Below are 57,671 nucleotides of genomic sequence, written 5' to 3'. Positions count from 1 at the left end.
CGCGTAATTTAAGCATAGTAGCGCTTATTTTGATTTGTGGTATTGGTGGAATGCATATTGGCAGTAGTCAGTTTAGCCTAGAAGGCGTAAGTTTATGTGCCATATTAGGCATAGTGCTAAACTTAGTGTTACCAAAAGCCGAGAAGAAAACCGCAGCTTAAATTTATAGATAAGTTAAACTAACCTAATAGCGCATATATATGCGCTATTTTTTTATCTAAAATAAAGGCGCAATAGAAATATGGATATCAGTGATTTTTTAGCAAAACATCAATTACCAATAAGCTATCAACAGCAGTGTGAACAGTTTTTTATTCCGGTAGCAAAAAATATATTGCACGCTAAAAAAAACAATACTCCGTTATTTGTTGCTATTAATGGCAGCCAAGGCTCGGGTAAAACCACCTTGGCTGATTTTTTAGTAACTTGGTTGGCAAAAAATAGTTCGTTTAATTGCATTGCGCTTTCTATCGATGACTTTTACCTCACTAAGCAGCGTCGTCAGCAGCTTGCAAAAAATGTACACCCGTTACTTGCCACTCGTGGCGTACCCGGCACGCACGATGTAGCTTTAATGAAAAGCACACTTGAGCAGTTACTAGCAGGGCACAGTGGTGTGCCTCTACCTCATTTTAATAAGCATTTAGATGACAGTGCACCACATAACGAGTGGCCGCGTAATAATACCGCTGTCGATATTATTATTTTAGAAGGGTGGTGCGTAGGTAGTAAGGCACAATCGGCATCAGCATTAACTGCACCATTAAATGAGTTAGAGCAAAATGCAGATAACCAAGGTGTTTGGCGTAACTATGTGAACAATTGTTTAAAAACAGAATATTTAAACATTTTTGCTAAAGTTGATTATTTAGTGATGCTTAAAGCCCCTAGTTTTGCTGCCGTATTTGCATGGCGAAAAGAGCAAGAGCAAAAGCTTATAGCCTTAAAAGGGCAAGGTGCAGGCACTATGAATGACGCCCAACTTAGATACTTTATTGCTCATTTTGAGCGTGTCACTCGAGAAAATTTAAACACACTAGCATCAACAGCAAACGCCCTTGTAACACTTAACGAGCAACGTGAAATTAGTTGCTTGGAGTTTAAAGCTGATTAATTAAAATGTTATGTCAGCAGCAACTGTGGCTTGCTATAACAAGGTTGAGTTTACTAAGCTCCTCAAAAAAGTCGCTCTTTACTCTTTAAGTTTGCATCTAAAGTGTAAAGGGGCTTTACACAGCGAACAAGGCTAAACATTACACACTTTCATTTGCGGTTACTTACTAGCGTATTATTGGTATAATCGACGGAGTTTTTAATTGAAAGGTTTATCATGAAGTACTTTTATTTTGTTTTTATTTTACTCACGTCATCAGTCTCAATTGCCAGCGCGCCAGTTGACCTTGAAATTAATATGAAAAACACGGGGCTTGCATATAAACAAGCAGTGCAAGCGACTAATATTGACGAGTTTAACCTTGCGATTAATGAATTCATCTCGTTAGTGGAAATAAGTAAAACAGCTAAGTTTTATAAAGAACCAGAGCAATCATTACAAGGGCTTGATAAAGTCATTGCTCAGGCTGAGCTTGCAAAACAAGCTGCTAACCTGCAAGGTTTGAGTGCGGCTAAACAGCCACTAAAAAATATAGATAATTTACGTAAAAAGTACCATGAGTTACATGAGCCTCCAGGCTTTTTTGAATTACTATTTGGAAAATAAGGGACCCTCGATGGAAATTTCAGTTGCAATGTTAGATGGCCAAAAGCTCAGTGCTAAATTTGGCGATCATGAAGTGATAAGCGATCAGAGTTTGGCTGCAGGTGGCAACGCAGAGCACCCAGAACCGTTTGATTACTTTTTAGTGAGTATGGTGTTATGTGCAGGTTTTTATGCAAGAAAGTTTTGCCAACAACGCGATATTTCGACACAAGGGATGTCACTTAAGCAAAATAACGAAAATGTGGATGAAGATGGTAAAAAGTTATTTTCTATTGAGATAACACTCCCAGATGGATTCCCTGATAAGTATAAAAAAGCACTGGTTGCCGCGGTAAATACATGTACCGTGAAAAAAGTAATTCAGGCAGTACCTGAATTTTCAGTGGTAGTTAAATAACTAGTTAAATAAAGTCACTCTGTGTTGCACACAACACTGAGTGACTGCTTTATAAAGTGATAGTGGTTAAATGCTATTTCTTTTTCATACCCTGAACAGCTTTAAAGCGCGGGTTCTCCTTACAAATCACAAACACGCGTCCTTTACGTTTTACAACTTGACACCCTGCACGCTGCTTAGCACTTTTAAGTGAGCTTAATACTTTCATTTTATACCTCATTAATAAATAAAATAGGGAAATTCTCATAACAGCATTACGTTATGTGATATTATATCATTTTATTCATCAGGATCTATAGCCACTCAAAAAATTATTTAATAAGCATTTAAAAACCATAATTGCTGGCTATTTATGCAAACAAATCAAAAAATGAGCAGTTAAACCAAAAGTGCTGGCTATTGGCGTTTAGCCTGTTATAACTATAATTACATTCGTTAAAAATAGCATAAACAGTAGATCTCAGAGGTAACATATGAGCGACGCAATACAAAAACAACAACAAATAGATCAAGGAGTAATGGATACTCTAAAAGAGCGCGACCATAGTGTTTTAGCACAACAAGTAAACCCCTTAACTTGCACCCATAATGATATTATTGAGTTACTTGCCCAATATATGGCATTAAGTGAACAGGATAACGATGATCTATTTGATCACTGGTTTGATAATCTAACTAAAGAGCAGCATACAGTACTAAAAGTATTTGAAGTGTATCGTGGGCAATACGAACATCAAAACTAGCCTAATAATAATCTTATTTATTGCTATGAAAGCTAAATAACAATGCTATATAAGTATAGAAAAACAAAAAACCCACTTATAGCCAAGCTATGAGTGGGTTTTTAGTGCGCTTTAAAAACGCATCAGCTAAAACAGCTTAGATAGCTACGATGTTTTCAGCTTGTGGGCCTTTTTGACCTTGTGTAACAGTAAACTGTACGCGTTGGCCTTCAGCTAGAGTTTTAAAACCGTCGCCAGAAATTGCGCTAAAATGTGCAAAAACGTCTGCGCCAGATTCTTGCTCGATAAAACCAAAACCTTTTGCTTCGTTAAACCATTTTACTGAACCAGTAGTTGTATTAGACATAATAATATCCTTAAAAATTAATAAAAGTGTGCCTGAAAATAGGCGATTGAGCCGGAAAAAACCTATATTTAACTTGAGGATAACGCGAAGGATTATTACTAATATCAACGTGGTACTTACAAATAAACAGTATTTCTTTCAAACTTATATAAATAGATGGGTTATAAATAACCCATCAACTTAAACATCTTAGATACAAACGATGTTTTCAGCTTGTGGACCTTTTTGACCTTGTGTAACAGTAAACTGTACACGTTGGCCTTCAGCTAGAGTTTTGAAACCGTCGCCAGAGATTGCACTGAAATGTGCGAAAACGTCTGCGCCAGATTCTTGCTCGATAAAACCAAAACCTTTAGCTTCGTTAAAAAACTTTACTGTACCAGTAGTTGTATTAGACATAATTGTATCCTAAGAAATTAATAAAAAATGTGCCTGAAAGTAGGCGATTAAGCTGGAAAAAATAAATATTTAACTTGAGGATAACACAAAGGATTATTACTAATATCAACGTGGTACGTACAAATAAACAGAACTTCTTTCAAACTAATATTCATTAACGGGTTATTACTAACCCATTAAATTAAACAATTTAGATGCAAACAATATTTTCAGCTTGCGGGCCTTTTTGACCTTGTGTAACAGTAAACTGTACACGTTGGCCTTCAGCTAATGTTTTGAAGCCATCGCTAGTAATTGCGCTAAAATGAGCAAAAACATCAGGGCCAGACTCTTGCTCAATAAAACCAAAACCTTTTGCTTCATTAAACCATTTAACTGAACCAGTTGTTGTAGACATAGTAGTATCCTAAAAAATTAAAGTGCGCCCTATATAAGGCAATATAAAGAGTAAGAAAACATATATTTAACTGAGGATAGCGCGAAGGATTATTACTAATAACAACGTGGTACTTACAAATAAACAGGGCTTTCTATCAACCCGATGCGACGTACTTTAACAGCAACCTCTGGCGGATATCAAGCTTTATTTTAAGTTTAGTTTTACGCATAGCACTTTGATCATCTGACTTTGTTACATACTTTATATAGGAATACTTGTATTGAGGGTGCTGTAACGCAAACAAACACTAATTCTATAGGCTGTATTTTCTTAAGCTACTGGCCGCTATACGTATATTCGTTAATTATAAATTGGCAGAGTTAATCTTAAAGTAGTAGTACATTAATAATTACTTTATCGATAAGTCGTATTTTAAAATAAGGGTATCTATATAGCGGGTTCTAAGTGTGTGTTGTTTTTCGTGATCGGCACCATGGCTCAAAGCCCGGTTGAGTAACTTTATAGCGGGGTGCAGTTTTGCACGCTCATCTTGATCTAACCCCGCTTTACTGCGTAATTCGGTTATGTCATCAACCACCAGGCGGCCTATATCAACAGCCACTATTTCGTCTATTAAGCCATTTTGAGTAAGCACGCCATATTTGCTGCATAAAAATTGCTGCCATACTTGTTGTACATGTTCTTCTATTTCGCAACCAAATAGTTCTTCGTTAAATTCAAACCCTTGTTGAGCAAGTTTGGTTAAGCTGGCGGTATATTGCTGGGCAAAGTAATTAAATGCCTGGCTGGATGAATCGATTTTTTGTTTTATCAGCCCTTGCCCCCAGTTTACAGAACCTCGTGGGTAATAATCGTCGTACTCTTCGCATTCGTACAAACCCGAGTATGAGCTGCAACTTAGTTGGTTTTTAATACAATAACTAGGCTTAGGAAATACACTTTGCTGTTGCCAATGCTCAAGCTTATCTGCATCAATATTGAGTGCCTGGCATAGCTCGTCGGTATGATAAAAATGGGTTGTTAAGTACTGAGATAAACGCATAAAAGCTCGCCTAATATTAAAAATACAAACACTGTTTATATATACAGTTGTTCATTTTGTATTATCAAACTTAATATTACAAGCCATTTTATTACAAAATATGCGTTTACAGCTGCAAAAGCACACATAAATATGGTACAAATAGCGCAAGTTTTATAAAGAATGATTTTTTATGCGCAGCCTAGAACAAATTAAACAAGCAAGTCTTATTACAGCAATTAAAACACCTTATTTATCGAGTGGCGAAATTGACCTTGCAACATACGATCGCCTTGTTGAGTTACAAATAGCAGCTGGGGTTGACGGTATCGTTGTAGGCGGCACTACCGGCGAAGGCCAGTTAATGAACTGGGAAGAGCACTTAATGCTCATAGCGCATAGCGTAAATAAGTTTAGCAGTAAGCTAGTAATTGTAGGTAATACGGGCAGTAATAATACCCGAGAAGCGATTAAAGCCACTAAATATGGTTTTGCCAGTGGTATGGATGCTGCGTTGCAAATTAACCCTTACTATGGGCGCACCTCTATTGCGGGTGTAAAAGAGCATTTAAAGCGTGTTCTTGATATTGGCCCTGCATTTATTTACAACGTAGCGGGGCGTACAGGACAAGACTTAACGCCTGATATTATTGAACCACTAGCAAAGCACGAACATTTTATTGGTGTTAAAGAGTGTGGTGGTAACGAACGTATAGCTCATTATGAGAAGCAAGGCATAGCGTGTTGGTCGGGTAATGATGATGAAAGCCACGATGCTCGTCATACTCATGGCGCTCATGGGGTTATTTCGGTCAGCTCTAATCTTATGCCAGAATTGTTTCGCCAGTTAATGGATGCGCCAAATGCTGCGCTAAATACGTCATTACAACCATTAATAAATTGGTTGTTTTGCGAGCCAAATCCAATTGCGATTAATACTGCACTCATGATGACAGAGGCAGTTAAACCGGTATTTAGATTACCTTACTTACCCCTTAACGACGCACAGCAACAACAAGGTGAAAAGTTGATTAATCAGCTAAGCGCAAGTGATGTTGTTGGTGGCCATGCTCGCTGCATAAATGAACAAGAATTCTTTTTAATATCATAGAATTATTAGCCAGCGCTGAATGAAAATTCAGCGCTGGCTTTTTTTATTGTTTATTTTACTTTTTTTGTTAAAAAATGTAAGATCCTGCGTCCTATCATTAACTAAATATGTATATTTGTGAAATTTGTTGTTGAACAACTCGCTACATGGATCCAGCCAGAACAGCGACAAATAGAAAGCGATCATTGGTATGATAACTCGCCTATAACGCTTGATTGGGTTGCACCTATGCAACGCCGGCGTATGACTCGTTTTAGCAAAATGGTATTACACAGTGCTCAGCAAGTAAGTAGCGCTGATCAGTATACTAATTTATCGGCGGTGTTCTCATCGCGCCACGGGGACTTTCATAAAACAGCCAATTTATTAGTTGATATAGTTAATCAGCAACCATTATCGCCCACAGGTTTTGGCCTGAGTGTGCATAATGCCGCAGCCGGACTTTTTAGTATTATAAAAAGTAATACCAGTGCAATGAATGCTATTGCAGCAGGGGCTGAGAGTTTTATGTGTGCAATTGTAGAGGCCTACATTCGCCTTGTTGATAGCAATGAGCCGTACATGTTAGTAGTCCATAGCGATGAAATCCTCCCCGATATATATAACCAATTTGCTGACGAGCTACAAATTACTCATTCCATTGCTATGATAGTGCGCCTTGCTCAAGCAAATGAGCCGTGCTTTAGTTTAAATAAAGTACTTAACCCTGCTGCAAAAAATAGTAACTTACCAATGAGCCTGCAAGTTGCTAAAGCCCTACACGATAAAAAAAGTGCGATATTAACCCACACTACACTGGCTCATCATTGGCAACTTACCTACCATGATTAAACACATTATAAGAATAACAGGGCTTTGTTGGCGTGTGCTTGCAACCGGTGTTTGTTTTAGCGTGTTTGGCATAGGTGGTTTAGTACTAACATTAGTGGTTTTTCCGCTGCAAAACGTATTAGAAGCAGATGTAAACACCCGTAAAAACAGAGCAAGAGCGACAGTACATTACTGTTTTAAATTTTTTGTTGGGTTAATGCATTACACAGGCGTTATTCGTTTTAATATTAAAGACAAAACCCAGCTTGCTAATTTAAACGGAAAATTAGTACTTGCCAATCACCCCTCTTTAATTGATGTGGTTGTGCTTATATCTGTGATTAAAAATGCAGATTGCGTAGTAAAAGCCCATTTATTTAAAAACCCCTTTATGCGCGGTGTAATTAAAAGTACTGGTTATATAAGTAACGAAGATCCAGAAGGTTTATTACGTGAATGTGAGCGCAGTATAAGCAAAGGAAATAACTTAATAGTTTTTCCTGAAGGCACACGTTCACAGCCCCATACTGCACTTAAGTTTAAACGAGGAGCGGCCAATATAGCACTTAGATGTAATGTGCCAATCGCTACAGTATTAATAAAAATGCAGCCTAATACCTTAACCAAGGGTACACCTTGGTATAAAGTAGCGCCTTATCAAGCGCACTTTAGCTTGCAGCTGGCCAGCAAGCAGTTTAACAGTAACCTGCCTTATGTTAGTGACACACCCGCTATACAATCTCGGCATTTAACTAACAGCTTACAACATTATTTTACAGAAGAACTGAGCAATTTATGACTGAATTAAAAGTACAAATTAAACAATTAATTATATCCAGCCTTGATCTAGAAGATATGACAACTGCAGACATTGCTGATGATGAAGCATTATTTGTTGATGGTTTAGGGCTCGATAGCATAGATGCACTAGAACTTGGTTTGGCAATAAAAAAACAATTTGATGTGAAAATAGATGCCAATTCAGAGCAAACAAAAGCGCACTTTGCCTCGGTGAATTCTTTAGCACACTTTATAGAACAAGCACGTTCTTAAATTATAAAAATATATAGGAATAACAATGAAAACCGCTGCTGAAATTTATGATGTATTACACGGCATTTTAGAAAACGATTTTGAGATAGACCCAGCCGACATAAACCTAGACGCCAACTTATATCAAGACCTTGATTTAGACAGCATTGACGCTGTTGACTTGGTAGTAAAACTAAGAGAAATCACCGGTAAAAAAATTGATCCTGATGCATTTAAGCAAGTACGTACTGTGCAAAATGTAGTTAGCGAAATAGAAAAGCTCGTTAACTAAATAAATGCTTAAAGCCTTGTTAACCACCCTTATTATGCTTTGTTTGGCCTGCTACCCAGTTATTGTGTATGTGGGCCTGACGCAGTTTAATAGCCAACTGCTAGCGATCGTATTATTATTTTTGCTTGCACTACGCTTGTGGTTAAGCAAAGCATTATTTGACAAAATGCCGTGGTTAAAGCCAGCGACATTTTTAGCTGTGATAGCAATCGTATTGTCAAAAGTGTTCGACAGTGATGTGGGTTTACGTTTATACCCGGTGATTATTAACACTGTGATGTTGCTCGTGTTTAGCTACTCACTTTATAAAGGGCCATCAATAATAGAAACCTTTGCCCGCATCACTGAGCCTGAGCTCGATGAGCAAGGTGTGCAATACACTAAAAAAGTAACTCAGTTGTGGTGCGTTTTTTTTATAGTTAATGGTGGTATTGCCTTATATACCAGCCTGTTTGCTAGTTTGGCAGTGTGGGCTTTTTATAATGGTGTGATTGCCTATGTAGCTATGGGCGTGTTGTTTGCCTTAGAGTGGCTAGTCAGGCTAAAAGTAAAAAGGAAAGCGCGTGTTTAGTACCTTTCAAAGTAAAGTATTTCAAAGTAATAATGTTAGTGTGTGCTTTAATCATGAAAATAAGGCAGTGACGCAACGCCAGTTTGTTAGCGATGTTAATCGGCTATTAGCTAAGTATTCACCGGGCACAGCGCCCACATCTGTGGTGTTATATAGCACTAACACTTATAAGTTTGCGGTGAGTTTAATGGCACTCACCTTGCGCGGTTGCACGGTTATACTGCCACCTAATGGTCAACCCGAAACACTCAAAGCCTTACTACAGCAAACGCCTTGTTTTTTAGGTGACTCAGAGCTTGTTGAACCACTGGGTATTGACTTTATCAATATAGAAAACTTGCCTGAACAGCCTGGCTTTTTTCCTTTAGCGCAACTTGTTTGGCCCAAAGAAGGGAACTTGGTGTTTTACACCTCGGGATCAACAGGTAAAGCTAAGCCAATTGTAAAGTCGTGGCAAACAATTAACAAAGAGCTGAGCATTTTATCAAGCAGTTATGCGTTAAAATGTATGCCAATGTTTATTGCTAGCGTATCGCATCAGCATATTTACGGGCTGCTATTTAGGTTGTTATGGCCACTTAGTACCGGACATGTCGTTGATACCGATTTACTGCACTACCCAGAGCATATAGCCGCCAAGCTCAAGGGCGCTAAACAAGTGGTGTTAATTTCTAGCCCCGCACAGCTAAAACGATTACGCGCAGACAACGTATTAATTGAACAAAAATCTCACTTACAATGGATATTTTCATCTGGTGGGCCGCTGGCAAACGAAGATGCAGTATCGCTATTCAGTCAGTTAAATAAACCAATAACACAAGTGTTTGGCAGTACCGAAACCGGTGGTATAGCGTATCGACAAGTTACCTCGCTTGAAAACGTGAGCTCGTGGCAGCCGTTTTCAGGTATAAAAATGAGTGTTGGCACAAACGATAGACTCCTTTTAAATTCACCGTTAGTGAACCACAAAGATTACCCGCTTGACGATAGAGGTTTGGTGCTTAAAAGTGGTCAATTTAAACTGCTTGGTCGATTGGACCGAATCATAAAATTAGAAGAAAAACGCCTCAGTTTGGATGAACTAGAACACCACCTAGCAAGCAGTGAGTGGGTAAACGACGTTAAAGTAATTGTATTACCTGGGGCAAGGCAAGTAATAGGTGCGGTAGTTGTGCTTAGCCAGCAAGGGGTAAAACATTTACAAAGTGAAAGTAAATTAGCCACTAATAAGCTTTTAAAAGAGCATGCACTAACGCGTTTTGAGCGCATTTGTACGCCTAAAAAGTGGCGTTTTATAGAGCAGTTACCTTATAACAGCCAAGCTAAATTAAACTTAAAAGCATTGGAGCACCTTTTTGACAAAGTTGATTAAAACGCAGCCGCAACTACTTAAATGTGAGCAAACCGAGCAAGGTTATCAATTAAGTTTATTTGTGCCCAAGGATTTAGATTACTTTAATGGCCATTTTAAAGACGGCCCTATTTTAGCAGGCGTAGTGCAGCTAGATTGGGCGGTTGCTGCAATTTGTAAGCAGTATAATATTCAATTAGCGGTAAAGAATGTCGAAGTGCTAAAGTTTCAGGTGGTGATTACGCCAGGCCTTACTATGGTATTAGCCATAGAGCAAAAAGCGCTTAATAAGTATGTGTTTTCTTATCGCTCGGCTAAGGGGCAACATGCGTCTGGGCGGATTGTTTTTGAAAGTGTTGTTTAAATGAATAAGTTTTGTATTGTCATTCCAAACTACAATCATACCTCTGTGATAGCGGCGGTATTAACCAGCCTAGCTGAATATAACATACCAATTATTATGGTAGATGATGCAAGTAATGAGGCAGCTAAAGCAGTGTTTTCTGCACTTACACAGCAGCACCCGTTACTTACCATTGTTACCCATGAGCACAACCAAGGTAAAGGTGGGGCGGTACAAAGCGGTTTGCATTATGCGTATCAGCAAGGGTATTCCCATGCTATTCAAGTTGATGCCGACGGCCAACATAACTTGGCCGATTTAGCGCAGCTTTTGCGCCTGTCAAACGCCAATCCACAGGCATTAGTAAGCTGTTGCCCAATATACGACGCTTCAGTGCCTAAGCATCGCTATTTAGCACGGTACTTAACCCATGTGTGGGTATGGATTGAAACCCTTAGTTTTGAAATTGTTGACTCTATGTGTGGCTTTAGAGTGTATCCGCTGGGAGCCTGCGAAAAACTGTTAAAAGAAGTTAAGCTGGGCAAGCGGATGGACTTTGATCCTGAAATATTAGTGCGTTTATATTGGCGTAATGTGCCGTTTATATTTTTACCTAGCCAAGTGATCTATCCAGAAAATGGGCTTTCTCACTTTCAGCCATTGCACGACAACGTGCGTATATCTTGGCTACATACGCGATTATTTTTTGGTATGTTAGTGCGCTCGCCTTGGCTTATAGCACACAAATTAAAGAGACGTTATGGCCGTTAAACATTGGTCTAAAATGCAAGAGCGCGGTAATTATTTAGGCATTCAAACTCTGCTATTTACACATAAAATACTGGGTCGCAAAGGGCTGTGGCTAATTTTGTTTCCTGTGGTGGTGTATCTCTTTATTACTGGTAGGGTTGCCCGTGCTGCTTCAAAACAGTTTTTACAGCAAGTTAATTTGTACACCGGCACTGGGCAAAGCGTGACACTTAAGCAGCAACTAAAGCACTTTTGTAGTTTTGCCGACAGCGCCTTTGATAAAATAGATGGTTGGCTTGGGCGTATTAGCTTAAGTGATATTGAATATACCAACGAGCATTTATTTAGCCAATTAAATGAGCAACGCCAAGGGGCTATTTTTATTGGCTCGCATTTGGGTAATTTAGAAGTGTGCCGAGCGCTTAGCCAACATCGCAGTGGCAAAGTTATTAACGTGCTGGTGTTTACTCATCATGCAGTAGAATTTAATAAAATGCTGAAAAAAATTAACCCCAACGTAGCGGTTAACTTAATTCAAGTAACTGACTTAGGCCCAGGTTTAGCTATTTTATTGAAAGAAAAAATTGAGCAAGGCGAAATTATTGTTATTGTTGGCGATCGCACCAGTACCACCACTGCCGCGCGCTCTGTACAAGTGCCTTTTTTAGACAAGCCAGCCCCGTTTTCTCAAGGACCTTTTATTTTAGCGGCATTACTTGATTGCCCAGTTTATTTTTTGTTTTGTTTAAAAGATAAGAAAATCAATAAGTACCACGTAATATTTGAGCAATACAGCAATAGCTTAAAAATGCCACGCACCCAACGACAGGCAATTTTAAACCAAGTAATTACAGACTATGCGCAGCGTTTGGGTCACTATGCTGCGCAATATCCTTATCAATGGTTTAATTTTTACGATTTTTGGCAAAATGATCAGCAAGTCGCCCGCGATCAAGCAAAGGAGAAATAGAAGTGCCAGTTCAAAACACACAGCTTTTTGGTCAGCAGCGATTATCAATCGAAAACATTGTTGATATTGCACATAACCACACCCAAGTGCAAATTAGTGGTTGCAGCGAATTTAGTAGCAAAATTAATAGTGCGCTGAGTTTTTTAGATACATTATTAAAAGAAGACGGCGTTATTTACGGTGTAACGACTGGTTATGGCGACTCAGTAACCGTAGCAGTACCATTAAATTTAGTAGATGAACTACCCCTACATTTAACGCGATTTCATGGATGTGGACTAGGCGACGTATTTAATAAAGTACAAGGACGAGCAATTTTAGCCACGCGGCTTACGTCTTTATCGCAAGGCTACTCGGGTATTAGCTGGGAAATGCTGAATTTACTGCGCGACTACTTAAATCACGATATTGTACCGGTTATTCCTCAAGAGGGATCGGTAGGTGCCAGTGGCGACTTAACGCCATTATCTTATGTTGCTGGTGCTATGATAGGCGAGCGCGACGTATATTATAAAGACACCGTACGTAGTAGCTTAGCGGTAATGCAAGAAGTTGGCTTAACGCCGCTCGTGCTGCGCCCAAAAGAAGGCCTTGCAATAATGAATGGCACCGCGGTAATGACCGCATTAGCCTGCTTAGCCTTCGACAGAGCCAATTATTTAGCCAAATTAGCCAGTCGTATTACCGCCATTGCTAGCTTAGCGCTCAAAGGAAATAGCCATCATTTTGATGAAATTTTATTCTCGGTAAAACCTCACCCAGGGCAGCAGCAAATAGCACGTTGGATCAGAGATGATTTAAATCATCACGACCATCCACGTAATGCCGACCGCCTGCAAGATCGCTACTCAATTCGCTGTGCACCGCATGTTATTGGTGTGCTGCAAGACAGCTTGCCGTTTTTTAGGCAAATGATCGAAAACGAATTAAACTCAGCCAACGACAACCCAATTATTGATGGCGAAGGGGAGCATGTACTGCACGGCGGGCATTTTTATGGCGGCCACATTGCCATGGCAATGGACAGCATGAAAACCGCAGTAGCTAACTTAGCTGATTTAGCCGATCGACAAATAGCCTCATTGGTTGATACTAAATATAACAATGGTTTGGCGTCTAATTTATCCGACAGTGCCCCTGAGCGTCGTTATATAAATCATGGTTTTAAAGCGGTACAAATTGGTGCCAGTGCTTATACTGCTGAGGCATTGAAATTAACTATGCCTGCCAGTGTATTTTCGCGCTCTACCGAGTGTCACAATCAAGACAAAGTAAGTATGGGTACCATAGCCTCGCGCGATTGTTTACGTATTTTACAGCTTACCGAGCAAGTGATGGCCAGTACCTTATTAGCCGCTATTCAAGGGTTAAGGCTGCGAATTAAACAAGGCGAATTAGAATTTACGAGTTTAACTGACGATATGCAGCATATGTATAGCGATATAACAGGTTACTTTGAAAACCTGACCGAAGACAGACCAATGGAAGCGGTGCTAAGACAAACTATTAGCTATATTCAAAGCAAACGCTGGGCGCTTTATGAATAATAAAGGCGCATTACTTTCGCACAGCGTAGAAATAGAAATCCCTTTTCATGATTGCGATCCAATGAATGTAGTGTGGCATGGTAATTACCCACGCTATTTAGAAATTGCTCGTTGTGAGTTACTCAGAATATTTGACTACGACTACCTGCAAATGAAAGACTCTGGATTTGCGTGGCCCATTGTTGATATGCAAATTAAATACGTAGCATCAGCTGTATTTACACAAAAAATTAAAGTGGCAGCGTATTTAAAAGAGTATGAAAACCGATTACGTATTGATTATGTTATTACCGATGCAATCAGTAATAAGCGCATTACCAAGGCGTCCACTACACAAGTGGCGGTAGAAATTAGCTCCAAAGAAATGCAATTTGTTTCACCCCCAATACTTTATGAAAAACTAGCCCCTTTTTTAAAGTAGCTGGCAATTAAAGGAGAAGGAATGACAATGTTTAAATTATTTATAACCAGCGTATTGCTGCTATTTTGTAGTGCATTGCAAGCAAACACGGCATCGCAGGTAAATACCACATTAAAGGCTGATACAGTAACGGGTGAGTTTAAACAATATAAACAACTTGCTGGTTTTGCATCGCCGTTCGTCTCCTCTGGAGTGTTTTCTCTAAATGCCAAAAAGCTAGTATGGCAAGTAGAACAACCGGTAAAAAGCGCATTGATTGTAGAAAATGGCCAGGTATTGGTTGAAAATGCTAAAGGGGAGTTTGTACCACAGCCAGGCAGTGAGCAGTTTGTAGGGCTTTTAACTGACTTACTCAGTGTAGATATGAGCGCCCTTGCAACACGCTTTAGTATAAAAGCGCAAAACAATTGCCTGCAACTAACCCCAAAAGAAGCGTTGTTACAGCAATTATTTAGCCACTTTACTTTGTGTGAAAGTGATAAAACGGTACACAGCATCATCCTTTATGAGCATTCAGGTAGTAAAACAACTATTGAGTTTAGTTACCCTGAGCAGCCTTAACGGCTCAATCGTTTAAATAGTTAATTAATGGAATAGTGGATTGAAGAAACGAATTGGCATTGTTTTTATTTGGTTTAGTGGTTTAATTTTGCTTTTAACCAGTATATTTTGGCTGACTAAACCTACATTTAGTGCTGATATGTTTAGTTTGCTGCCAAAATCGCATTCTCAATTAGCTTATGGCGAACAGCTGTTTTTTGAAAAAAATGCCCACCGTGTGGTGTTTTCATTTGCTGGTGAGCAAAAAAATAACGCCCACGATGAATTTAACAATTGGCTTGAGCAGCAAGGTATAACAAGCACATTTAATTTTCCCTCTATAAACGCTTTAACAACCACATTTGCGCCTTATAAATATGCACTATTAAGTAAGCCCTATAAGCAAAAAATAGCAGACAAAGCCAGCTTTGAGCAGTTTTACCTGCAGCAATTAAATCAGTTAGGATCGCCATTTGTTAGTGCTACATTAAGTACTGATATTAGTTTAAGTTTAGCTGGCTTTATTAGCGAAAACTTAAGCCAAAGCCAAGTTTTTACTATTAAACAAAACCGCCTCACTCGCCAGTATGAGGGGGTTGAATATGCAATGCTTTTTGCCACACTGCCAGAGCCAAACTTGAGCATTAATAATGCAATTAGCTTAGCTGCTAAAATTAAAACGCAAATAAACACCCTAAGTAAAGCGTACCCAAATACCACTATTTCCTATTCAGGGGTGCTGTTTCATACGGCTGAAAATGCCCAACAAGCAAAATACGAAATGAGTTTGTTTGGTGGTATTAGCCTAATGGCACTAATGGTTATGGTGTTTTGGGTATTTAGGGCGCTTAGCAGTATTTTATTAGCGAGCTTTACAGTGCTTAGTGCATTAATGGGCGGTGCTATTGTTATGTTATTGGTGTTTAACAGCATTCACTTATTAACCTTGGTATTTGCCGTAACCTTAATAGGCATTGCTATTGATTACGCCTTTCATGGCATGACCGATTTAGCCAAAGTAGCAAATGAAACTGCACAGCAAGCTTCTTCTAACGGCTATAGCAAAGGGGTGAAATCAGCGTTATTACTCTCTTTTATTACGACCGCATTAGGCTACAGCTGCTTATTAGGTGCACCGTTAACTTTATTAGCGCAAGTGGCTGTGTTTGTTATAGCGGGCTTATTTAGTGCATGGTTGTTTACTGTGTTAATTTTACCATTTTGGCAGCAAACACTGCGTGTATCGACATCGAGTTTATTACTCAGTAAAAAAATAACGCGGGTGTTTTTGTACTGTAATAAAATAAAAAAACCACTGTTTATTGCGCTAAGTATAGTGCTTGCAAGCTTATTGATATTAAAACCGATTGAGTTTAATGATGATATTAGATTGCTTAATGCCAGCTCTGAGCAGCTAATGGCAAGTGAAAAAAAACACTTAACTTTACTGGATCAATGGCGCAGCCATATAGTATTTATTATTGGCGACAATGCACAACACGTGTTACAAAAACAACAGCGGTTAGTTAGCAATTTAACCGCGAGTAACCCGCATATTAAACACAATGCCATTAACCGATGGCTGCCTAGTATTGAGCAGCAAAAAAATAATTTAGCGGTGTTTAATCAAGCTAAAAAAAGTGGTGTATTTGCACTAAGCGAGCAATTAACTGGGCGGCAATTAAGTAGCGGCCCCGCGCAATTTATTACCTATAACGCATTATTAAATAGCGAATTTAAACCCTTATTGTTAGCGCAAATGCATGTTGAGCCGCAGCAAGCCATAACCTGGATGACAATTAGCAATATTAATACACAGAGCTTAAGCGCCGCGCTTTTAAAAGATGATGGCTTATTGCTATATAATAAACCGCAGCAAATTAGTGCGTTATTAAGCGATTACCGAGCATACTTATTGTTAAGCTTAGTGCTTGCAGGGGCCATTAGTTGGTTACTTTTTAGTTGGCGTTTTGGCGTAAAAATTGCCACTTTACAACTGTTAAGTTTGTTATTAGTGGTTGTTAGCATGCTGTGGGTGTGTAATGCAATTCAAGGCAGCCTGTCGTTATTTAATATGTTGGGCGCGTTGCTAGTGGTAGCCTTAGCTATTGACTACCTTGTTTTTTATCAAATAAATAAGTTACAGCCAAAAAATATATTGGCAATTAGTTTATCTGCAGCGTCTTCTATGTGGGTGTTTGGTATGTTAAGTGCCTCAAGCACCCCTGCTATTTTTAGTTTTGGACTTACCGTAATGGTAGGGATTTTAGCGGTATATATTTTATCGCCGCTGAGTGTATTACCCTCGCAAAAGGAAGGATAAAGTGAATAACCCTGAGCAGTTTGATGTTGTTGTAATTGGTGCGGGCCCCTCTGGCGCACTTGCAAGTAGCCTTTTAGTGCAAAAAGGCTGGCGAGTATTAGTGCTTGAGCAACAGATTTTTCCGCGCTTTACTATAGGTGAGAGCTTGTTACCGCAATGTATGGAGTATTTGGCCGACGCTAATTTAGTCGCTCCATTGCATGAACACGCCGCTAGTTTGGGGTTTCAGTTTAAAAACGGCGCTGCGTTTCATCGAGCGGGTGAAAATACCGCGATTAATTTTACCGAAAAATCATCACCAGGGCCAGGTACCACTTATCAAGTGAAAAGAGGGCTGTTTGATAAATTACTAGCCGATAATGCACAGCTGCAAGGGGCTGTTATTCGTTATCAGCACAGTGTTAAAGACTACAAGGTTACTGATGTTTTTGAAAACAGTTCCGATAAAGGTAATACCAATAAAGATAGTACCGATAAAAATGGTGGTGCAACCTTATTAGTACACGACGCGCAGCAGCAGCCTTACCAAGTTCAAGCACGCTTTGTGTTAGATGCCAGCGGTTTTGGCCGAGTATTACCTAAACTACTAAACTTAGAGTTACCTTCTAACTTTCCGGTACGCAGTGCTTATTTTAGCCACTTTGTAGATAATATTAGCGATGAAAATTTTGATCGTAATAAAATCCTCATTACCGTACACCCAGAGCACCGAGATATATGGTATTGGCTAATTCCCTTTAGTGATGGCACCGCAAGTATTGGTGTTGTAGCAGAGTCTGAGCGTTTTAATGACGACGAAGCAGAGGTAATGTTAAATCGCTTTTTAGAGCAAGATCCACATTTAAAAGCACTGCTAGCTAAACGCGAATTAATTGGGCCAGCTCGCAGCATAACAGGCTACTCCTCTAATGTGAGTAAGCTGTATGGACAGCACTTTGCGCTATTAGGCAATGCGGGAGAGTTTTTAGATCCGGTGTTTTCATCAGGAGTAACCATTGCGCTTAAATCAGCAAGTTTAATTGCCCCTTTGGTCGATCAGTATTTAAAAGGTGAGACGATTGACTTTGAGCAGCATTATGCAAAACCGCTACAAGCGGGAGTTAACTGTTTTAGAACTTTTGTTACAGGCTGGTACGATACGCGCTTTCAAGACGTAATATTTCATACAGAGCAAAACAAACAAGTGCGAGAAATGATCAGTGCAATTTTAGCCGGATACGCATGGGACACGAGTAACCCATTTGTTGCACAAAGTGAGCGCCGCTTAAATGTGCTAGCTCAGCTGTGCCGAACCTAATATGTTGAAATTAATATGCTTAAACTAATACTCCAGCGTGCTTTGATATTGCTAACCTGCATAGTGCTGTCAGCCTGTGCGAGTCAGTTTAGTTCCAGTGCAGCTATAAGCATAGCACCTGCGGCTAGCCTAAATTTAAATAGCATGGCGCCATCGATGTATGGCCGCTCTTGGCAACAAGTGTTATTTATTACCACTGGGCAAGAGCAGCATACCTTGTTATCGCAATTGGCGGTTAATGAGGCGGGAGGGGTCAAGTTGCTGATGATGACCAGCCAGGGCTTTCCAATTGTAGAGCTTGAAAAATCACCCAAAGAGCCAATTAAAGCTAAAAAAATGCTTGTAGGCGTCGATATAAATCCTGCTTATGTATTGGCCGACATTGCCTTAGTACATTGGCCTGTCGCGTTTATAAATGAGCAGCTGAGCGGCGCACTGGTGGAACAAGTAGGCACACACAGACAAGTACTACAAAATCATAAAACCCTGATCACCATTGACTATAACGATGATGCAATTACGCTGCATAATATTGTACGTGATTATAAAATAATATTTAAAAAGGTAACTCAGTGACATATTGGCTAAATAACTTAGGTATTGTTAGTGCGATGGGAGTAGGCCCGCAGGCAACTCTCGATAGCTTAAACAGTTATAACTCTGCAACGCCTATATTAACTCTAAACTCTACACTTAGCGCGCAACAACAGCCGTTATATGTTGGCCAAGTAACCTCGGTTGCGTTGGCGCAAAAAAAACGTATAAATACCTTTATTGATATGTGCTTAGCGCAACTACAAACAACTATTGAGCAATTTTCGCATATCGATAAATCCCGTATTGCGGTGGTGTTAGGCACGAGTACTTCGGGTATTGCAGATGGTGAACGGGCTCGTGCTCATTTTGAACACACAGCGCAATGGCCAAATGACTTTCATTATTATGAACAAGAACTTGCCACCCCAGCACACTATATTGCGCAAAAGCTTGATGCAAAGGGACCCTGTTATAGTATTTCTACAGCCTGTACATCAAGCGCAAAAGCATTACTAAGTGCCCGCGCACTGCTAAAAGCTGATATGGCCGATGTTGTTATATGCGGTGGCGTTGACACCCTATGCCAACTTACTCTCAATGGTTTTGATTCGTTAGCGTCGTTAAGTAGCGGAGTTTGCCAGCCGTTTTCAAGTAACCGAGACGGTATTAATATTGGTGAAGGCGCAGCATTATTTGTAATGAGTAAAGGCGTAAGCGCAATTACAGATAAAGCAATTGCACTGTTCGGTGGCGGCGAAAGCTCTGATGCACATCATATTTCAGCGCCCGATCCCAATGGTATGGGCGCGCAATCTGCAATGCAAAAAGCACTAAAACAAGCGCAATTAGCTGCCCATGAAATTGACTACATAAATGCACACGGTACCGCAACGCTAAAAAATGATGAAATGGAGGCACTTGCAATTAATCGTGTGTTTGGCAACAATACGCCACTTAGCTCAAGCAAGCACTTAACTGGGCATACCTTAGGAGCTGCAGGCGCAATTGAAGCCGCGCTATGCTGGCTACTTCTTAAAGAGCAAGGCCAGTATGCATTGCCGTATAACGTATTATCAACAGGCGGTAACTTGGCCGATGTAAAAATAATAAAACAAGCATTTAAGCCCAAATTGCGTTACTGCTTGTCAAACTCATTTGCCTTTGGTGGCAATAACGCCAGTTTAATTTTAGGTATTGCCGATGAATGAGCTGAGCAGTAATCATTACGCAATTGAGCAGTTGCTTGCCCACGACGCACCAATGATTTTAATTGACACTTTAACGCATTATAGCGCCGAGAGTGCGCGTTGCCAGGTAACGATTACACCGCAAAGTGCGTTTTATAATGCCGATATTGCCGGTGTACCCAGTTATATTGGGGTTGAGTATATGGCGCAGTCAATAGCCGCTTACGCAGGCGCATTAGCAAACGATGCAAATGAGCCTCCTAAAATAGGCTTTTTAATTGGTACGCGTAAATATCAAACCCATCAAGCGTGTTTTAAAGTTGATAGTAGTTTAACTATTAAAGTGCATAAGCTATATCAAGAAGAGTCGGGATTGAGTGTGTTTGAATGCCAAATAATCCACGGCGATACATTAGCATGTGAAGCAAAAATTAATGTTTTTCAGCCCGAAAATCCGCTGGAATTTATAAGAGATAATCAATGACAAAACGAATTTTAGTCACAGGTTCAAGCCGTGGCATAGGCAGGGCTATTGCGCTTAAATTAGCATCCCAAGGGTATGACATTACAGTGCATTGTAAAAGTGGTGTGGCAGATGCACAAGCAACTTGCGCAGCAATACAGGCATTAGGCCAAGCTACTAGCTTATTACAATTTGATGTATGCGACAGAGCCGCCGCCAAAGCACAAATAGAGCAAGACATAGCCCAGCATGGTGCTTATTATGGCGTGGTATGTAACGCAGGTATTACCAATGATATGGCGTTTCCGGCTATGCAAGGCGAGGACTGGGATTGCGTTATTCGTACCGGGCTTGATGGCTTTTATAATGTGGTGCACCCCACGGTAATGCCTATGGTGCAAAACCGTAAAGGTGGGCGTATTGTAACCATGGCTTCTGTATCGGGCATTGCCGGTAACCGTGGGCAAGTAAATTACAGTGCGGCAAAAGCCGGTATTATTGGCGCTACAAAAGCGTTGTCGTTAGAGTTGGCTAAGCGAAAAATAACCGTAAACTGCGTTGCACCTGGGTTAATAGAAACCGCAATGACTGACGAGTTACCGGTAGACGAAATGCTAAAAATGATCCCGCTTAAGCGTATGGGCACAGTAGAGGAAGTTGCGGGTACTGTGGCATTTTTAATCTCAGATGATGCGGCCTACATTACCCGCCAAGTCATTTCAGTTAACGGCGGTATGGTGTAATGAAGCGCGTTGTAGTGACAGGTATGTCGGTGATCACCGCACTTGGCGATGAATGGTCGGTATTTAAACAAGCACTGATCAGAGGCGAAAATGCAGTGACCACTATGCCACAGTGGGACAAAGCACCAGAGCTTAATACGCGTTTAGCGGCGCCGGTTACTCATTTTGAGCGACCGAGTCATTATAAACGTAAACAAATACGCTCAATGGGGCGAGTGGCGCTTATGTCAACATGCGCTACAGAGTGCGCGTTAGAGCAAGCCCAGTTACTCAATCATAGTAGCTTAACCGATGGCTCTACGGGGGTTTCTTATGGTTCATCTATAGGGTCAACCCCGCCGTTACTCGCGTTTGCTAATATGATGGAGTCGGGCTCTATGTCTGGGGTAACAGCCACTAGTTATATTCAAATGATGGCGCATACTGCTCCGGTTAATGTTGGAGTGTTTTTTGGCTTAAAAGGGCGAGTGATCACCACAAGCTCAGCTTGTACCTCAGGCTCACAAGGTATTGGTTATGCCTATGAAGCAATAAAATTTGGTCGTCAAAAGGTGATGGTTGCTGGTGGTGCAGAGGAGTTATGTATTACCGAAGCCGCAGTATTTGATACCTTATATGCTACCAGTACAAAAAACGACACACCCAAGTTAACCCCCAGGCCATTTGATAAAGACCGTGATGGATTAGTGATTGGCGAAGGTGCTGGCACACTGATTTTAGAAGAGTATGAACACGCAAAAGCGCGCGGTGCCACTATACTGGCAGAGGTGGTTGGTTTTGGTTGTAATAGTGATGGTGAGCATGTTACTCAACCTACCTCTAAAACAATGCAAATAGCGATTGAACAAGCCCTACACGATGCAAATTTAACCGCCGAGCAAATTGGTTATGTAAGTGCGCATGGCACCTCAACCGATCGAGGCGATATAGCAGAGTCGCATGCCACTTTTAACGCATTAGGGGCAAAACCCATTAGCTCTTTAAAAAGTTATTTAGGCCACACTTTGGGCGCATGCGGTGCTATTGAAGCGTGGGCGACGATTAATATGATGAATGATAACTGGTTTGCCCCCACAATAAACCTCACCGAGGTGGATAACGAGTGCGCTCAACTTGACTATATAACCGAGCAAGGGCGAGAAATTAACACCGATTATGTAATGAGTAATAACTTTGCTTTTGGCGGTATTAATACCTCTTTAATATTTAAACGCTATAAAACAGATTAAACCATGCAAAAGTAAAGTAATGACTAACTGTTAGCACTTTTTTACTGTATAATTTGCGACCCTTGATAATGTGGCCGCAGGTTATATACCATGAATTTTAAATCTTTTAGTTTTGCTCCTGAACTTGTTCAGGCGTTAGACGAACTTAACTATCACACCCTTACGCCCATTCAGCGCGCAGCAATTCCTGCTGTTCGTAAAGGTAAAGACGTTTTAGCAAGTGCACAAACGGGGACGGGTAAAACCGCCGCGTTTGCGCTACCAATTATTCAAAAATTATTTGAGTCTGAAGTAAGCACTACTAATGCTCCGCATGCTTTAGTTTTAGCGCCTACGCGCGAACTTGCAGAGCAAATAGCAAATAACTTTAAAGACTTCGCAAAACACACTTCGTTAAAAGTAGTCAGCTTATTTGGCGGTGTTAACACCGCAGGCCAAGCTAATGCACTTAAAGAAGGTGTTGATATTGTAGTAGCAACGCCAGGGCGTTTACTTGATCATATTCGCTTAGGTAACTTAAGCCTTGCCAGCGTAAAGCATTTGGTACTTGATGAAGCAGACCGTATGCTCGATATGGGCTTTATTGAAGAGATGCAAGGCGTTATAAAAAGCTGCGCTGACGATCGTCAAATCTTGTTGTTTTCAGCTACTTTCCCAGCAGCAATTAAACAGTTTGCATCTAAAGTATTAAAACAGCCAGAAATAGTACGTGTTGATCAAACAAACAGTACTGCTAGCACTGTAGCGCATGTGGTTTACCCAGTTGAAGAGCGCCGTAAGCAAGAGCTGCTTTCTGAGCTAATTGGTAAGAAAAACTGGCAGCAAGTGTTAGTATTTGTAAACATGAAAGAAACAGCCGATGAGCTAGTAACAGAGCTTAACCTTGATGGTATTCCGGCTGCGGTTTGTCATGGCGATAAGTCACAAGGTAATCGTCGTCGTGCGCTGCGTGAATTTAAAGAAGGTAAAGTACGTGTATTAGTGGCAACAGAAGTTGCGGCGCGTGGTATTGATATAGACGGTTTACCGCGTGTAATTAATATTGACTTACCTTGGCTTGCAGAGGACTACGTACATCGTATTGGTCGTACTGGCCGCGCAGGTAAAGAAGGCCAAGCAATTTCATTTGTAAGCCGTGAAGAAGAAAACATGTTGTTTGAAATTGAAACCTTAATTGGTCAAAAAATTAAACGTGTTTACTTAGAAGGCTATGCAGTAAGTAACCGTGAAGTATTAATTGATAAAATTGGCAAAAAGCCTGCACACTTACGTCGTACTCGTGCTAATAAGCCATCTGGTCAAGCAACTGGCGAAGCAAGAGCAGTAAATCGCTCACGTATATCTAAAATACGTAAAAGCTTAAAAGGCGAAAAACTGTCGCTTAAAAAGTAATTAATAATGCGCTAACCTAATATGGTTATTTGCAGTTACAAAAAAAACCTGAGCTTGCTCAGGTTTTTTTATGGCTTAAATTAATAAAACGCTTATTTTGCGTTTTCTAGCATTGAAAGCGCCACCGCTTCAGCGGCTTTAATACCATCAATACCTGCCGATAAAATACCACCGGCATAGCCTGCGCCTTCGCCAGAAGGGTAAAGCCCTTTAGTATTAATACTTTGAAGTGTTTTATCGCGCTTAATACTTACCGGCGAAGAGGTACGTGTTTCTACCCCTGTTAGTAAGCCATCATTAGTTGAAAAACCACGAATTTGCTTATTAAATGCCGGAATTGCTTCACGCAGAGCATCAATTGCATATTTAGGTAATACATCGGCTAAATCGGTTAATTTAATACCCGGCGTATAAGATGATTGCACATCGCCTAAAGCTGATGACGATTTACCCTTTAAAAAGTCGCCAATAAGTTGTGCTGGCGCATCGTAATTACTGCCGCCAAGTTCGTATGCTTGTTTTTCAAGTTTACGTTGTAACTCAATACCCGCTAATGGATGACCCGGGAAGTCTTGCTCTGGCGAAATACCTACAACAATAGCGCTGTTTGCATTTCGCTCACTACGAGAATATTGGCTCATACCATTGGTAACAACTAGGCCTTCTTCAGAGGTGGCTGCAACCACAGTCCCCCCTGGGCACATACAAAAACTATATACGGTACGGCCATTATCACAGTGGTGAACTAGTTTGTAATCAGCAGAGCCCAAAATGGGGTTACCTGCATTGTCACCAAAGCGGCACTCATCGATCATAGATTGCTTATGCTCGATCCTAAAACCCACCGAAAATGGTTTAGCTTCCATGTAAATACCTTTTTTATATAGCATATCAAAGGTATCACGGGCACTGTGACCCACAGCAAGCACTACATGGCGGGTATTTAGCTGCTCGCCATTTGACAAGGTTAAGCCCGTTACTTGGCCGTCTTCTAAATGAATGTCGTCTACGCGAGTGCTAAAGCGAATTTCGCCGCCAAGTTCTACAATATGCGCGCGCATTTTTTCAATCATAGTTACCAGTTTAAAGGTTCCTATGTGTGGCTTACTTACGTATAAAATTTCTTCTGGCGCGCCAGCGGCAACAAACTCGGTAATAACTTTACGGCCATAATGTTTTGGATCTTTTACTTGGCTGTATAATTTACCGTCGGAGAATGTACCTGCGCCGCCTTCACCAAATTGTACATTTGACTCGGTATTTAGTGCGCGCTTACGCCAAAAACCAAAGGTATCTTTAGTGCGCTCGCGTACTTCTTTACCACGCTCTAATATAATTGGCTTAAAGCCCATTTGTGCCAACACTAAACCTGCAAATAAACCACAAGGGCCAAAGCCTATTACGACAGGGCGCTCTTTTAAATCGTTATTTGCCTGGGCAACAAACTTATAAGCGGTGTCGGGTGCTACTTTTACATGCTGATCTTTGGCAAAAGTTGTGAGTAACTGCTCTTCGTTATCAACGCTTATATCTAAGGTATAAATAAGTAAAATAGCTGTTTTTTTACGGGCATCGTAACCACGTTTAAACACATTAAAACTATGTAACTGTTCTGGCGTTATTTTTAGCTTACTGACAATGGCATCTTTAATTGCATTTTCGTCATGATCTAGCGGTAGTTTTATTTCGGTTAAACGTATCATTTTGTCTCTTTTAGGTGTCTTAGCGGGCTTTTAATTACCGCTCACAATAAGGGAAGTAGCGCAAATAGCACCACAAAACATAAGGCGCTTATTTTACGTTAAATTACGCTATTATGGCACTTATATATTGTATTTTAGCCTTGGTTGGGTATGATCCGCCGTTGTCGTTATAAAACCTTAGGCATTGAACCATTATGGCATTTGTAGTCACCGAAAACTGTATTAAATGTAAGTACACAGATTGCGTATCAGTGTGCCCAGCAGATGCATTTTTTGAAGGCCCTAACTTTTTAGCTATAAGCCCAATTGATTGCATTGACTGTGGTTTATGCGTACCTGAATGTTCAGCTGATGCTATTTATCAAGAAGATGAATTACCAGAGTCACAACAAGAGTTTACCGAACTAAATGCCGAGCTTGCACTTATATGGCCACGCATTACGCAGGCAAAACCAGCCCCAGCCGATGCTGATGAGTGGAATGGTATTGCTGATAAGCTCAAGCTTATTGAAACCTAATCGCTGCGCTTAAATACTTCTTTATTATTAATTAGTTAATGTTATGCAAAAAACTCTTTGCAAGGTATTAACAAATCCATTGGTATAAACTACAATCCACGCCAGAAATTACTCTTATTGAGTAATTTAAGTCTAAATGGATGTTTATGCAGTACTTAATAATAATAAAAAAACAATCAGTGTTCTTTATTTTAAGCTTTTTCTTTCTTTTACTCACCACTCCAAGCGCGCTTGCCAATAAACAACACTATTCACTCACGCGTATTAATAAAAATATAACAGTAGATGGGGTAATGAATGAGGCGCATTGGCAAGATGCCACGCGCATTGCATTGCAGTTTCAAGATGAACCAAATGAAAAAGGTACGCCACCGGTAAAAACCGATGCTTATATATACGAAGACGGCAGTAACTTATATGTAGCGTTTGTTGCACACGATCCTGACCCAACGCACATTCGCGCTGCACTGCGAGATCGCGATACTCTGTGGCAAGATGACACCGTGGCACTAGTAATTGATACCTTTAATGATGAGCGCTCTGGTTATGAATTTTATGTGAACCCGCTAGGGGCTCAGGGCGATATTCGCATGACCGACACCGATGGCTGGCAACAAGACCTTTCTTGGAATGCCATTTGGGATAGCGCAGGCAAGATTACTGAGCAAGGTTATGTGGTAGAAATGCGTATTCCTTTTAAAGCGCTGCGTTTTGCACAAAATAAAGAGCAATTAACCTGGGGTTTTGCCCTAATGCGCAATTATCAACGAGATGTGCTTTATCAGTTATCAAACATTGGGTTTGATCGCGATATTAAGTGCAGCCTTTGTCAGTTTGATAAACTTACCGGCTTTGAAAAAATAACGGCCAGCAAAAACCTGCAATTAACGCCTACTTTAACTGCGCTGCGTAACGATACCAAATCACAGTTACCGGGTGATTGGGAAAATGGCGATGTAAACGCCGAAGTGGGTATAGATTTACGCTGGGGCTTAAGCCAAGACGCCGTTATAAACGCCACTATAAATCCAGACTTCTCGCAAGTGGAAACCGACTCTCTGGCACTGGATATTAATACCACTTACTCTATATACTATGAAGAAAAACGGCCGTTTTTTTTAGACGGTGCGTCATATTTTAAAAGTAGTTTATTTGAGCTTTTATATACTCGCACCATTGCAGAGCCTAATCTAGGCGCTAAATTAACCGGCAAAACAGCTAATCACAGTTATGCGGTGATGTTTGCCGATGACGACAATAGCAATATTTTACTGCCAACTAATCAGGGCTCAGGATTTGCAAGCTTAAACGAAAATACCAAAGTGGCAGTGGCGCGTTACCAGTACGATATTGGCCAGCAAGGCACTATAGGGGTTTCAAGTACGCATCGTGAAGGTGATGACTATCGCAATACGGTTTTATCAGTTGACGGTAGTTACTGGTTTAATCAATCAGACACCTTAAGTTATCAAGTTGCGAGCAGTGATACCCGCAACTCAGCATTTTTAGTTGAAAATTATAACCTATCACAAGCACAATCCGATCAAGCGTATGCAATTAAGCTCACCCGCGATAAACGCGATTATAAATTATTCGCAGAGTACGAAAATATTGGCGCAGATTATCGTGCCGATTTAGGCTATCAAGCTAAGGTCGATTACGAAAAAGTTATTTTAGGAGGCGGGCAAACCTGGTATCGAGATGAAAATGATTTAGTTACCTCTTGGTCATATGTAGCTGATTGGGATAAAACCTGGGCGAAAAATGGCGATTTACTTGAGCAAGAGTACGAAGGTTATTTAAGCTTTAAAGGCCAAAAACAGTCTATTTTCGAAATAGGGCTGATACATAGGTATGAAAATTATAACACTAATTTTTACAATCAAAACATTGGTTATATTTACAGCGGATTTAAACCAACAAAAGATCTTAGGCTGTCTTTGTATGTTGAATACGGGAGTCGCATTGACTACAGTAATGAGCAACTAGGTGACGCCTTTGATACCCAAACTCAAGCGGTGTGGGATATAAACAATCATTGGCAAGTTGACATAAAGCATAGCTACAGCCAATTAGACAACCCACAAGGGGAGCGTGTTTTTACAGCTAACCTAATTGATTTTAGGCTTTACTATAAATTTAATATGCGCTCAATGCTAAAGCTTATTTGGCAATTTGAAGATATTGATCGCAACGAAAATGCTTATTTTTATCAAGTGAACCAAACTAATAAAGATTACGGCAGCCAACTCGTTTATTCGTACAAAATTAATGCGCAAACATTATTTTACTTAGGGTATTCAGATAAAGGTTACCAAGATGATTCACTTAAAAGCTTAGAGCGCGACCAGCGCACCTTTTTTACTAAAGTCAGTTACGCATGGCAGCTTTAAAATGCACTTAATTAGATAATAATGAATGCCTTGCAATCATTAAGGATTGTATAATAACTTAATTAGTAGTAAAAACAGCCTATATGATGTTTTATTTGCTTATGCTTTAATATGTTAACAACGTTAGATGGACCTTTAAGTGAATAAATTAAAATCTATAAATGTAATTATAATAATGGCTATTTCTTTATGTTTTAGTATTAATTTAGGTATAAGTAATCAGATAGATAAAATTAATTTATTTCACTCTAATATCGATGTTCGTAATTTTGAAATAGATACCACCACATTGACATTGGCCCCTTGGTATAACCCAATATTAAATGGCTATTATATTGTTAAGCAAAACAATATAAACTTTATAGTATTGAAAACCAGCAAAACAGAATTTATAGCGGTTAAAGCTAACGATTTAATTTTAATTACGCTTACATCGCCACGAAACCTATTTATATTTTTTGTGATTTTTCTCATTGGCTTTGTGTATTTAAAAAAAGAGCTTAAAAAACATTACTACACAAAAAAAATTATCCAACTTAATAAACAAACAGATACCTTACTCAAAGCATTTAACTTACAAACAAAGTCAGCAGCTAACGCTAATAGTATTACAACGCTGAGTGAGTCTATAAGCACCCTTAATAGCCATGTTGAGCACTATGTAAAGCAAACTCAAACCAGTATTTACCAAGATAAACTCACCCTACTAATAGACCGCCATGCCTATATTAAACATATAGATAGACAAATTAGCCAAGTAAATATTGAAAATTTAAAATGTGCTTTATTGTTTATTGATTTGGACGGTTTTAAAAAAGTAAATGACTCTTTTGGGCATAGTTTTGGTGACGAAATATTAGTTCAAGTGGCAACTCGTTTAGCCAATGTGATACGCCATAATAAGTTAAATAACATAAATCCAGCCAATCAGTTAGAGCAAAACTTATCTCGACTAGGGGGCGATGAGTTCTCTATTTTTATAGAGTCAGTTGAGTCAGAAGCGCAAGTTTTAGATATTGCAAGGAATGTATTAAACGAGTTAGAAAAAGACTTTGTGTTAGGTAATAAAATTATAAAAATAAGTGCCAGCATAGGTATTGCAAAATACCCAGAGAGTGCCTCAACGCCGCAAGCCTTACTGCAACTTGCAGATGTAGCTATGTATAGAGCAAAGCACGATGGTAAAGGTATTTTTAAAGTGTACTCTCCCGAAATGGGTAATAAAATGCGCCGCTATCATTATTTGCTAGAAGAGCTTCGTTTAGCGGTCGCCCGCAAAGACTTTTATTTAAACTTTCAACCTATCGTACATGTTGAAGATTGCATGATAGATTATTTTGAAGCACTAACACGTTGGAACCATTCAATTGAGGGAATGATTTCGCCTGTTGAATTTATTCCTATAGCTGAGGAGTCTAATTTGATTTTAGAATTAGGCGATTGGATTATGTTAGAGGCATGTAGACAAATGGCTGCATGGCATAATGCCGGTTTGCGCAAGGTACGAATATCGGTAAACGTGTCGGGAGTGCAGCTAAAACATAGATCTATATATGACTGGGTTATGGCAACTCTTACCAAAACCGGGCTGTCACCTAACTCACTGATGCTAGAAATTACAGAATCAACGCTTATAAAAGCAGATTCTTTAATAATTAAAGAGCTTGAAAAATTACGTAAAGAGGGCATTACGATTGCCATTGATGATTTTGGTACTGGTTTTAGCTCTTTAAGCACTTTGGCTGATTTACCTATAGATGTGATTAAAATTGATCGCTCTTTTATTACTCAAGCAAATAAAAGTAAAAAGTACCTCGATATATTAAAAACTATTTGCGAACTTGGACAAAAGTTGGGGCTTAAAATAGTGGCCGAAGGTGTAGAAGAGCCAGCACAGTTTGAATTAGTAAAGCGTATAGGTGTGAGCTCTGTACAAGGCTATTTAGTAAGTAGGCCAGAGTCATCTGTTAATGTAGGTAATAAACTACTCAACAAAAATGTGAGCAATATGTCAGGCTCAGGAACCAGTGCCTGGGAAATAAGTAATTAGTTAATTGTTTATTTAACAGCCGCACATAAAAATGCCACTTAACTTAAGTGGCATTTTTATGCTAAGTAATAGCATTCATTTAATTAAGATTATAAATTAAACGTACGTGATACGGCCAATACTAGACGCTCATCTGCGTAGTCGTAATCTAAGCTGGTGTTTTCAGCGGCAACTTCAATATTAAAGCCTTCATAGCTAGTTTGGTATGCTAAGCGGTAATGGTTGTAAGATTTTTTTTCATTACTATCCCACGCGTATTTTTTACCGTCTAATGAGTTTGAAATATCAAAACTTGCACGTAGTGCATGGTTAGGCGCAAGTTCATAAGTATGGGCGATCATTGAAATAACATGACTTGCACCGCTGCCAAAGTAGTCCCAGCTATACCAAAAGTTAAGCTCTGTTTGGCCATAATCACTCGCATAGCCAAATTTTGTATAGGCTTCGCCATAATTACCATCACTGTTATTGCCTTGGTAAGTGTAATAAGCAATACCGTAATCAGCACTAAAGTGTTCATCAAGCTGAATGTATCTACCTACATAAGCATCAAGTTCAAAATCAGTATCATCACCAAAATCTACATTAGAGGCCCAAATACCTGCATACACACCGTTATCAAATGCGTAATCAAGGCTTGCTTGAATTGCAGGGTCGTTATCTGTTTGCGTTACACCATTGAAAGTATAGTCAGAAGCTGCAGTAATGGTTGTTGACCAATTAGCCGCTGCAGTTGTAGATAAAAGTGTAAAAGGTAAAGCGATAAAAAGTTGTTTTAGTTTATTATTCATAGTGTTTTTCCTAGCTCATATTTTCAATTTTGGTGTAATCAATTTTGTTTGCTTTTGGTGAGCCTATAATGTCGTTCACCGTTTTTAATTTGTTGTAGCCAATATAAGCAATACAAATAAAGAACAAGGCAATAACTAATGCGCCAACCCATTGAATTTGTAAAAACTCTAACTTAAATAGTAATGTTAACAACGACAAAGCAACAATATTCATGGTTAAGTATTTAAATTTACCTAAGCGTTTAACCGTCAAGTTTAAGTTATCTGTGTATAACCGGATAAGCGAATCAAGAGAGTTAATTACAAAAATAATACCAACAAATACCATGGCAAAGTTTTTAATACCTTCGGTAGGAATACCAGCTTCGTGGTAGTGATAAAGCACACTAAACCAGATAGCAATTGGAATTGATGGGAAAATCAACATTGCAGCCAATACCTGGTAAGTTCTTAATCCACCGACAAAACGTGCAGTAAATTGACCTATCATAATGCTCCATGCAAACCACCAAAATAAATAAAACTCATGGTAGTCATTTAGCGGTAAAACAAATTCATTAATATTGGCAAAATAAGTACCAATAGCGCCTAAGTTATTCGAAAAGGCAGACAATTCACTGTCACCAAATACAAATGCACCCGCCCACATAAAGGCAATAAGTGCTAAAAACATCCAAGTAGTAGAAATACTTAAAATACGTACATACTTAATGTCGGTACTCGAATAGGCAGCAAACGCTATTGTAGCCAGCACAATTAAATAAAACACCGGAATAACACTTGAGCCATCACCGAAGTCGGGTAAGTACCAAGGTAAGTTAGTCAGTAGTAAGTAAGCAGTAAATGCACAGGTGCCAATGATGACAACGTTATTAATAAACTTAACCCAAGGAATTTCGAAAAATTTAACTTTAGGTTCTATTACACAGAAATAAAAGCACGTAAGAAAGTAAAATCCCCAGATTAAAAACCCCCAATAGCCAAACTCAATAGCTAGCGGATTTGCAAATGCGTACTCTGGGCTTGCTTTTATGTCTGCATAACCGGCAAATTCGGTTAACGGAAACATAATAAGGCCAACATCTAGGCCTGAGGTAAATAATATGGCTATAAAGGTAAATGTTCTAACTGGCGTTACGCCTACAACACGTACATTGCCCCATTTAAATAAAATAGCGATTACAGCTAATAAGGTGAAAATAATCCCAGCACTAAGCCAAATAGTCATTATCGCCCTCCCAAAATAAATAAAAGTAATTCATAAGTACTCCGTTTATTGTTTTTCTCGCGTTAACACAACATAACCAATTTATATCGTGAGCCACGGCGAGCCTCACAAAGGGTTAACTACCTAAGTAGCTAAACCTTCGCCAGTGGCTTAATTTATATCTTGCTATTACGTTGTGTTGTTTGCCAGTTAGCGCTCATTGCTACAGATGCATTGAGTTTTGCTAGTGGCTTATTACCTAAAATAATATCAGCGGCTTTTTCGGCCACCATAATGGTAGGGCCGTTTAAGTTACCGTTTGGTATGGTTGGAAATATAGATGAGTCAACTACTCGTAAACCTGCAATCCCATGTACTTGGGTGTTTGAATTAACGACTGCCAGTTCATCTTCACCCATTTTGCAAGAGCAAGAAGGGTGATAAGCGCTTTCAACCGTTTGACGTACAAAGGCATCTATTTCTGCATCGGTTTGAATATGCTTACCTGGCTGAATTTCTTCATCGCGATAATCATCAAAGGCACTTTGCTCAATAATTTCACGAGTTAGGCGTACACAGGCTCTAAAGCCTTCAATGTCATCTTGATGTTGTAGGTAATTAAACACAATTTTAGGTGGTTGCTGAGGATCAGCCGATGCAATAGTAACGCTGCCGCGGCTTTTTGGCTTGTTATGACCTACATGTACTTGAAAGCCATGGCCGTCAAAGGCACTACGTCCGTCGTAGCGCATTGCGGCAGGTAAAAAATGGTATTGCAAATCTGGCCATTCAACTCCAGGCTTAGAACGAATAAAAGCACATGATTCAAAGTGATTTGTAGCGCCCAGTCCCTTGCGGGTTAATAACCAACGTGCACCAATTAAACCTTTTGAAATTAACCCTAATTTACCGTTTAAGGTAATAGGTTGTTTGCACTTATATTGAAAGTAAAACTCAAGATGATCTTGTAAGTTTTGCCCTACACCGGGTAAATGGTGTTTTACCTCAATGCCTGCTTTTTTAAGCACTTCGCTATCGCCAATACCCGATAGCTGTAAAATATGTGGCGAGCCAATAGAGCCGGCGCTTAATATCACTTCTTTTGCAGCAACAGCGGTTTTAACTTCGCCATTTACTTTGTATTCAATACCAGTGGCTTTTTTGCCCTCTAAAACAACGCGCTGGGCAAGTGCACCGGTAACAATAGTTAAATTATTACGCGATTTAACTGGATCTAAGTATTCACGCGCGGCTGAGCTACGTACACCGTCTTTTACCGTCATGTGCATTGGCCCAAAGCCTTCTTGCTGCGAGGCATTGTAGTCGTTAGTGTGTGCGTAACCCGCTTCAATGCCCGCTTTAATAAAGGTGCTGTACAAAGGGTTTTTCATTTCGTTACCGTTATTAACGCCCAGCGGGCCTTTACCGCCACGGTACTTATTTTCACCTAAGTAAAAGCTTTCTGCTTTTTGAAAATACGGTAAACACGACTGATAATCCCAGCCGTTTGCGCCATTGTGTTGCCATTCGTCGAAGTCTTTTGCATGGCCGCGTACATACACCATGCCATTAATAGATGACGAACCACCGAGTACTTTACCGCGCGGACAATGCATTTCGCGGTTGTCTAAATGCGGCTCAGGTTGGGTATGAAACTGCCACGCGTACTTATCGCTATTCATTGGAATAGAAAGCGCGGTAGGCATTTTTATAAAAATGCTTTTATCACTGCCACCCGTTTCTAGTAGTAATACACGGGTGTTTTTATCGGCTGATAAGCGATTTGCTAACACGCAACCTGCAGAGCCTGCGCCCACAATAATATAGTCATACGAATTACTCATAATCAGTATCCTTTAAAATGGGCTTTCTATGTCGGTCATACCAACATAAACAGATTTAGTTTGGGTATAAGTATCGAGGGTTTCTATGCCGTTTTCGCGGCCAATGCCCGATTGCTTGTAACCACCCACTGGCATTTCTGCAGGTGAGTTACCATAAGCGTTAATCCAACAAATACCCGCTTGTAGTTGATGAATAACACGGTGTGCACGTTTAATGTCGCTAGTAAATACACCGGCAGCTAGACCAAGGTGAGTACCATTTGCACGTTTAATAACATCGTCTTCGTCATCAAATACCAACACGCTCATTACTGGGCCAAATATTTCCTCTTTAACTATGCTCATGTCATCGTTGCAATCAATAAACACAGTAGGGGCAACAAAATAGCCGTTAGGTGCAGATGCAGGTGAAAGTGTTGTACCACCTGTTAGTAGCGTTGCGCCCTCTGCAATACCTTTATTAACGTAGCTCATTACTAAGTCTTGATGCTTTTTAGAAATTAGCGCGCCAAAGTTAGTATTTAAATCTTGAGGATCGCCGGCAATAATATTTTGTTCAGTACGGGTTTTAAGCTCATCAATAAATTGTTGATATACATTTTTATGAACATAAATACGGGTACAATTAGTACACACTTCGCCTTGAGTATAAAAGTTGCCTAACATTGCAGCACTTACTGCTTGTTCAATATTGGCATCATCAAATACAATTAATGGCGACTTACCACCAAGCTCCATGGTGACATCTTTTAAAGATCCCGCAGCGCTCGCAACTACCTTTTTACCTGTACCTACTTCGCCAGTAAACGACACTTTATCTATATCAGTATGCTGTGTTAGCCATTGGCCTACATCGCCTGCGCCTTGTACTACATTAAATACACCTGCGGGTACGCCAGCTTCTACAAAAATTTCAGCTAGCTTAATTGCGCCAAGTGGTGTTTCTTCCGATGGTTTAAAAATAAACGCATTACCAGCGGCAAGAGCAGGGCCCGATTTCCAACAGGCAATTTGTAGCGGGTAGTTCCACGCACCAATACCAGCGCAAATACCTAAAGGCTCTTTACGGGTATAGTAAAAGTCGCTGCCAACCATTTGTTGTTGGCCAACTTGTGCCGGTGCTAAACCAGCAAAGAATTCAATAACATCAGCGCCTGTTTCAATATCTACACAGTTTGCTTCTTGCATTGGTTTGCCGGTATCAAGTACCTCTACCAGCGCTAGCTCATCATTGCGCTCGCGTAAAATTGCTACGGCCTTGAGTAAAATGCGACTGCGCTCAATAGGCGACATGGCCGACCACTGAGCAAAACCTTGCTTTGCACTTGCAATGGCAGCGTTTTGAATAAACTCGTCAGCAATTTCTACTGCATAAATAACTTCACCCGTAGCAGGGTTAGTTACATCAAATGTTTTGCCGCTTTTATTTGCAAGGAAATGGCCGTTAATAAAATTTTGATAGACAGGTGTTGTCACGCTAGGCTCCATATTGCTTGATGAGTGAATGCACATAACTTTTTGCTAGCTTTTCACTGTGATTAAACTGATGTTCGTTTGATTTACTAAGTACTGCTCGTAACCATAGGCCGTCGATCATGGCGGCGCTAAGTTCGGCAGCTTGTTTTGCTTGCTCAGCGGGCATTAATTGCTTAAATGAAAATGCTAAATTACTTTGCAAGCGTTTGCTGTTTACATTTTGTAGCCGGTGTAATTCGGCATCGTGCATTGATTGTGCCCAAAAGCTCAACCAAGTTCGTGTAGTATCTGAGCGCTGTTGCACAAGTGCAAAGTTGGCTTCAATAATAAACATTAAGCGCTGCGTCGCGTTGGTATTTGCTTCAAGTTTGCAAACAAGCTCCTGTTTTAAACTCGTAAGTAAATACCTCACCGTTGCTTCAATTAATCCCTGCTTACCACCAAAGTAATGACTAATAATGCCAGAGGATAATCCCGCATTTTTACTAATACTGTTAATAGTGGTTGCCTGTAAACCGCGCTGTGCAACCGACTCAATTGTTGCGTCAATTAGCTGCTGACGTCTTATAGGTTCCATTCCAACTTTAGGCATATTTATTATTAATTGACCGTTCAATAAACATAAGTTTAAGGTAATAGCTCTAACAATTCAAGGCGCAGGTAAATGATCGGATGCCAAAATGTAGATGAAATATTAACAAAAAAGGTAGTCTAGTATACGTAAATAATAAACATTGAATTTGTTTTATGTTGTTTAAAAACAAGAGTTTATGTATTATTTTGTAGTGCAATAGGGTAGGGTTATTTTGGCTAAGAAATAAAATGTAAATAATTTCAAATAATATGCTTAGTACGGTAATCATTAGAGCACTAACGGTATGTGTTGCTGTTTATATAGCCAAAATTGCAATGGATATAATTATAACAACAGGCTGGTTTTATAAAGTTAATTGTAAATATAGCAAAGCAAGAAGGGCTAATATAGGTACAAAGCAGACGTATTGTTACAGCTTAATTTAAGGCGCTAATATACCTTTGAACAAAAGAGGATAACGCCTAAGACGATTTCCAATGTAGTCATCGGCCATAATTTGTGCGCAAATTTCATCCACGTTATTACATGCTGCAAACACCCAGTCAAATCGCTCAATAGCGAGGAGAAAGCCTTTTTTTAAATGGGTTTGGGTACGGTAGTAAGCTAGGTTGTGGCGAATAATTTCGAGCTTGTGCGGGTTAGCTTCAAGCTCAATAATTACTTGCGTAATAAAGGAAGTATTGAGCTTGCTAGTGGCGCGTTTTTTAAGCCTGGGTGGCAGCATTAGGTTTCATTGGCAATATTGTGTAATTTTTTTAAAAAGTCATCTTTGTGTTTTTCATGTTCGTAATCAAGATGATACGTATTATGAAACCCAAAACGCAGTTCTACGCCGCTGCCTTGTAAATAAATGGTATAACCGTCTGCGTCTGAATACGCGGTAACACCTTGATAATGCTTACCATCATCCTGCATTTCGCCGCGTTGTATTATGCGTTCATACACAGCTAAAATTTGCTTGTTGTCGATTTCATTTTTCATTAATTAATCCTTAACTTTGCAAGTATATACGTTTTAGATATGTGGTCCGATCATCTTAAAAACAATGGTTAAAAAATGATGATATTACTTTGTAATTTGGTTATTTTAAATTATGCTCACAATTCATTATTTGTTGAGCTTACACCATGATAGACAAGGCGTTACTACTTAAAACTCGTGAATTATCAGATCAATTAGTTGCCCTGCAAACACCTATAAGAATACTGGATGCGATTAATTGGGATAAACAAATTAAAGAAGAATTTTTTAGACAAAAATGTCAAAAAAATCCAGTTATCGATCGTGCTTATTATCAGCAGCGCGATTTAGGATTTGTGCCCAGCGAACTACGCCAAGCGTTTTCTACTTTGCAGCGTAACATTATTAACCAGTTAGGACAGCTAAACCCAATAGCTCAATATATGGGAAAAATGTGCAGCGAGTATAAAACCGTATTAAGCATGCTGGAATATCGAGGAACGCCTGAATTTCATGACCTATCAGTAGAGCTATTTGGGCACCCTAAAGATTTGTTTCATGCTGGTGAGCCTTCACTTACTGAGCTGGCAAACATGTTAGAGCGGCCGCTTAAAAACTTATTAATTGCCGATATACTGCCCGACGATCCTAAAAATATAGCAGCAAGCGATGCTGTGCGTATTTTATCTGAGCAAGTTAATGCCAGTATGGTAGGGATCAACGTAGAGGTAATGCTAAGCGATGGCATAGTGAGCGATGCAGCAGCTGGGGCTAATAACATTAAGCTAAATAAAGATGTGAAGTTTTCGCAGCGTGAACTCGATATTCTAGAAGTGCACGAAGGCTGGATACATGTAGGCACGACGCAAAATGGCCTAGCGCAACCTTACTTAACCTGTTTAAGTAAAGGCACGCCAAGCTCAACAGTGACCCAAGAGGGCCTTGCGGTATTAACCGAAATTATTACCTTAAAATCAACACCACGGCGCTTATCTAAATTAGTTAACCGTATTCAAGCGGTGACCAAGGTAATTGATGGTGCTGAATTTGTTGATATTTACCGCGATTATGTAGCGCAAGGGTTATCGCAAGATGAAAGCTATACTTTAGCTCAGCGTGTATTTAGGGGCAGTACACCCACAGGTTTGCCGTTTACTAAAGACATTGCCTACATTAAAGGCTTTGTTTTGGTGTACAACTTAATTCGGGTTGCCATACAACTGGGCAGAATCGATCAACTGCCTTTATTGCTGGTGGGAAAAATATCGATTGATGACTTTAGGCTGATTACGCAACTGCATAGTTTAGGAGTAATCGAATCGCCTAAGTTTGTACCGCCACACTTTAAAGACTTACGCGGTTTAGCAACTTGGCTCAGCTTTGGGCGCTTTATTGGAGACTTGTCGTTTGAACAATTAGAAAACGATTATAAGCCGCTGTTTTTATAATAACTACTGGGAGCTTGTCTCCCTTAAAGCAAAAAAACGCAGTTGGAATGAGCAACTGCGTTTAAGTATATAGTTACAAGCCAACGTAACTATAGTTGAGGAAAGTTTACTAGTAATTAGCCAGGTAAACTTGGCGTGTAGTTGCTGATTTGCCTTGCTACAAACTAGGTTTGTAATCTACTCAGATTGATTATAATCAAGAAGCAGCGAAATAATAAAACGTGTTTTAAGTTTCTGCAATAGTTAATTTTAAATAGCTTGGAATTAATTTAAGTTAATATAAAACAGTAGTTTGGGTTATTAATTTAAATCATCTAATGGATAAGTAAAATTAATCGAAAGCGCCATTACGTTAGTAAACCTCTTTACCAGAGATCCGGTTAAATAGGCATAAAAAAAGCCCTTTACGGGCTTTTTAAAGAGTGACCAAATGCAGGCTAGTTAGCGCGCATTGGTACTTTCAAAAATTTTATCGGCAGAGGCTGCTACAAACCCGGTGTAAAGCTCGCCATCGGCTTTAGGGTAGCGAATAGCAAACTCATAAAAACAGCTAGGAATGCTCATTTCACCATCGCTAAAGCTTACTGAGTACTCATCAGCAAGGGTCGACGATTGCTCAAGTAATACCTCTGGCGAGCCTTTTACTTCGCCGCCTGAGCTATTAAGTGTAAAGCCTGCATCTTTTAGCGCTTGGTTAACATCTTCAATGTTATCAAATTTATCAAGGGTATTAATATTTACCGTAAAGTGATTAGCTCGGTAACCCCATGCCGACATCCACGCTGCGTATTCGCTCTCGGCAAGAAGTTGCTTATAAGTGTCTGTACTTACTTGCCAGTGCGTGCCTGAGTATAAAAAGTTATCGGCGGTCACTGCGTCCTCGTCAATTTGACTCACCATATCATTTACAATTGCTTGTAACTCAGCAGAGCATTTATCTACCAACAACTCAGAAATAAATACTTTTGGCTGTGTTAAATCACTATGCTCGTAGTGCTTTGCGTATAGTTTTTTAGCTTCAAAGTGATACTCACCACATTCTTTATAACCCAAAGCTAAAAAGTGTGCTGCCAGCTTTTCTAAGCCCACTTTTTCAATGTTAAAGGTACGCAGAGCAATATGATCGTTAATAATGTCATCTTTTTGCGTTGAACCTAATAGATCATGAATTTTGTCTGCCGATGGCGTTACGTTTAAGTAGTTTTGCCATAGGTTATCAAATAATGTATTTACATCAGTATGCATTTTAAATCCTTAAATTTTGTTATATACCTTAACGCTAGTTAAGTTGTATTTATTCAATTATTAAGCCCGGCGCGAGGGTTTGCGGTAAAGTTACTTTATCTGATTCAACAGAAGCTACCGGGTAGGCGCAATAATCGGCAGCGTAATAGGCGCTTGCTCTGTGATTACCACTGGCGCCAATGCCACCAAATGGTGCAGCGCTAGACGCACCGGTAATGGGGCGATTCCAGTTAACAATGCCAGCACGAATACGCTTTAAAAAGTGGTTATAATCGTTTTCACTATCGGCGAGTAAGCCGGCAGATAAACCAAAGCTGGTGTTATTTGCTTCATTAATGGCGCTGTCAAAATCGCTGTAGCGATATATTTTAATTAATGGCCCAAAATGCTCTTCATCTGGCATATCATTAACATTAGTCACATCGATAATACCTGGGCTGACAAAACCAGTACCTGGTTTTAATTGCTTAAGTTCAACTAAAATCTCAGCGCCTTTAGCGACAAGTTCATTTTGCGCAGCCACCATACCTAATGCTGCTTTTTCGCTGATCATAGCACCCATAAATGGCTGCTCTGTTGCAAAGCTGTCATCAACTACAATATTTTTAGTGGCGCTAATAAGCTTAGCTAGAATGGCATCGCCATTACTCGAGTTTTCAATAAATACACGGCGTGCACAGGTACAGCGTTGGCCAGAAGTAATAAAGCCTGACTGAATAATGTCGTGTACTGCGGCGCTAACATCGTTTACGTCTTTAATTATCAGCGGGTTATTGCCGCCCATTTCAAGCGCTAAAATTTTACCCGGGTGGCCAGCAAACTGTTTATGTAATAAATGACCTGTATTAGAACTACCGGTAAAAAATAAGCCATCTATATATTTGTGAGCGGCCAATGCCTTACCTGTTTCAATTTCGCCTTGTACTAGGTTAATTACACCAGCAGGTAAGCCCGCCTTTAACCACAGCGATAAAGTAAATTGTGCTACATGAGGAGTAAGCTCTGAGGGTTTAAATACCACAGTGTTACCCGCTAAAATAGCGGGCACAATATGCCCGTTAGGCAAGTGCCCAGGGAAGTTATAAGGGCCAAAAATAGCCACTACACCGTGCGGCTTATGCCTAATAAATGCTTTAGCACCTGGCATTGGGTTTTCTGTGGTACCGGTACGCTCATTATATGCTTTTACCGAAATAGCGACTTTACCTGTCATTGCGCCTACTTCAGTACGGGTTTCCCATAAAGGCTTCCCGGTTTCTTGGGCAATAATAACGGCAAACTCTTCGCTGTGTTCTTTTAGTTGTGCAGCAAAGTTCTCTAGTATGGTAATGCGCTGCTCAAGCGGGGTATCAGCCCACTGTAACTGCGCTGCTCTTGCGGCTTTTATTGCGCTATTTACTTGCTCAGCACTGGCGCCATTACCTTGCCAAATTGTTTCGCCATTGCTTGGATTAATTGAGGCAAATGCTGGGCCTTGGCCTGCTTGCCATTGGTTATTTATAAGTTGTGTATTCATATATATTTACAGACGAAAGAATCGTGCTGCATCTCCTTGGCTTAACTTAAGTGCATCAGCCACTGCTTGGCTAATGATTAACGTATGCTTTGCATGATTATAATGCGCGTGTTTAGTAAATGTAGCTCTAAAGTCACTCACACCATGATTACAAATAGCGAGCGTGTCGGAACTGTTTTGTGTTATATGTTCAAGTTCACCTATGGTAATAGGGCACACTTGAGACTCGCGAATACTGCGAATATTACCTAGCTTGGCTTCTACAGTGGGGCCGGCATCAAATAAGTCAACATAGCCGCGATGTTCAAAACCTTCTTTTTCGAGAAGTTTAAGCGCGGGTTTGGTTTTTTCATGAACATGACCGATCACAGCTTGGGCTTTTTTACTCAGTAAATTTACGTAAATAGGGTACTTAGGCATGAGCTCGCTAATAAACACTTTATCGCCTAAACCGACTAAATGATCAGCTTGTGGAAACTCAATACTAAAAAAGTGCTCTTGTAGCCATTGCCAAAATGGCGAATGGCCGTGCTCGTCGCTTACACCGCGCATTTCGGCAATGACGGTATCGGCAAAGCGTTCACTGTGCTGCGCCATAAACAAAAAGCGCGAGCGCGATAAAAAGCGCCCAGTTAAGCCTGTACGGCTGTCTTCACGTAAAAACAAAGTGCATATTTCAGAGCAACCCGTGTAGTCGTTACACATGCTCAAAATATCAACAGTGTTGTATACATTTAATGTAGGCGAGTGATGCACTGTTTTACCTAAGTGATAATGATATAGCGGCACAGTTAAGCCTACAGCGGCTTCTATTGCGGTTGTGCCAATCACTTTACCTGTTTCACTGTCTTCTAAAACAAATAAATAGCTCTCGTCCAATGGTTTATTAATGTTTTTAGCAAAGCTTTTTTCAGCGCGGTCAATTTTTTCTTTTAGCTGGGTGTCATCTACGGGCAAAGAGGTAAACCCATGCCCAGACTCTATTGCTATTTGCTTAAGCGCATCAAAGTCGTTGGCTGTAATAGGACGTAATACTTGCATTAATTACTTGCTCCAATAGCACGCCCAAAGGCGTGCTGGTTTACTATTATTAACCGTTAACTACATCGCTTACGGCTTTATCAAAGCGCTCTAGGCCTTCTTTAATATCTTCTAACGGAATAACTAAAGACGGAGTAAAACGAATAACATCCGCACCGGCTACTAAGTTCATTAAACCATTGTTAGCACTGGCTATTAAAAAGTCGCGTGCACGCCCAGCAAACTTGTCGTTTAGTGCAGCACCAATTAATAAACCTTTACCGCGAATTTCACTAAATACATTATATTTTTCGTTAATCGCATTTAGGCCATCACGAAACAGCTGTTCGCGCTCTTTTACGCCGCTAAGTACTTTTGGGGTATTTACTGTATCAAAAGCGGCTTCGGCTACGGCGCAGGCTAATGGATTTCCACCGTATGTAGAGCCATGTGTGCCAACTTTTAAATGCGCTGCTATTGCCGTGGTGGTGATCATGGCACCGATAGGAAAGCCTCCACCTAACGCTTTTGCTGTAGTTAAAATATCAGGTACTACGTTTAAGCCCTGATACGCGTATAAATCGCCAGTACGGCCAACACCCGTTTGCACTTCATCAAAAATAAGCAGCGCGTTGTGCTTAGTACATAGCTGGCGTACTTTGTGTGCAAAATCGTCAGTGGGTGAAATAATACCGCCTTCACCTTGTAGTGGCTCCATCATTACCGCACAGGTTTTATCGCTAATAAGGGCTTCAAATGCGCTAATGTCGTTAAAATCGCAATGCACAATATCGGCAGGCTTAGGGCCAAACCCATCTGAATAAGCTGCTTGCCCACCAACCGTTACGGTAAAAAAGGTACGACCGTGGAAGCCTTTATTAAAAGCAATAATTTGCGTTTTTTCAGCACCGTGTACGTCTAGGGCAAAACGACGCGCTAATTTTAGCGCTGCTTCGTTAGCTTCGGCACCTGAGTTGGCAAAGTACACTTTTTCAGCAAATGTAGCATCAACCATTTTTTTAGCTAAACGCAAAGCAGGCTCATTAGTCATTACGTTTGATAAATGCCAAATTTTTTCACCTTGCTCTTTTAGTGCATTAACTAAAGCCGGATGACAATGTCCTAAACAGTTAACCGCAATACCACCGGCAAAATCAATAAACTCGTTATTATCTTGATCCCATACACGCGAACCTACGCCGCGTACCGGAATAACTGCTGAAGGATTGTAGTTTGGCACCATTACATCGTTAAATAAGTCTCTAGTTACTTGCATTTTTACACCTAAATTATGTGGCTACTTAAAAAAGTGTTGCTAAAACAAAGAAGAACTTAGCCTGTATTCTTCAGTAAACACTGTGTTTTTTGTTATAAGTGTCATTATCGAAGGTTGTGAATGAAATTTGCAGTGCTATTTTGTGAAAAATGATTAGAATAAAAGTCAAATTAACGAATGGTTTGTGCATTATGATAACTCCACAAGACGAAAAGCTATTATCTATTTTAAAAACTAATGCCAGAGCGAGTATTTCAGATTTAGCTAGGCACCTTAATTTATCACGCTCAACTGTACAAAGCCGCATGTTAAAGCTAGAGGAAAGTGGCGTAATTAAAGGTTATAGCGTTGATTACGGCGATGACTTTTTAAATAGTATGGTAGCCGCTCATGTGTCTATTAAAGTAAGGCAAAAACTGACGACAAAAACCAATTTAGAGCTAAAGCAAATTAATGCTATATCGCAGCTTTATGCTATTAGTGGCGAGTTTGACTTAATTGCAGTTGTGCAAGCACAAAACTTAGAACAACTTAGCCACTTACTCGATGATATTGGCAACTTAGATGGTGTAGAACGCACTACTTCATCTGTTATTTTAGAAACCAAATTTAAACGTTAGGTTTGTTGTATAAAAATGTAAACAGGTAGCGATTACGCATTGATATAGCAAGCAATTTATAATAAAGTTATTGCATAGAGTACAAGCTCTAATGTCATGAAAGTGGATACTATTAGCTTGTACTTTGTAAACAAGGACTGTTTAAATAAACTTAGGAAAGTTGAATTTTACTCTCCCTTTTTAATTCAATTAATAGCAATCAATTTACAGTACATTGGGTAGTTTATTTCATTAGCCGCACTGCCAAGGAATCAGCAATCTGCTGACATAATAAGGACAAATTGTGAAAGTTATTATAACCATCATTGTTTTATTAATAATAACGAGTGGCTATTACCTTAGTGTTCATGCCGCCATTTTTAATGCGAACAAAACTATTGAAGTTAAAGAGTATAGCGATTTATTTTATAAACTAGGCTCAGATTCGGCCCCAGACTCAGTGAGCATAGATGAAATTATTGCTGGAGCTTCACAATTTGCACTTTCAATGTGCGATGATGCAGTTTATCAGCAGGTTTTAGGGAAAACGGTTGACTCTTGCAAACTCAAGTTTCATCAATCAAAAGCAAAATGCGCACAGTTTTTAACGGCGCATAACGCAGCATTTTACGATAAAAAAACACCGGTTAGCTTAGTCGCAGAAAAGTTTATTGACTGCGTAAGTTCGTAATATTTTAATTACTTATCTTTTGCTCGGGTAAATGCGTTAAACTTGTCACTAATAATTTAGTGGCTTTCTCGTCATTTAAATAGCTCTCTTAATCAATGGTATTGGTATTAATCTTGATAAAGTGCACTTCATTGCAGCTTATATTTCTTAATTTGCTAAAATAAGTTTATTAAAGAGAGAATGATTAATTTACCCACTATTTAGTGGTAGCAAAAGGTAATTAGCAATGATGAACACCAAAGTATATAAAGCAGTACACGACTTAGCTGAAGAGCTAATGGCGGCTGCAAATAAAAACGATACAAAAAAATTCGAGTCACTTTACGCGCAGCTTAAAGCAATTTGTATTGAAAACGAAAACACCAGCAAAGATCACCCAGTACAATGGGAAACGCTGGCTGATTTTACCGAAGAGTTAGAAGAAGCAATTGAAGGCTACGAAAAAGCCTTAAAAAAATCGATAGCCATTAACTCTAAAGATCATATGTCGTCGGTTGCATTCTCTATGGCAACTTTGCAGCTAGAATTAGGCCAAAAAGAGGCTGCAATTAAAAACCTTCAAGATGCTAAAATCAGCGCTAATAAAATTTCGGATAAAGAGCTTAAAGCAGAAATACACGACCTACTAGAGTCGCTAGTAGAAGAAGAAGGCTAGAGCCTTTTTTATTGATATTTATTTTGCTGAGCTACCTAAGCTCAGCACTTTAAAGTAATACATTAAGCACCATTAGTTATTATGGTTTTAAAGGGGCTTTTCTAATGATTTGCTTTTTGGCTTCGTCGAGTTTTATAACATAGGCATTACCGCCGATACCTTTAAATTCTTCATCGGTAAATACTATGGTGTTGTCGTCGTAAAAAGTAACCGCTTCTTTTTGGGTAACAATGCCTAGGTCTATTCGCGACACGTCACCCGAGAAAAACTTATCCCCTTTAAAATTCTCAAATAACCAAAGGCTAGTTGAGTCTAATAACACTAGTTTTTTCCGATCAGGGCTCAGTGCAGCAGAGGTTATCCAGCAGAGCTTTTCCATGGTGGTGCAGGTTTTAAATGAGTCGATTAGTTCTGCGTTAAAATTAGCCGCATGATCACCCACTTTATATACATTTGTAATGCCATCAAAGGGTTCAGTACGATTTTTGGTAAATAAATATAAGTGCCTACCTAATGCTACAAACGCCTCTAAGTCATAATTGCGGTTATCTGGAGCAACCGGTGTACCGTCTAACTCGGGGTAGGTAAACTTAATTATTTCAGCTTCGGTGGTATCGGTTTTAATATCAATGGGGTTTTCTATTTTATAAATAGTAAGCCAGCGGCGCTCATTGGTGTTATTACCAAAATCACCTAAAAAAAAGTGCCCAAATTTATTTTGGGTCATATCTTCCCAATCTATATTTTTAGCGTTAGTCACTAATATTTCTTTAGCAATTGAGCCATCATCATTGAGTCGGTAAAGTTTAGGCTCGTCGCCGCTATCGTTAATAGCCCATAAGCGTTTATGCTTATCATACTCAATACCAGATACTTCTTTGAGCCTAGGGTCAACAGAAATCATTTTTTTGCTATACAAGGTATAAATAGCAGAGCCTATATATGTGGCACTAAAAATAAACAGAGCAGCAATAGAAAGTAGAATGCTTTTTTTCAACATCAAATTAATATATTTCAGAATGTTAATTAATATATCGTTATTATCGCTGATGGTAGAAGAGAACTAAAGACTTATCTTGTAGCGTTTATTAACGGTTGCTTAAAATTGCATGTATTTTAAACTAAACGGTTTAAATAACATGATTTTGTCGAAGAAAAGTGACAATTATTGCTGATTACGTTATTAATAGCTAAGTACTATATAAAAACTAAGAAGTAGGTAATGTGTCTGTATTTGTTGCAAGGCAAGCAATATTAAATCGTCGCCAGAATGTGGTTGCTTATGAGCTATTATTTCGTGATAGTGATAAAAACTATTTTCCAGAAATATCTGATGGCCAAGCAACGGCAAGGTTGATCATGGAAAATCAGCTTAACTTAGGAACCCGCCATATAACGTCAGGTAAAAAAGCGCTGATTAATATAGGACCAGAGTCGTTAAAACTCGATTTATGTGCATTTTTACCCTGTAAAGATGTGGTGATTGAGTTACTCGAAACCATAGAGCCCACAGACGATAATTATGAGTTATGCCGTGATTTATTTCATAGTAATTATAAATTAGCGTTAGATGATTTTGTGTACACCCCACAGTGGGAGCGTTTTTTAAAGCTGGTAAATCTGATTAAGTTTGATATACGCCAAACCCCATTACCTGAAATTGCCCAGGTTGTTAAAAAACTAAAAAAACATAAAAGAATAAAAATACTTGCCGAAAAAATAGAAACGCCTGAGGAGTTTGAACTTGCCTACAAAATGGGCTTTGATTACTTTCAAGGTTATTATTTTGCAAAGCCAACTATGCTTAAACAAAACGATATTGACTATAATTACGCGCTAGTAATTGCAATTTATGCAGAAGTTATGAAACCCAATCCAGATATAAGCGTAATTTCTGGTTTATTTGAGCTTGATGCTGCGCTGGCATACAAACTATTACGCTTAATTAATAGTGGTGTGTTTCCTATTAAAAGCCAAATATCTTCCCTTAAACAAGCATTAGTATACTTAGGTCAGGAACGGTTAAAAAAGTTTGTAAGTTTGATCGTTACTGCTTATACAGTTAAGTCTAAGCCTGCCGAATTAATGAAAATGTGCGTAGTCCGTGCTCGCTTTTGTGAGCTAATTGCCGCGCAAATAAGTAAACAGCAAAAAGGTGAAGCCTTTTTAACCGGGCTGTTTTCGTTACTCGATGCCATATTAGATCAACCTATGAGTTTATTAGTTAATAAACTACCATTTCCAGATGACATTAAAGCAGCGTTACAGGGTGAAAAAAACACCTTACATTATATTCTTGAAACCGTAAAAGCATATGAATCAGGAAGCTGGTGGGCATTAGAGCAGGCCGTTTTATTAATAAATATAGATAGTAAATTACTACCTAACATTTATAAACAAGCGGTAGACTGGGCCGATAGCTATAAAAATATCACGTAATGGAATAGGTAATGCGTAATTATAATTTAGACTTCATTCGTGGTATTGCCGTACTTGGCTTGGTGTTTATGAATATATACACCTTTGGAGTATTTGAACTCGGTTATACGCCCCTAACAACCCCACCAAGCAGCGATAGCCTGATTCAAACATTAAACCTAATATTTATAGAGGGGCGTTTTAGGAGCATATTTAGCATACTGTTTGGGGCGGCTTTATACATACAATGGCAACGCTATAACTTGGTTTTACCACTTAAAAGCCGCCTATATTGGTTACTAGTTTTTGGTTTATTACATGGTTTTTTACTTTGGGCCGGCGATATTTTGTTTTTGTATGGGGTGTCGGGGTTGCTTGCTATAAGGTACTTAAGCAGTACCAATGAGCAACTTTTAAAGCACGCCTATGGGTTTATTCTACTCTCGGGTTTGGCAACCGCTTTAGTTATGTATAGCGTACCAGAGACATTAATATACCGTGATTCGCCAGAGTTTAATGCTTTGTATAGCCAATACTTTCAATCATATGGCGATCACTTGTTATCTAACATAACTATGAACGCCTTAATGGTGTTTATGGTGCCTATACTTACCATGTGGGTAACGACAGCGCTAATGTTATTAGGTATATATCTGTATAAGCAACAGGTGTTTGCTAGTGGCTTATCGGCAAAGCAACTCATTTTAGTAATTAGTAGTGCGCTACTATTTACCAGTTTACGGCTAACTATAGAGCAATATAGCAGTGGTGTATTTTATGCGCTGCAAGAATTAATTAACAGTGTGGCAGCATTATGTATGGCGGTTATTTATATTCACATTGCAGTTAAGTTGTGTAGTAACAATGCCAACACAGGAAAATTAATTCAACAAGTAGGGCGTTTAGCATTTAGTTTATATATAAGCCAAACGTTAATGCAACTTGTGTTGTTTAAAGTGTTTTTTAAGCAGTGGGCGCTCAGTTTTAATCGTATTGACTATTGTTTAGTTGCTACCTTACTAATCGTTATTCAGCTTATTATTACCGCCATTTATAGCCGCTATTTTCAACAAGGCCCTTTAGAATACATATGGCGAAAATTAACCTACGCAAAAATCACTGCTTAAACGGCTACAAAGGTTAAATTAAGGGCGAAAAATTATTGTGGGTGGTTTAAACTAGCAGCCTTTAAAATTAAGGTGAATTGCTTCCATGACAGACTTAAAACGATTAAATAAATTTATTAGCGATACTGGCTTTTGTTCGCGACGCGAGGCTGATAAATATATTGAAGACGGTCGTGTTACTGTTAATGGTATTCGCCCGGAAATGGGCGTAAAAGTTTCATCTACTGATGTTGTATTGGTAGATGGCAAAACACTTAAAGCAATCCCTAAACGCGTTTATATTGCCTATAACAAACCCGTTGGTATTACCTGTACTACAGAGCGAAAAATTCAAAGTAATATTGTTAAAGCAGTTAATTACCCCGATAGGATCTTTCCAATAGGGCGCTTAGATCGCCCATCTGAAGGGCTAATATTTTTAACTAACGAAGGCGACATTGTTAATAAAATTTTGCGCGCTGGCAATAATCACGAAAAAGAATATGTAGTTACTGTAGATAAACCATTAAATCGTCAGTTTGTAACTAAAATGGGTAATGGTGTGCCCATACTCGATACCATCACTAAAAAATGTAAAGTAATCCAAACTGGTGCGCAGCAGTTTACTATTATTTTAACCCAAGGGTTAAATCGTCAAATACGTAGAATGTGTGAATATTTAGGTTACGAAGTGGTCACACTCAAACGCGTACGTATTATGAATGTGACGCTTAAAGGTTTAAAAGTAGGGCAATGGCGTCACTTAACTGAACAAGAAATGGCGATTATAAACAACTCTATTTCTGACTCAGGAAAAACCCAAGAACATTCAGTATACGATGAAGCAAACGCTTTACAGCAACAAAGCCCACAAGCTGTAGCTAAGCCGCAAAAAACAAGTGATAAAAAACGTGATTTTCAGGGCGAAAACCCTAAACGTTTTAATCAAGGTGAGCGCACTGAAGAACGTAAAAAAGAGCGTAGTAAAACGCCTTATCAAAAGCGCTCAACCACTTATGTTGGTAAACCTAAAAGTATAAAAGCAAATAAATCATCCGACTCAAAAGGAATATTGAGCCTTAAAAAATAAAGCGATATAACATTAGGTACAGTAAAACAACTTAATTAACCTGCGATTTTAATAATTTATTATCAAAATCGCTATTTGTTGCTATGTATATATTCTATTAGTTTATCCAGAGGCATAGGTTTACAGTAATAAAAGCCTTGTATTCTAATGTTGTTAAACTTAGATAAATAACCGATCAGCTCAGGACTTTCTACACCCTCTACTACCACTGTTTTATTTAACTGCGTGCAAATATTAATAATGCCTTCTAGCAATGCTCTTTTTTGCCCAGCTAATTCGGCGCCAATGGTAAATTCACGATCTATTTTTATTATATTTGCCGGCTGACGCGATAAATAAGACAAGCTTGAGTAACCCGTCCCAAAGTCATCAATTGCTACATTAAAACCTTTATTCATCAGTGCCTTAAGCACTTTTTCAATAGCGCCTTTTTCTGACATAATCATTTCGGTCACTTCGATGGTGAGCAACTTAGGCTGTATGTTTTTTTCAGACGTTAACTTATAAAGCTTTTCGGTAAAGTTTCGCTGTTGTATTTGTTGCGGTGAAAAGTTAACCGCAACACAAATATTTTGTAATTCAGCTATGGTACTCATATCGTTTAGCACTTGAGTGAGGACTTGTTCGCCCACTTGTAATATTTGCCCTGTTTGTTCAGCAATAGGAATAAAAACAGCTGGAGAAATATAACTGCCATTATTTTTCCAGCGAACTAAAGCTTCTACAGCAACAATACATTGAGTAGTTAAGTTATAAATGGGTTGATAATAAACCTCTAACTCCTCTTTTTTAATCGCTTTTTGTAGCTCACTTCTAATTGTAACCATAAAATTATGGCTCTCATCCATAAGCTTATGGTAAAAACAAAATTGATTGCCGCCTAAAGCTTTAGCGTTATCCATTGCTATATCAGCTTGTTGTAGTAGTAATGCAGGGCTAATGACCTCCCCATCAGACATGGCTATGCCAACACTCACAGTAAGGTGGATATCAACTTCACCTAAGTTATATATATCGGCTAGCGATTTTATTACGAGTGTAATTTCATCCGATAGCTGCTGCTTAGATATATTACAGTAATGCAATACAAACTCATCATTGCCAAAACGCGCTATGGCGCCTGCCCCAACAGCATTTTTCTTAAGCCTTTTAGCGACTAATTGCAAAACCATGTCACCTAATTTATGGCCTAAACTATTGTTTACTGCGCTAAAGCCATCTAAATTAAAAAACACCATCGCGCAATTTACATCCACACAGTTAACCTGCTTAGCCTCTATTTCTGCATTTAATGCATCACGGCGCAGCAGGCCGGTTAACTCGTCGTATTTAGCCATTTTATGTAACACAATAGACTGTTGTCTGAGCAAAAAAGTAGAGTCAGTGGCTAAGATCAAAATATAAATAAACGCAAAAGTAAGCCATATTATCATTTGCTCAATTTGTGCCGCTTCTTTAAGCTTTGAATAGTCTTTAATAAAGCTATAAACGTTGTGCTTAATTACCTCTCTTACAACAATTTCGTTAACTATATAATGCTTGCTATAACGGCTTAATAAGCTATTTAAGTCTTGAACATTTTTTTGGTTTTTGTCGATTGCGAAATAAATTTTAGGTGTTAACTCAATAAAAGTATCAAACGAGCTGAGATAATCTATGTATCTGTTTTCAATTAACAAGTTTAAATTTAACAGTGCCAGCACTTGGTATTTTTTACCATTGCTTGCCGTTATCGGAATTGAGAACATTATAATGGGCGTATCTGTATCTAAGGTTGCAGAGTTAGCCGCAAATCTCACTTTATTTTCAGCTGCTTTTAACCAGTTAGTAATAGGGCTGGTTGCAATTAATCCGTCATTAGTAAATTGCTCAGAGTATGTTGTGCCGTTTATATAATTCAAATCTTCATCGAGAAGAAGCATACTGCTAATAATTTCAAAGTCTTGGGTATAAATTTTTAAGTCTATATTAGCCATTTTTATAAAGTCGTCGGCATTCACTGCTTCTAAACGTGTTTTTATGCGAGTAAGTGATGTGATATGACTTTCGAGGTTTTTATTGAGTATAGTTTCAACAAATTTAATTTTATTTTGTGCATCTACAGCTACATTAGTTACCGTTTTAACCGCGGTAACTTGCCAAAGTGTTATGCCAATAAAAATAGCAAAAAACGTAATTACTTTAGCGGTTATAGAACCTTTAACGGTAGTAATTGGGTTTTTAATTTTTATAATTAAAGCTAAAAAAAACACAAATACCATTACAGCACTAAAAGATGAGATAAAAGGGTTATGGCTGTCCCAAAACCAGCTACTGCTATCGTGTCGCCACAAACTTAGCTCAAAGTTAATAAACAATATCGCGCCGGTAATGAGTAATATAGGTATGAGATATTTAATTTTTTTTGTAGGTAAAACCTTAGGTAAAAAAGCCAATAAAATAGCTAAGCCTAACGCAGTCAAAGAAAGTTGCAGAGAAATAACCGGCATTAAGCTTTGCGTAACAACAACACTTTCTAAAGCCCCCAAAAATGCAACAACAAGGAAAAATTGGATAAAACCTAAATACAATATACTTGCTGCTGATTGAGTTAGGGATAGTCTCATTATTTTCTCATGTCCTTAAAATGATTAACCTTAAAGTTACATTAGCATTATTAAAACAAAATACCAGATATTTAAAATGTTTGTATGTATATAAAATATAAGAAAAACGATGTTTTTGAGCGGCATAATCACAATGGTACTTTATTACTAAGAGTAGGCAGTTATAAGGCAGGTATAAAGTGGTATATAAAATAAACGCAGCTTTAGCTGCGTTTATTAATATACTAAAAGCTTATTTGCTTTATTTAATTCGAGTTTTAAGTGGCTGATATTCAATTTTATATATAATGGTATAAAGCACAGGCACTACAATTAAAGTTAATATGGTAGCAAAACCTAAGCCAAACATAATGGTAACCGCCATTGATTGAAAAAACACATCAAATAATAGTGGGATCATCCCCAATATAGTGGTTATTGCTGCCATAGCAACAGGGCGTACACGGCTTACTCCTGAATCAAATACCGCCTGGTATGGCGCTTTACCTTCAGATAACTCAAGATTTATTTGATCCACTAATACTATGCCATTTTTTATTAACATACCGCTTAAGCTTAGTAATCCTAATAATGCCATAAAGCTAAACGGCGCATTCATGACCAATAGCCCAGCGCTTACCCCAATAATTGCCAGTGGTACAGTAGCCCAAATAACTAAAGGCTGCTTAACAGAGTTAAACAGCAATACTGTAATTGCAAACATAGCTAAGTAACCAATCGGCAATGAGCCAAAGATAGCTTTTTTAGCTTTACTCGATGACTCGTATTCGCCACCCCATTGCATTTCGTAACCGCGTGGCAGCTCAATGTTTTCGATATCGGTGCGAATGCGTGCAAATAGTTTAGCCGGCGTTTCGTCACTTAGTACATCATGGTCAGCCATAACGGTAATAGTGCGCTTACGATCGCGGCGCATAATCAAGCTGTCTTCCCATTCAACTACAAACTCATCAACAACTTGAGTAACCGGTATAAACACCCCCAATACTGGGCTGAAAATTTGTAGGTCGTGTACACTTTCTACGTTTAAGCGCTCGTTAGCAGGAGAGCGCGCAATAATAGGCAGTAATTGGGTGCCATCACGATATAAACCCACTTGCTTACCCGACAAGTTAGTAAGTAATACTTGATCAAGGTCTGATTTACTAATACCTAAACGACGCGCTTTTTGTTCGTTAAACTGTGGGCGGATCATTTTGGTACGTGCCCGCCAATCATCACGAATATTATGCGAACCTGTATCTTGCGCTATGATATGTTTGGCTTGAGCAGATAGTTTTCTAAGTACAACTGGATCTGGGCCAGAAAAACGCGCTTCTATTTTTGCATCAGTTGAAGGGCCTATTTCCATAGGTTTAACTTTAAGCTGTGCGGCAACCGGATTGTGCTGTGCGAAATCTCGTACTTTTTGCATAACAGTGGCAACTGCTTCACGGTCAGTTACACGAATAATTAATTGCCCGTACGCGGGGTATGATTTTTCAGGAGCATAGGTAAGCATAAAGCGCGGAGCACCTTGGCCTACAGTACTGGTTATTTCAGTAACGAGCGGGTTTTGCTGTAAAAATGCTTCTAACTTTTTAATCCCCTCAAGCGTTGAGCGAATATCAGCGCCTTGTTCTTGCCAATAATCGACATAAAACATTGGCGTATTAGATGCCGGAAAAAATGATTGCTTTACAGCGCCAAAACCAACAACAGCACTACACAACAGTACTAACATTAAAACTAAAGTGCTTTTTCTAAAGCGCATAGCAAGGTTTAAGCTGGCTTTGTAACTGGTGAATATAAAACCTTGATATGGGTCGTCATACTGTTGCTCGCCATCAGCGTTTAATTGCGTTTCTTTAAACATTAAGTTGGCAAAAAATGGTGTGAGGGTAATGGCAGTGATCCAGCTTAATAAAAGCGAAATAAGTAATACCCAAAATAAACTACCGGCAAACTCACCGCTGGCGTCGGAGCTTAAACCAATCGGCGCAAATGCAGTAATCGCAATCACAGTTGCCCCAAGTAATGGCCACTTAGTTTGTTCAACAATATTAATAGAGGCTCTTAGCTTAGTTTGCCCACGTTTGAGGTTAATTAAAATACCTTCGGTAACAACAATGGCATTATCAACAAGCATACCAAGTGCGATTATTAGCGCACCTAACGAAATTCTTTGCAAATCTATAGCAAATAACTTCATAAAAATAAAAGTACCTAAAACGGTAAGCAGTAAAATACCGCCAATTAATAGCCCGCTTTTAACCCCCATAAACAGCAGCAACACTATAATTACAATAGCAATCGCTTCAACTAGGCTAATAATAAAACCGTTTACCGATTTTTCTACTTCGTTTGGTTGGTTATAAACAGCATTAATTTTAATCCCATGTGGCCGCTGGTACTCAAGCGACGCAAGATGCGCGTCAATGTCGTTACCTATATCAACCACATTAACGCCCGACATAAACGACACGCCAATTAACAATGCTTGTTGTTGGTTGTAACGAATAATATTGTTGGGCACTTCGGCGTACTCGCGATATACCTTAGCTACATCACCTAAATAAATTAGCTCGCTGGCACCCGATTTAGAAATAAGCAGGGTTTCTAACTCTTTTACATCTTTAAACTCGCCAGTAGGATGTAAGCGAATAGACTCACTGCCGACCCTAATTTTACCTGCGTTAGAAACCGTATTTTGCGATTGTAATAATTGAAAAATATGACTAGGTGCTATACCTAATTGAGCAAGTTTTTGCGTAGAGATTTCAACCATTACTTGCGCTTGTTGCTCTCCTGCAATAATTACTTTACTTACGCCTTTAACCAGTACTAGTTCGCGTTTAAGGTAGTCTACGTAGTCTTTAAGCTCGTCGTACGAATAGCCGTCGCCGGTTACTGAATACATTACGCCGTAAACATCAGCAAAGTCATCAATAATTTTACTAGCGTATACACCACTGGGCAAAGATGGGTTGAGGTCGTTAATTTTACGCCGCATTTCATCCCAAATTTGTCTTAACTCTTGTTTTCGGTAGTTACTTTTCATTTCTACGGTAATTTGCGACTTACCATTTGACGAAATAGAGGTAACGTAATCAACGTAAGGTAATTGCTGAATCGCATTTTCGATAGGAAAGGTAACTTCTTCCTCTACTTGCTGTGGCGACGCGCCAGGATACATGGTGATAACCATGGCTTTTTTTAACGTAAATTCAGGGTCTTCTAATTGCCCTAAGTCAAAATAAGAAACACCACCGCCAATAAGTAGCAGTAGGGTAAACATCCAACTAATAACTTTTTTCTCTATAGATAGTTGTGCAAAGCTCATAATTACAGGCCTCGCTCTTTATTCCATGGGCGTACTTGCATGCCTTCTTTTAATGAATGTACACCGGCAGAAACAATTTGCTGTCCTTCTGTAATCCCACTGAGTACTTCAATGCCATCGCGGTGTAATTGGCCCACTTTTACTGCTTGTTTATGTATTTGGCCGGTTTGCTCGTTATATAACCATACATAAGCGTTGTTACTAATAGATTGCTGCGGATCAGAAAACACCGCCTCGTTGGGCAAAATAGTGTAAGCGGTTTGTGATTGCGTTACTTTACTTAAATCGATAAGTACGCGGCCAGTCATACCGGCAAGTAAGTTAAAATCTTCTGGCACTGGCAGCGAGAACACAACTTTATACGTTAATGTGGCAGGATCTGCTTGAGTGTCCCACTCCTTAAGTGTGAGTGTGTATTTTTTATCGTGATAGCCGTCAAAAATAACCGTTGGTTGGTATTGAGTTCCTTTAATAAAGCGCGCCACAATTCTTTCAGGTACTTGAATTTCAACATCCATTAAATCGCGGGTTTCTAAACGCAGTATATTTTGCTTTGCTTGTACGCTTTCAAAGTTTTTTACAAATACTTTAGCAATCGTGCCCGCAAATGGCGCTCTAAGTTGGCTATATTCCACATTCGTTTGTGCAATTTTAAAGGCCGATTCGGCAACTTGCTTGTTAGCAATAGCCTGATCAAGCTCTGATTGGCTGGTAATGCGTTTTTCGAAAAGTTGTTCAATGCGCCCTAATTGTGATTTAGCCAGCTCATAGCGGGCTTTACGCTCATTATATTGCAGCTGAAAATCTTCAGGGTCTAACTTAGCTAATAGTTGTCCTTTTTTTACATGCTGACCCGCTAATACCGGAAACTCAACCAGCTCACCACTTACTCTAAATGCAAGGTAAGAGCCTTGATTTGCAACTACTTCACCAGGAAAACTGCGAATGTTAACTTGCGAATCGTGACCAATATTAAATAACTTTACCGGGCGTATTGGCTCTTCTTTTACTTGCGGCTCAGGCTCAGAGCAGGCTATTAAACCAAGTAAAGTCGTCGTTACTACACATAGACGTAAGAGGTGCATATTTTCTCCATGAAAATTAAAAGCTAAATAAAGTCAGTGCAGCATACTCCGCAAACATATAAAATAAAATTCATTAAATTTTAAAAACTCAATAAGTTTTACTTATGTTGTTATTGGCAGTG

At 39.3% G+C, this 57,671-nt stretch carries 57 protein-coding genes (1 of these 57 cut by a window edge); 36 read left to right on the top strand and 21 right to left on the bottom strand.

Annotation, left to right across the window (positions count from 1 at the left end):
- The 4 genes from I6F41_RS01255 to I6F41_RS01240 all read left to right on the top strand — a co-directional run.
- Window positions 1–161: the final stretch of a uracil-xanthine permease family protein gene (locus I6F41_RS01255; RefSeq protein ID WP_041454985.1), read on the top strand. It extends 1,081 nt beyond the left edge of the window; only the last 161 of its 1,242 coding nucleotides appear in the window; the start codon falls outside the window, past its left edge; its stop codon occupies window positions 159–161.
- A gap of 80 nt (window positions 162–241) precedes the next feature.
- On the top strand, window positions 242–1,114 hold the full coding sequence (locus I6F41_RS01250) for a kinase (RefSeq protein WP_197107575.1): 873 nt from the start codon (window positions 242–244) through the stop codon (window positions 1,112–1,114).
- Window positions 1,115–1,330: 216 nt separating this feature from the next.
- Complete coding sequence (locus tag I6F41_RS01245; protein ID WP_011330008.1) at window positions 1,331–1,720, top strand: cytochrome b562; 390 nt, start codon at window positions 1,331–1,333, stop codon at window positions 1,718–1,720.
- 10 nt (window positions 1,721–1,730) lie between these two features.
- The gene (locus I6F41_RS01240; RefSeq protein ID WP_011330009.1) at window positions 1,731–2,117 is read left to right on the top strand and encodes an OsmC family protein; all 387 of its coding nucleotides are present in this window, start codon (window positions 1,731–1,733) and stop codon (window positions 2,115–2,117) included.
- Window positions 2,118–2,190: 73 nt separating this feature from the next.
- Here the strand turns inward: I6F41_RS01240 and ykgO are convergent, their stop codons facing one another.
- Window positions 2,191–2,325, bottom strand: coding sequence for a type B 50S ribosomal protein L36 (gene ykgO, locus I6F41_RS01235; protein WP_011330010.1), 135 nt, complete (start codon window positions 2,323–2,325; stop codon window positions 2,191–2,193).
- 265 nt (window positions 2,326–2,590) lie between these two features.
- Between ykgO and I6F41_RS01230 the strand changes: the two genes are divergently transcribed.
- A complete protein-coding gene (locus tag I6F41_RS01230) occupies window positions 2,591–2,860 on the top strand; it encodes a hypothetical protein (protein WP_011330011.1) in 270 nt (89 codons plus the stop codon).
- A 136-nt stretch (window positions 2,861–2,996) separates the two neighbouring features.
- On the opposite strand, the gene I6F41_RS01225 is transcribed toward I6F41_RS01230, so the two are convergent.
- The 4 genes from I6F41_RS01225 to I6F41_RS01210 form a co-directional block, all read right to left on the bottom strand.
- Entirely contained in the window at window positions 2,997–3,206 is a 210-nt protein-coding gene (locus tag I6F41_RS01225) for a cold-shock protein (RefSeq protein ID WP_011330012.1), read from the bottom strand.
- Window positions 3,207–3,395: 189 nt separating this feature from the next.
- The gene (locus tag I6F41_RS01220) at window positions 3,396–3,605 is read right to left on the bottom strand and encodes a cold-shock protein (RefSeq protein ID WP_011329603.1); all 210 of its coding nucleotides are present in this window, start codon (window positions 3,603–3,605) and stop codon (window positions 3,396–3,398) included.
- Between the two features lie 190 nt (window positions 3,606–3,795).
- Window positions 3,796–4,002 (bottom strand): cold-shock protein, encoded by a 207-nt coding sequence (locus I6F41_RS01215; protein ID WP_011330013.1) that lies wholly within the window; start codon window positions 4,000–4,002, stop codon window positions 3,796–3,798.
- Window positions 4,003–4,393: 391 nt separating this feature from the next.
- Window positions 4,394–5,047, bottom strand: coding sequence for a DUF6058 family natural product biosynthesis protein (locus I6F41_RS01210; protein ID WP_197107574.1), 654 nt, complete (start codon window positions 5,045–5,047; stop codon window positions 4,394–4,396).
- 172 nt (window positions 5,048–5,219) lie between these two features.
- Here I6F41_RS01210 and dapA point away from each other — a divergent pair, with 172 nt between their 5' ends.
- From dapA to I6F41_RS01105, 21 genes are all read left to right on the top strand, one after another.
- On the top strand, window positions 5,220–6,137 hold the full coding sequence (gene dapA / locus I6F41_RS01205; protein ID WP_011330016.1) for a 4-hydroxy-tetrahydrodipicolinate synthase: 918 nt from the start codon (window positions 5,220–5,222) through the stop codon (window positions 6,135–6,137).
- A gap of 117 nt (window positions 6,138–6,254) precedes the next feature.
- Window positions 6,255–6,968, top strand: coding sequence for a beta-ketoacyl synthase chain length factor (locus tag I6F41_RS01200; RefSeq protein WP_197107573.1), 714 nt, complete (start codon window positions 6,255–6,257; stop codon window positions 6,966–6,968).
- The gene (locus tag I6F41_RS01195; RefSeq protein ID WP_192532288.1) at window positions 6,961–7,746 is read left to right on the top strand and encodes a lysophospholipid acyltransferase family protein; all 786 of its coding nucleotides are present in this window, start codon (window positions 6,961–6,963) and stop codon (window positions 7,744–7,746) included. The genes I6F41_RS01200 and I6F41_RS01195 overlap by 8 nt, the downstream gene beginning before the upstream one ends.
- Entirely contained in the window at window positions 7,743–8,000 is a 258-nt protein-coding gene (locus I6F41_RS01190) for a phosphopantetheine-binding protein (RefSeq protein ID WP_011330019.1), read from the top strand. Before I6F41_RS01195 ends, I6F41_RS01190 begins: the two co-directional genes overlap by 4 nt.
- A 25-nt stretch (window positions 8,001–8,025) precedes the next feature.
- Window positions 8,026–8,271 carry an acyl carrier protein gene (locus tag I6F41_RS01185; protein WP_011330020.1) on the top strand — a complete coding sequence of 82 codons (246 nt, stop codon included), beginning with the start codon at window positions 8,026–8,028 and terminating at the stop codon, window positions 8,269–8,271.
- Window positions 8,272–8,275: 4 nt separating this feature from the next.
- Window positions 8,276–8,842 carry a hypothetical protein gene (locus I6F41_RS01180; RefSeq protein ID WP_192532287.1) on the top strand — a complete coding sequence of 189 codons (567 nt, stop codon included), beginning with the start codon at window positions 8,276–8,278 and terminating at the stop codon, window positions 8,840–8,842.
- Window positions 8,835–10,214 carry an AMP-binding protein gene (locus tag I6F41_RS01175; RefSeq protein ID WP_192532286.1) on the top strand — a complete coding sequence of 460 codons (1,380 nt, stop codon included), beginning with the start codon at window positions 8,835–8,837 and terminating at the stop codon, window positions 10,212–10,214. Before I6F41_RS01180 ends, I6F41_RS01175 begins: the two co-directional genes overlap by 8 nt.
- The gene (locus I6F41_RS01170) at window positions 10,198–10,557 is read left to right on the top strand and encodes an ApeI family dehydratase (protein WP_011330023.1); all 360 of its coding nucleotides are present in this window, start codon (window positions 10,198–10,200) and stop codon (window positions 10,555–10,557) included. Before I6F41_RS01175 ends, I6F41_RS01170 begins: the two co-directional genes overlap by 17 nt.
- A complete protein-coding gene (locus I6F41_RS01165) occupies window positions 10,558–11,307 on the top strand; it encodes a glycosyltransferase family 2 protein (RefSeq protein WP_197107571.1) in 750 nt (249 codons plus the stop codon).
- On the top strand, window positions 11,297–12,256 hold the full coding sequence (locus I6F41_RS01160; protein ID WP_011330025.1) for an LpxL/LpxP family acyltransferase: 960 nt from the start codon (window positions 11,297–11,299) through the stop codon (window positions 12,254–12,256). Before I6F41_RS01165 ends, I6F41_RS01160 begins: the two co-directional genes overlap by 11 nt.
- A 2-nt stretch (window positions 12,257–12,258) precedes the next feature.
- On the top strand, window positions 12,259–13,803 hold the full coding sequence (locus tag I6F41_RS01155; protein ID WP_197107570.1) for an HAL/PAL/TAL family ammonia-lyase: 1,545 nt from the start codon (window positions 12,259–12,261) through the stop codon (window positions 13,801–13,803).
- Window positions 13,796–14,224: an acyl-CoA thioesterase gene (locus tag I6F41_RS01150; protein WP_011330027.1), complete on the top strand. Its 429-nt coding sequence runs from the start codon at window positions 13,796–13,798 to the stop codon at window positions 14,222–14,224. The genes I6F41_RS01155 and I6F41_RS01150 overlap by 8 nt, the downstream gene beginning before the upstream one ends.
- A gap of 21 nt (window positions 14,225–14,245) precedes the next feature.
- Window positions 14,246–14,785, top strand: coding sequence for an outer membrane lipoprotein carrier protein LolA (locus tag I6F41_RS01145; protein WP_197107569.1), 540 nt, complete (start codon window positions 14,246–14,248; stop codon window positions 14,783–14,785).
- A 40-nt stretch (window positions 14,786–14,825) separates the two neighbouring features.
- A complete protein-coding gene (locus tag I6F41_RS01140; RefSeq protein WP_197107568.1) occupies window positions 14,826–17,087 on the top strand; it encodes an MMPL family transporter in 2,262 nt (753 codons plus the stop codon).
- Window position 17,088: 1 nt separating this feature from the next.
- Window positions 17,089–18,384 (top strand): NAD(P)/FAD-dependent oxidoreductase, encoded by a 1,296-nt coding sequence (locus I6F41_RS01135; RefSeq protein WP_011330030.1) that lies wholly within the window; start codon window positions 17,089–17,091, stop codon window positions 18,382–18,384.
- A 156-nt stretch (window positions 18,385–18,540) separates the two neighbouring features.
- The gene (locus I6F41_RS01130; RefSeq protein ID WP_231613330.1) at window positions 18,541–18,960 is read left to right on the top strand and encodes a DUF3261 domain-containing protein; all 420 of its coding nucleotides are present in this window, start codon (window positions 18,541–18,543) and stop codon (window positions 18,958–18,960) included.
- Window positions 18,957–20,129, top strand: coding sequence for a beta-ketoacyl-ACP synthase (locus tag I6F41_RS01125; RefSeq protein WP_197107567.1), 1,173 nt, complete (start codon window positions 18,957–18,959; stop codon window positions 20,127–20,129). Before I6F41_RS01130 ends, I6F41_RS01125 begins: the two co-directional genes overlap by 4 nt.
- On the top strand, window positions 20,122–20,592 hold the full coding sequence (locus tag I6F41_RS01120; RefSeq protein WP_231613329.1) for a hotdog family protein: 471 nt from the start codon (window positions 20,122–20,124) through the stop codon (window positions 20,590–20,592). Before I6F41_RS01125 ends, I6F41_RS01120 begins: the two co-directional genes overlap by 8 nt.
- Window positions 20,589–21,314: a 3-ketoacyl-ACP reductase FabG2 gene (locus I6F41_RS01115; protein ID WP_086995832.1), complete on the top strand. Its 726-nt coding sequence runs from the start codon at window positions 20,589–20,591 to the stop codon at window positions 21,312–21,314. Before I6F41_RS01120 ends, I6F41_RS01115 begins: the two co-directional genes overlap by 4 nt.
- Window positions 21,314–22,543, top strand: a complete 1,230-nt coding sequence (locus I6F41_RS01110) for a beta-ketoacyl-ACP synthase (protein WP_197107566.1) — start codon at window positions 21,314–21,316, stop codon at window positions 22,541–22,543. Before I6F41_RS01115 ends, I6F41_RS01110 begins: the two co-directional genes overlap by 1 nt.
- A gap of 90 nt (window positions 22,544–22,633) precedes the next feature.
- Window positions 22,634–23,935, top strand: coding sequence for a DEAD/DEAH box helicase (locus I6F41_RS01105; protein ID WP_011330036.1), 1,302 nt, complete (start codon window positions 22,634–22,636; stop codon window positions 23,933–23,935).
- A 92-nt stretch (window positions 23,936–24,027) separates the two neighbouring features.
- Here the strand turns inward: I6F41_RS01105 and I6F41_RS01100 are convergent, their stop codons facing one another.
- The gene (locus tag I6F41_RS01100; protein WP_011330037.1) at window positions 24,028–25,638 is read right to left on the bottom strand and encodes an NAD(P)/FAD-dependent oxidoreductase; all 1,611 of its coding nucleotides are present in this window, start codon (window positions 25,636–25,638) and stop codon (window positions 24,028–24,030) included.
- A 194-nt stretch (window positions 25,639–25,832) separates the two neighbouring features.
- Between I6F41_RS01100 and fdxA the strand changes: the two genes are divergently transcribed.
- The 3 genes from fdxA to I6F41_RS01085 all read left to right on the top strand — a co-directional run bounded on the left by fdxA (window position 25,833) and on the right by I6F41_RS01085 (window position 30,599).
- Window positions 25,833–26,156 (top strand): ferredoxin FdxA, encoded by a 324-nt coding sequence (fdxA, locus tag I6F41_RS01095; protein WP_011330038.1) that lies wholly within the window; start codon window positions 25,833–25,835, stop codon window positions 26,154–26,156.
- 146 nt (window positions 26,157–26,302) lie between these two features.
- Window positions 26,303–28,549 carry a carbohydrate binding family 9 domain-containing protein gene (locus tag I6F41_RS01090; protein WP_011330039.1) on the top strand — a complete coding sequence of 749 codons (2,247 nt, stop codon included), beginning with the start codon at window positions 26,303–26,305 and terminating at the stop codon, window positions 28,547–28,549.
- A 139-nt stretch (window positions 28,550–28,688) separates the two neighbouring features.
- Complete coding sequence (locus tag I6F41_RS01085; RefSeq protein WP_197107565.1) at window positions 28,689–30,599, top strand: putative bifunctional diguanylate cyclase/phosphodiesterase; 1,911 nt, start codon at window positions 28,689–28,691, stop codon at window positions 30,597–30,599.
- Between the two features lie 89 nt (window positions 30,600–30,688).
- Here I6F41_RS01085 and I6F41_RS01080 read toward each other — a convergent pair whose 3' ends face one another.
- The 7 genes from I6F41_RS01080 to I6F41_RS01050 form a co-directional block, all read right to left on the bottom strand.
- Window positions 30,689–31,390, bottom strand: a complete 702-nt coding sequence (locus I6F41_RS01080; RefSeq protein WP_011330041.1) for a TorF family putative porin — start codon at window positions 31,388–31,390, stop codon at window positions 30,689–30,691.
- A 10-nt stretch (window positions 31,391–31,400) separates the two neighbouring features.
- Window positions 31,401–32,618, bottom strand: a complete 1,218-nt coding sequence (locus tag I6F41_RS01075) for a BCCT family transporter (protein WP_197107564.1) — start codon at window positions 32,616–32,618, stop codon at window positions 31,401–31,403.
- A 155-nt stretch (window positions 32,619–32,773) separates the two neighbouring features.
- Complete coding sequence (gene betA / locus I6F41_RS01070; protein ID WP_197107562.1) at window positions 32,774–34,441, bottom strand: choline dehydrogenase; 1,668 nt, start codon at window positions 34,439–34,441, stop codon at window positions 32,774–32,776.
- Between the two features lie 12 nt (window positions 34,442–34,453).
- The gene (betB, locus tag I6F41_RS01065) at window positions 34,454–35,917 is read right to left on the bottom strand and encodes a betaine-aldehyde dehydrogenase (RefSeq protein ID WP_197107559.1); all 1,464 of its coding nucleotides are present in this window, start codon (window positions 35,915–35,917) and stop codon (window positions 34,454–34,456) included.
- Between the two features lies 1 nt (window position 35,918).
- Window positions 35,919–36,494 (bottom strand): transcriptional regulator BetI, encoded by a 576-nt coding sequence (gene betI / locus I6F41_RS01060; protein WP_050754485.1) that lies wholly within the window; start codon window positions 36,492–36,494, stop codon window positions 35,919–35,921.
- 439 nt (window positions 36,495–36,933) lie between these two features.
- Window positions 36,934–37,236: a hypothetical protein gene (locus I6F41_RS01055; protein WP_011330047.1), complete on the bottom strand. Its 303-nt coding sequence runs from the start codon at window positions 37,234–37,236 to the stop codon at window positions 36,934–36,936.
- A complete protein-coding gene (locus tag I6F41_RS01050; RefSeq protein WP_011330048.1) occupies window positions 37,236–37,493 on the bottom strand; it encodes a DUF3081 domain-containing protein in 258 nt (85 codons plus the stop codon). The genes I6F41_RS01055 and I6F41_RS01050 overlap by 1 nt, the downstream gene beginning before the upstream one ends.
- A gap of 146 nt (window positions 37,494–37,639) precedes the next feature.
- Between I6F41_RS01050 and I6F41_RS01045 the strand changes: the two genes are divergently transcribed.
- Window positions 37,640–38,920 carry a flavohemoglobin expression-modulating QEGLA motif protein gene (locus I6F41_RS01045; protein ID WP_011330049.1) on the top strand — a complete coding sequence of 427 codons (1,281 nt, stop codon included), beginning with the start codon at window positions 37,640–37,642 and terminating at the stop codon, window positions 38,918–38,920.
- Between the two features lie 441 nt (window positions 38,921–39,361).
- Here I6F41_RS01045 and I6F41_RS01040 read toward each other — a convergent pair whose 3' ends face one another.
- Genes I6F41_RS01040 through I6F41_RS01025 form a run of 4 tightly spaced genes read right to left on the bottom strand, consistent with a single transcriptional unit; the run spans window position 39,362 to window position 43,977 of the window.
- Complete coding sequence (locus I6F41_RS01040) at window positions 39,362–40,165, bottom strand: DUF1338 domain-containing protein (RefSeq protein ID WP_179806896.1); 804 nt, start codon at window positions 40,163–40,165, stop codon at window positions 39,362–39,364.
- 49 nt (window positions 40,166–40,214) lie between these two features.
- Window positions 40,215–41,681 (bottom strand): succinylglutamate-semialdehyde dehydrogenase, encoded by a 1,467-nt coding sequence (gene astD, locus I6F41_RS01035; protein WP_197107557.1) that lies wholly within the window; start codon window positions 41,679–41,681, stop codon window positions 40,215–40,217.
- Between the two features lie 6 nt (window positions 41,682–41,687).
- Window positions 41,688–42,722, bottom strand: a complete 1,035-nt coding sequence (gene astA / locus I6F41_RS01030) for an arginine N-succinyltransferase (protein WP_011330052.1) — start codon at window positions 42,720–42,722, stop codon at window positions 41,688–41,690.
- Between the two features lie 49 nt (window positions 42,723–42,771).
- On the bottom strand, window positions 42,772–43,977 hold the full coding sequence (locus I6F41_RS01025) for an aspartate aminotransferase family protein (protein WP_197107555.1): 1,206 nt from the start codon (window positions 43,975–43,977) through the stop codon (window positions 42,772–42,774).
- A gap of 191 nt (window positions 43,978–44,168) precedes the next feature.
- Between I6F41_RS01025 and I6F41_RS01020 the strand changes: the two genes are divergently transcribed.
- The 3 genes from I6F41_RS01020 to I6F41_RS01010 all read left to right on the top strand — a co-directional run bounded on the left by I6F41_RS01020 (window position 44,169) and on the right by I6F41_RS01010 (window position 45,922).
- Window positions 44,169–44,597, top strand: coding sequence for an Lrp/AsnC family transcriptional regulator (locus I6F41_RS01020; protein WP_011330054.1), 429 nt, complete (start codon window positions 44,169–44,171; stop codon window positions 44,595–44,597).
- Between the two features lie 283 nt (window positions 44,598–44,880).
- A complete protein-coding gene (locus I6F41_RS01015) occupies window positions 44,881–45,267 on the top strand; it encodes a hypothetical protein (protein WP_182683617.1) in 387 nt (128 codons plus the stop codon).
- A gap of 226 nt (window positions 45,268–45,493) precedes the next feature.
- Window positions 45,494–45,922: a hypothetical protein gene (locus tag I6F41_RS01010; protein WP_011330057.1), complete on the top strand. Its 429-nt coding sequence runs from the start codon at window positions 45,494–45,496 to the stop codon at window positions 45,920–45,922.
- 79 nt (window positions 45,923–46,001) lie between these two features.
- Here I6F41_RS01010 and I6F41_RS01005 read toward each other — a convergent pair whose 3' ends face one another.
- Window positions 46,002–46,922 carry a hypothetical protein gene (locus I6F41_RS01005; RefSeq protein WP_041454933.1) on the bottom strand — a complete coding sequence of 307 codons (921 nt, stop codon included), beginning with the start codon at window positions 46,920–46,922 and terminating at the stop codon, window positions 46,002–46,004.
- 224 nt (window positions 46,923–47,146) lie between these two features.
- Between I6F41_RS01005 and I6F41_RS01000 the strand changes: the two genes are divergently transcribed.
- From I6F41_RS01000 to rluF, 3 genes are all read left to right on the top strand, one after another.
- Window positions 47,147–48,361 carry an EAL and HDOD domain-containing protein gene (locus I6F41_RS01000; RefSeq protein WP_182683616.1) on the top strand — a complete coding sequence of 405 codons (1,215 nt, stop codon included), beginning with the start codon at window positions 47,147–47,149 and terminating at the stop codon, window positions 48,359–48,361.
- Between the two features lie 11 nt (window positions 48,362–48,372).
- The gene (locus I6F41_RS00995) at window positions 48,373–49,467 is read left to right on the top strand and encodes a DUF418 domain-containing protein (RefSeq protein ID WP_197107552.1); all 1,095 of its coding nucleotides are present in this window, start codon (window positions 48,373–48,375) and stop codon (window positions 49,465–49,467) included.
- Between the two features lie 85 nt (window positions 49,468–49,552).
- Complete coding sequence (gene rluF / locus I6F41_RS00990; protein WP_197107550.1) at window positions 49,553–50,536, top strand: 23S rRNA pseudouridine(2604) synthase RluF; 984 nt, start codon at window positions 49,553–49,555, stop codon at window positions 50,534–50,536.
- A 71-nt stretch (window positions 50,537–50,607) separates the two neighbouring features.
- Here rluF and I6F41_RS00985 read toward each other — a convergent pair whose 3' ends face one another.
- From I6F41_RS00985 to I6F41_RS00975, 3 genes are all read right to left on the bottom strand, one after another.
- Window positions 50,608–53,142 carry a putative bifunctional diguanylate cyclase/phosphodiesterase gene (locus I6F41_RS00985; RefSeq protein ID WP_197107548.1) on the bottom strand — a complete coding sequence of 845 codons (2,535 nt, stop codon included), beginning with the start codon at window positions 53,140–53,142 and terminating at the stop codon, window positions 50,608–50,610.
- 241 nt (window positions 53,143–53,383) lie between these two features.
- Window positions 53,384–56,464: an efflux RND transporter permease subunit gene (locus tag I6F41_RS00980; protein ID WP_197107546.1), complete on the bottom strand. Its 3,081-nt coding sequence runs from the start codon at window positions 56,462–56,464 to the stop codon at window positions 53,384–53,386.
- A 2-nt stretch (window positions 56,465–56,466) separates the two neighbouring features.
- Window positions 56,467–57,549 (bottom strand): efflux RND transporter periplasmic adaptor subunit, encoded by a 1,083-nt coding sequence (locus tag I6F41_RS00975; RefSeq protein ID WP_197107544.1) that lies wholly within the window; start codon window positions 57,547–57,549, stop codon window positions 56,467–56,469.
- Window positions 57,550–57,671 lie beyond the last annotated feature (122 nt).

Origin of the sequence: Pseudoalteromonas sp. SCQQ13 (genome assembly GCF_015864415.1) — a bacterium.
Lineage (GTDB): Bacteria > Pseudomonadota > Gammaproteobacteria > Enterobacterales > Alteromonadaceae > Pseudoalteromonas > Pseudoalteromonas nigrifaciens.
This window is presented reverse-complemented; position numbering and strand designations above follow the sequence as displayed.

Bases quoted from the DNA above. Each gene is read 5' to 3' on its own strand.
- I6F41_RS01050 (WP_011330048.1), bottom strand. From the start codon at position 37,493: ATGAAAAATGAAATCGACAACAAGCAAATTTTAGCTGTGTATGAACGC.
- I6F41_RS01150 (WP_011330027.1), top strand. From the start codon at position 13,796: ATGAATAATAAAGGCGCATTACTTTCGCACAGCGTAGAAATAGAAATC.
- I6F41_RS01120 (WP_231613329.1), top strand. From the start codon at position 20,122: ATGAATGAGCTGAGCAGTAATCATTACGCAATTGAGCAGTTGCTTGCC.
- I6F41_RS01115 (WP_086995832.1), top strand. From the start codon at position 20,589: ATGACAAAACGAATTTTAGTCACAGGTTCAAGCCGTGGCATAGGCAGG.
- I6F41_RS01220 (WP_011329603.1), bottom strand. From the start codon at position 3,605: ATGTCTAATACAACTACTGGTACAGTAAAGTTTTTTAACGAAGCTAAA.
- astD (WP_197107557.1), bottom strand. From the start codon at position 41,681: ATGAATACACAACTTATAAATAACCAATGGCAAGCAGGCCAAGGCCCA.
- I6F41_RS00995 (WP_197107552.1), top strand. From the start codon at position 48,373: ATGCGTAATTATAATTTAGACTTCATTCGTGGTATTGCCGTACTTGGC.
- I6F41_RS01145 (WP_197107569.1), top strand. From the start codon at position 14,246: ATGACAATGTTTAAATTATTTATAACCAGCGTATTGCTGCTATTTTGT.
- I6F41_RS01055 (WP_011330047.1), bottom strand. From the start codon at position 37,236: ATGCTGCCACCCAGGCTTAAAAAACGCGCCACTAGCAAGCTCAATACT.
- I6F41_RS01180 (WP_192532287.1), top strand. From the start codon at position 8,276: ATGCTTAAAGCCTTGTTAACCACCCTTATTATGCTTTGTTTGGCCTGC.
- I6F41_RS01190 (WP_011330019.1), top strand. From the start codon at position 7,743: ATGACTGAATTAAAAGTACAAATTAAACAATTAATTATATCCAGCCTT.
- rluF (WP_197107550.1), top strand. From the start codon at position 49,553: ATGACAGACTTAAAACGATTAAATAAATTTATTAGCGATACTGGCTTT.
- I6F41_RS01075 (WP_197107564.1), bottom strand. From the start codon at position 32,618: ATGACTATTTGGCTTAGTGCTGGGATTATTTTCACCTTATTAGCTGTA.
- I6F41_RS00975 (WP_197107544.1), bottom strand. From the start codon at position 57,549: ATGCACCTCTTACGTCTATGTGTAGTAACGACGACTTTACTTGGTTTA.
- I6F41_RS01250 (WP_197107575.1), top strand. From the start codon at position 242: ATGGATATCAGTGATTTTTTAGCAAAACATCAATTACCAATAAGCTAT.
- I6F41_RS01010 (WP_011330057.1), top strand. From the start codon at position 45,494: ATGATGAACACCAAAGTATATAAAGCAGTACACGACTTAGCTGAAGAG.
- I6F41_RS00985 (WP_197107548.1), bottom strand. From the start codon at position 53,142: ATGAGACTATCCCTAACTCAATCAGCAGCAAGTATATTGTATTTAGGT.
- I6F41_RS01225 (WP_011330012.1), bottom strand. From the start codon at position 3,206: ATGTCTAATACAACTACTGGTTCAGTAAAATGGTTTAACGAAGCAAAA.
- I6F41_RS01045 (WP_011330049.1), top strand. From the start codon at position 37,640: ATGATAGACAAGGCGTTACTACTTAAAACTCGTGAATTATCAGATCAA.
- betI (WP_050754485.1), bottom strand. From the start codon at position 36,494: ATGGAACCTATAAGACGTCAGCAGCTAATTGACGCAACAATTGAGTCG.
- dapA (WP_011330016.1), top strand. From the start codon at position 5,220: ATGCGCAGCCTAGAACAAATTAAACAAGCAAGTCTTATTACAGCAATT.
- I6F41_RS01160 (WP_011330025.1), top strand. From the start codon at position 11,297: ATGGCCGTTAAACATTGGTCTAAAATGCAAGAGCGCGGTAATTATTTA.
- I6F41_RS01215 (WP_011330013.1), bottom strand. From the start codon at position 4,002: ATGTCTACAACAACTGGTTCAGTTAAATGGTTTAATGAAGCAAAAGGT.
- fdxA (WP_011330038.1), top strand. From the start codon at position 25,833: ATGGCATTTGTAGTCACCGAAAACTGTATTAAATGTAAGTACACAGAT.
- I6F41_RS01040 (WP_179806896.1), bottom strand. From the start codon at position 40,165: ATGCATACTGATGTAAATACATTATTTGATAACCTATGGCAAAACTAC.
- I6F41_RS01100 (WP_011330037.1), bottom strand. From the start codon at position 25,638: ATGATACGTTTAACCGAAATAAAACTACCGCTAGATCATGACGAAAAT.
- I6F41_RS01210 (WP_197107574.1), bottom strand. From the start codon at position 5,047: ATGCGTTTATCTCAGTACTTAACAACCCATTTTTATCATACCGACGAG.
- I6F41_RS01240 (WP_011330009.1), top strand. From the start codon at position 1,731: ATGGAAATTTCAGTTGCAATGTTAGATGGCCAAAAGCTCAGTGCTAAA.
- I6F41_RS01230 (WP_011330011.1), top strand. From the start codon at position 2,591: ATGAGCGACGCAATACAAAAACAACAACAAATAGATCAAGGAGTAATG.
- betA (WP_197107562.1), bottom strand. From the start codon at position 34,441: ATGAGTAATTCGTATGACTATATTATTGTGGGCGCAGGCTCTGCAGGT.
- ykgO (WP_011330010.1), bottom strand. From the start codon at position 2,325: ATGAAAGTATTAAGCTCACTTAAAAGTGCTAAGCAGCGTGCAGGGTGT.
- I6F41_RS01090 (WP_011330039.1), top strand. From the start codon at position 26,303: ATGCAGTACTTAATAATAATAAAAAAACAATCAGTGTTCTTTATTTTA.
- I6F41_RS01245 (WP_011330008.1), top strand. From the start codon at position 1,331: ATGAAGTACTTTTATTTTGTTTTTATTTTACTCACGTCATCAGTCTCA.
- I6F41_RS01130 (WP_231613330.1), top strand. From the start codon at position 18,541: ATGTATGGCCGCTCTTGGCAACAAGTGTTATTTATTACCACTGGGCAA.
- I6F41_RS01080 (WP_011330041.1), bottom strand. From the start codon at position 31,390: ATGAATAATAAACTAAAACAACTTTTTATCGCTTTACCTTTTACACTT.
- I6F41_RS01110 (WP_197107566.1), top strand. From the start codon at position 21,314: ATGAAGCGCGTTGTAGTGACAGGTATGTCGGTGATCACCGCACTTGGC.
- I6F41_RS01195 (WP_192532288.1), top strand. From the start codon at position 6,961: ATGATTAAACACATTATAAGAATAACAGGGCTTTGTTGGCGTGTGCTT.
- I6F41_RS01020 (WP_011330054.1), top strand. From the start codon at position 44,169: ATGATAACTCCACAAGACGAAAAGCTATTATCTATTTTAAAAACTAAT.
- I6F41_RS01005 (WP_041454933.1), bottom strand. From the start codon at position 46,922: ATGTTGAAAAAAAGCATTCTACTTTCTATTGCTGCTCTGTTTATTTTT.
- astA (WP_011330052.1), bottom strand. From the start codon at position 42,722: ATGCAAGTATTACGTCCTATTACAGCCAACGACTTTGATGCGCTTAAG.
- I6F41_RS01025 (WP_197107555.1), bottom strand. From the start codon at position 43,977: ATGCAAGTAACTAGAGACTTATTTAACGATGTAATGGTGCCAAACTAC.
- I6F41_RS00980 (WP_197107546.1), bottom strand. From the start codon at position 56,464: ATGAGCTTTGCACAACTATCTATAGAGAAAAAAGTTATTAGTTGGATG.
- I6F41_RS01105 (WP_011330036.1), top strand. From the start codon at position 22,634: ATGAATTTTAAATCTTTTAGTTTTGCTCCTGAACTTGTTCAGGCGTTA.
- I6F41_RS01185 (WP_011330020.1), top strand. From the start codon at position 8,026: ATGAAAACCGCTGCTGAAATTTATGATGTATTACACGGCATTTTAGAA.
- I6F41_RS01165 (WP_197107571.1), top strand. From the start codon at position 10,558: ATGAATAAGTTTTGTATTGTCATTCCAAACTACAATCATACCTCTGTG.